Here is a 55,716-nt window from a genome sequence, read left to right on the forward strand (position 1 = left end):
GCCGGGGGAAGGGCGGAAATCGGCGTCCGGGTCCTCGGCGTTGATGCGCACCTCGATGGCGTGGCCTTCGGGGCGCACCATCGCCTGCGTCAGCCCCAGCGGCTTGCCGGCGGCGACGAGCAACTGCTGCTCCACCAGATCGATGCCGGTGATCGCTTCGGTCACCGGATGCTCGACCTGGATACGCGCGTTGAGTTCGAGGAAGTAGAACGAGAAATCGTCGGCATCGACAAGGAATTCGGCCGTGCCCGCGCCCCGGTATCGCAGATGACGGGCAAGGCGGACCGCCGCGTCCTCGATCGCCGCGCGCGCGGCTTCGGGCATGGCCGGGGCAGGGGCTTCCTCCACCAGCTTCTGAAACCGCCGCTGGATCGAGCAATCGCGCGTGCCGAGGTGGAGCGCGGTTTGCCCGTCGCCCAGCAGTTGCACTTCAACGTGGCGGCCGCGCGCCACGAAGCGCTCGACATAGACCGCCGGGTTGCCGAATGCCGCTTGCGCCTCGGCGCGGGCCATCGCCAGCGCGCTGTCGAGGTCTTCGGCGCGGTCGACCCGGCGCATGCCCTTGCCGCCACCGCCGGAAACGGCCTTCAGCAGCAGGGGAAAGCCGGTTTCCGCGACACGGGCCTGCACGGCCTCGGCGGTTTCCGCTTCGCCGCCGGGCAGCACGGGCAGGCCGGCTTCCAGCGCCAGCCGGCGCGCGGCGAGCTTGTCGCCCATGCCCTCCAGCGTGGCGATGTCCGGCCCGACGAAGCGCATGCCCGCCTCGGCCACGGCCCGCGCGAACGCGGCGTTCTCCGACAGGAAGCCGTATCCGGGATGGACCGCATCGCACCCCGCATCGCGCGCGGCGGATACCACCCGATCAATCACGAGATAGCTTTGTGACGAAGGCGCCGGCCCGATCACGACCGCCTCGTCGGCAAGGCGGGCGGGCAGCGAAGAAGCGTCCGCTTCGGACACGCCCAGCACCGTGGCGATGCCCATGCGGCGCGCGGTGCGGATCACGCGCAGCGCGATCTCGCCGCGATTGGCGATGAACAGCTTGCGGATCATGCCAGCCGCACGAGCGCCTGGCCCTTGGCGACCATCGTCGCGTTGGGCACGATCACTTCGGCGACGACGCCGCTGCGGCCGGCATGAACCGGGTTCATCAGCTTCATCGTCTCGACAATGCCGACCACGGTTTCGGCATTCACGTTGTCGCCCGGTTGGACGAACGGCGGCGCGCCCGGTTGCGGCGCGTGGTAGAACGTGCCGGGCAGCGGCGCGAGAACGGCGTCCGGGTCGCTTTCGGCGCCGACGGTTTCACCGGTGCTAGCCTCACCGGCGCCCGTCGCGCCGGCCCATTGCCATTCCTGGGTGAAGCCGGATTGCGCGCCATCGCCGCGCGCCACGCGCAGACGGAAGCGGTTGGTTGCGATATCGACTTCGCGATAGCCGGAGCTTTCGAGGATGGCGACGATCTCGGCGACGTCCTCGGCGGTAAGGGGCAGGTCTTCGGTCATTTGGCTTCCAGAAGTTCGCGCGCGGCGGCGATGATGGCGTCGGCAAACGCTTCGTCGTTGAAATGCGCGTCGATGACGGTGACGGGCGCGCTGGCCGGCATCACCTGTTGCAGATATTCGGCGAACGGCGCGGGCACCGTGGTGTCCATCAGGTGCCCGCTGGTGCTGTCGTGGCTGGAGAAGCCGCCCAGCGGGGTGAACACGCGCACTGGTCCCTTCGCCTCGCGCACGTTGGCGGCAAGATGATCCGCCACCTTGCGCAAATCCTCCAGCTTGGTCCGGACGGCGGTGAGTTGCGGGTTGTGCTCGTGATAGCGCCGGTCGGGGAACTGCACGCGCGAAACGTCGATCGGGCCGCCGATAATGAAATCGGCGTTGCCCGGCGCGATGATCGTGGGAATGCCCTTGCGCAGGGCGGGGCGGCCGCGATCGGGGCCGGTGTCGGCAAGGCCGCCGAACAGGTGGTCAATGATCTCGGTGACCGAAAGGTCGAGCACCAGCGCCACGTCCTTGTCCTGCGCCAGCGCATCGAGCGTGGGGCCGCCCGCACCCGAGGAATGGAACACCATGACTTCGCAGCCATCGGCTTCCAGCGCCTGGCGGATGCGGCGCGTGCCCGCTTCGGTGGTGCCCAGCGTGGTCATCAGCACCAGCGGGCGCTCCGGCCCCTTGTCGCGGTCATAGCCCTTGGCCATGCCGGCCACGGCGAAGGCGGCGTTGCGGAACACGTCGCGGCTGATCGTGTTGATGCCGGCGATATCGGTCACCGCGTTCATCATCGCGATGTCCTTCACACCCATGTAAGGCTTGGTGAAGCCCGAGGCCATCGTCGAGACGATCAGCTTGGGCAGGCCATAGGGAAAGCTCTGCATCAGGGCGCCGGCCAGCGCCGACCCCATCGAACCGCCGATGGCGAGAATGCCCGAGATCGGGTCCTTCGCATCCCAGGCATGAGCGGCGGCGACCGCGCCGCGTATCATCGCGTCCTGGCAATGCCCTTCGTGGCCCAGTCCGCGCACCGCCTCGATCGTGGTGCCGGCGGCGGCGGCCACATCTTCGGGTGAAATCTCCGCACCGCCCAGGGTGCGCCGTACGCTGGGGTCGAGATGGACCACGCGCACGCCTGCTTCTTCCAGCGCCGCCCGCGCGAAGCGGGCTTCCTCTTCCTTGGTATCCTGCGTGATAATCAGCAGGACGCTTGGCTTGTTGTCCATCTTGCCGTCCATTGTGGCCCCCAGGGGCGTGTCTCCCGCCTTAAAGCTGCGACAGCGCGATTGACTTTGCACGATGGTTTGGCGACTTTGCGTTGCATAAGGTGAAACGGGGATGATGCTGGAACGGAAGGTCAAGACCGTCCGCGCGCTTGAACGCGGGCTGGACGTGCTGCTCGAAGTGCAGGCGCGCAAAGCGGCCAGCCTGCACGAATTGCACCAGGCGCTTGGCTTGCCCAAGGCCACCTTGCTGCGCATGCTGATGACGCTGGGCCGCAAGGGACTGATCTGGCAGCGCCTTGCCGATGGTGCCTATCTGCCGCACGCCTATGCCTCGACGGCAGCCCCGGTCGCTTCGGCGGAGCGCATCGCCGAAGTCGCCTCGCAGCACATGAAGGCGCTCAGCACGCGGATCGCCTGGCCTTCGGTCCTGGCCGTGCCGCGGCTCGATCACATGGAGATCATCGAGACCAACGGGCCGCTGTTCCGACTCGATTCGGCGGTGCTGGGGCCGGTGGGGGTAAAGCTGTCCTATATCCACACCGCGACGGGCCGGGCCTATCTGGCGGCGTGCGGCGAGGCCGAGCGCGAGGCGATCATCGCTCGGCTCCGACCGAAGGAAACGAGCGAGGGAACCGAGGAAGACTTGCGCCAGATCCTGCAGCAGACGCGCCAACGCGGCCATGCCTCGCGTGAGCCGCTGCATCCGTGGCCCGACCGGTCGCGGCAACTGGTGCTGCGCGATGGCCGCCGGTCCATGGCCGTGCCGATCATTGTCGAAGGCACGCCTGTCGCGGCGATCAACGTGACGTGGCCCGCGCGGCGGGGAGCGGAAGAGGTGGTAATCGCACGCAATCTCGAAGCGTTGCGCCGGACCGCGCGGATCATCGGGCTAGAGATCGAAGGGAAGGACAAATAAGTTTCGTACAGTGAAATCCGTTTGCGTTGCTGATTAATTACGCCAGCCGCTTCGGCGAGACTGCTTGGCGGGAGAGGAAAGGCACGATGCGGCAGTGGGTGATCGAAAAGGGGTCTTCTTCGCTTGACGGGCTGAAGCTCGTCGAGGCGGAAAAGCCCGTCCCCGGGCCGGGTGAAGTGCTGGTTCGGGTCAGGGCCTGTTCGCTGAATTATCGCGACCAGATCATCCCGCTGGGACTGTACATGGGCGGAGCGGTCGATCGCGACACGGTTCCCCTGTCCGATGGCGCGGGCGAGGTCGAGGCGGTGGGTGCCGGCGTGACGAGCGTTCGCGTCGGCGATCGCGTGGCCGGCACGTTTTTCCAGAACTGGGTCGATGGCCCGCCCAATCCGCAGGCAGGCCCGGCGCTTGGCGCTCCGCCGGCAACGGGCATGTTGCAGGACTACGTGGTCCTGTCCGAACGGGGCGTGGTGCCGCTGGCGGAAAGCCTGGGCTTCGAGGAGGCGGCCTGCCTGCCCTGCGCCGGTGTGACCGCGTGGAACGCGCTGATGGAAGGGCCGCGTCCGGTGCAGGCCGGTGAAAGCGTGCTGGTGTTGGGTACCGGAGGCGTATCGCTGCTGGCGCTCCAGATCGCCAAGGCAGCCGGCGCGCGCGTGATCGCCACCTCGTCCTCCGACGAGAAGCTGGATCGGGTCCGCGCGCTGGGTGCAACCGAAGGGATCAATTACCGCGCGGTGCCCGCGTGGGGCGCGGAAGCAGCGCGGCTGGCGGGTGGCGGTGTCAATCACGTCGTCGAGGTCGGTGGCGCGGGCACGCTGGCGCAGAGCATACAGGCAGTGGGTTTCGCGGGCGAGATAGCGCTGATCGGCGTGCTGACGCGCGAAGGCGATACCAGTCCGCACGGGCTGATGTTCAAGGGCGCCACGCTGCGCGGAATTTTCGTGGGATCGCGCGGCATGGCGCAACGGCTCAACGCCTTTGTCGACAAGCACGCGATCAAGCCGGTGATCGACCGGACGTTCCCGATCGAACAGGCGCGCGATGCCTGGAACTATCAGGGATCGGCCAGCCTGTTCGGCAAGGTCGTGATTACGCTCTGAACGGGCGCTGACGCTGCGGACCACCGCCGGGAAAGACGGTGGCCGCGACAGGGACGAGGGACGGGTGTTCCGCCGGTGATCCGGTGGAATCGCCCGTGCATGAAGGAAGCATGGGCATGACGAAACTAGGGTTCGGACAGCCATTCGGCGGGATCATGCAGACGGCGTTCGTCGTCGCGGACATCCGCGCGTCGATCGATCATTTCATACGCGATTGCGGGGCTGGCCCATTCTTCCTGCTCGACCATTTTCTGGCGCCGGACCAGTTCTACCGGGGCGAGCCCTCGCGCGCCGATGTCACCATAGCGATGGGCTTTGCCGGGCATATGCAGATCGAGCTGATCCAGCCGCTCGACGATCATCCCTCGGTCTATCGCGAGACGATCGAGGAGCGGGGCTATGGCTTCCATCATTTTGGTATCGCCTGCGCCGATGTGGACGCGGAGCTGCCGGGATACCTCGAACGCGCCTATCGCCTGGCCTTCCGTGCCGCAGTGCCCACCGGGGGCGCTGTCGCCTATCTGGAAGGCGGAGACGCGGCCGCGCCGGGGTTTCTCGAGCTGATCCCGGCAACGCCGGGCATGGACGAGCATTTCACGCGGTTCTGGAAAGCCTCTTTGGACTGGGACGGCGCCGATCCGGTGCGCCCGTTCCTCTGAGGATGCCGGGCATGAACTTGCGCGCTGATCCTGATGGTCTGCGCGCCAATGCAAGAGAGGAGAGGGCACGCGGCCTAACAGGAAAGGGAAATTGGCGTGATTGCCGGATAAGAGAACGGGAGAACAGCATGCGCGACGGCCAGATGAACGATGCCGGGAAGGCGGCCGCTGGAACGGTGGCTGGAGGGGGATACCAGGTCTGGGTCACCGCGCTGCTCAGCCTGAATTTCGGCATCCTGTTTTTCGACCGCAACGCGCTCAACTTCCTGATGCCGTTCGTGCAGCCGGACCTGCACCTGTCGAACACGCAGGTCGGCATGTTCAGCTCGGCGCTCTCGCTCACCTGGGCGCTTTCGGGCCTCGCGGTCGGCCGCATTTCCGACCGGCTCGGTTCGCGCAAGCCGGTGGTCGTGGTCGCGACGCTGGCGTTCTGCTTGTGCTCGTTCGTTTCGGGTATGGCGTCCTCGTTCATGATGCTGCTGGGTGCGCGCCTGCTGATGGGCGCGGCCGAAGGCGGGGTGATGCCGGTCAGCCATTCGATGATCGTCAGCGAAGTGGCGCCCGAACGGCGCGGGCTGGCGATGGGCGTGGCGCAGAACCTTGGTTCCAACCTGCTGGGATCGGGCCTCGCGCCGATCCTGCTCGTCCCCGTGGCGATGGCGGTGGGCTGGCGCGGCGGGTTCTATCTCGCCGCCGCGCCCGGCCTGATCACCGCCGCGCTGATCTGGTTCACGCTGCGCGAACCGCCGGCGCCCGCGGACGATGGCGATCATCCCCGCGTCACGCTGCGCGAGGCGTTCGCGCACCGCAACGTGGTGCTGAGCGCAGTGATCTCGGTGCTGCTGGTCTCCTACCTTGTCGTGTGCTGGGCGTTCATGCCGCTGTTCCTAACCAAGCATCGCGGGTTCGCGCCCGAGACGATGAGCTGGCTGATGGCCACGCTGGGCATTTCCGCCGGGATCGGCAGCTTCGTGGTGCCGGCGATTTCCGATGCCATCGGCCGCCGTCCGGTAATGATCTTCTTCGCCTTTCTGGGCGTGATCCTGCCTCTGGGTGGACTGTATTACAACGGATCGCCCTGGGTCCTGGCCGCGATCTTCTTCTTCGGGTGGGGGCTGAACGGCCTGTTCCCGATGTTCATGGCGACGATCCCTTCGGAATCGGTCGACCCGCGCCTTACCGCCACGCTGACCGGCGTGGTCATGGGCACGGGCGAGGTTCTGGGCGGCGTGCTGAGCCCTTTCCTGGCCGGCACGCTGGCCGACGGGTGGGGCCTTTCGGCGCCGCTGTGGCTGATGCTTGTCCTGACCATCCTTGCGGGCCTGTGCGCGCTGGGGCTGGTCGAATCCGCGCCGCGCATCGTCGCGCGGCGCAGCGGCGCCGTCGGTGCGGCGGCTTTGACCTGAACGGAGGGGGCGATGGGGGCAATCGAGAAGTTCGCGACAACGGGCATCGCACCCACGCAGCGGTTGCGGTACTGGAACGATCTTGTCGACCGGATCTACACGGGCACGTTCGTCAACACCCCCGGCGAGGAGTTCCGGGGGGAGATGTGGAGCTGGAACGTCGGCGACCTCGCCATGATCCGCCCGCGTTCGACCCAGTCCTTCGTCGGCCGGCGCGGTACCGACAGCGCCGAGGAGCGGGTGATCCTGCACCTGCAATGCCGGGGCAAGAGCCGCCACATGCAGGACGGGGGGGAAAGTCTTCTCCAGCCCGGCGATTTCGTACTGGGGTCGGCACACCGGCCCTATTCGATCGAGCTGACCGGCCACGAGTTGCTGGTGGTGGAATTTCCCCGCGCGCCGCTGGTCGAGCGCTTTCCGGGGCTAGACGATCTGATGCGGCAAAGGTTGCATGGTGGCACCCCCGGGGGACGCGTGTTCCACGATTTCCTGCTGTCGCTGTGGCAGCTTGGCGATCAGAGCCAGCAGGACCCGGAATGGGAACGCGGCGTCACCTCGGTGTTCTATGATCTGTTCGCTCTCGCGATGCGGGGGGCTAAGCGGCCGGCCGAGGATCGCGCCAACGATCACGTCCTGCGGGAGCGCGTGCTGTCGGTCGTGGAAGCCAGCCTGGGCGACCCGGCGCTGCGCACGGTGATGCTGGCGCAGGTCTGCAACACTTCGGTCCGCACGATCCAGAACCTGTTCGCGGGGATGGGCACCACGCCCACCGCCTACATTCTCGAACGCCGCCTGCGCCGCGCCGCGGACCGGCTGGTCTCCACGCCGGATGCCAGCATCACCGACATCGCCTTCGAGCTGGGGTTCAACGACAGCGCCTATTTCGCGCGCTGCTTCCGCCAGCACTTCGGCGTCGCGCCGCGCGATTGGAGGGCAGCGCGCTGAGACGTGCGTGAAGGATTTGCGTTTCCGTCCTGATCGCCCTGCGCACCAGTGCAAGCAGGCGAATGAGGGAGGGGTTACAGAACACTGCCAACAGTGTCCGCGTTTTGCGCGGTAGCACCAGATAACGGACTTTTGGGAGAGGAGAAGAGCATGAAACTCGCACCGGTTTCACTTGCCGTGCTCGCCACGGCGCTGGCCACACCGGCCATGGCTGCGGACGAACAGGAACCCAGCGGCGGCATCGAGCAGATCGTCGTCACCGCGCAGAAGCGCGCGGAAAACGTGCAGGACGTGCCGATCGCGATCAGTGCGTTCACGGCGGGCGCCTTGCAGGAGCGCGCGGTGACCAGCGTCGCCTCACTATCGAACATAGCCCCGAACGTGACGCTCGATGCGGGCACGCCGTTCTCGGGGTCGAGCCAGGTCCTGGCCGCCTATATCCGTGGCATCGGCGCCAACGACTTTGCGTTCAACATCGATCCGGGTGTGGGCATCTACCTCGACGGCGTCTATCTCGCCCGCTCGGTCGGCGCGAACCAGGACCTGCCCGATGTTGACCGTGTCGAAGTGCTGAAAGGTCCGCAGGGCACGCTGTTCGGCCGCAACACGATCGGTGGCGCGATTTCCATCGTCACGCACGATCCGGGCGATCAGTTCCGCTTCGTGGGCAGCGTCACCACCGGCAGCTACAGCCTGATCAACGTCAAGGGCACGGTGGATGTGCCGATCGCCGAAGGCCTTGCCTCCTCGCTGAGCTTCGCGGTGAACCGCCGCGGCGGCTACCTGCACCGCATGCCCTATCCGGGGGCGTCGTCGTATGCGTTTGATCCGATCACCTCGCTGAAAGCCGCTGGCTACAACAACAGCGGCTACGGCACCGAGGGTGGCGACAATACCTATAACCTGCGCGGCAAGATCAAGTACACCAACGGGGCCTTCCGCGCGACGGTGACCGGCGATTACAGCAACACGGATACCTCACAGATCGCCAACCGCGTGATCACCACGTTCCCGGCGGTGTTCGCCGGCACCTACAACTGCGCCATCGCGGGCAACCCGACGGTGACGGTGGGCGGCGCGACCGGCCCGTGCGATTCCTTCATCGGCGGCCCGCCCTCGATCGCCTACACCGCGCGGCGCGGTGGTCTGAACAGCCTGTTCGACCTGCCGGCGCTGTTCGGCGTCAACACCGATGCCAATCCGGACAACAACCGCCTGCCCTATGACAACCGGTTCGTCACCAACAACATCGATACCAGCTATGCCAACGGCAACAACTTCAACAAGCTGAAGCAGGGCGGCGCGGCGGTGACGCTGGAGTACGACCTGTCTGACAACGCCACGCTGAAGTCGATCACCGCCTACCGCGAGCTGCACTGGAAGGTCGGCATGGACCTCGACAGTTCGCCGCTCAACTTCCTGCACACCAGCTTCTCGATGAACCAGAAGCAGTTCAGCCAGGAATTGCAGCTGACCGGCACGGCGATGGACAAGAAGCTGAAGTACGTGCTGGGCGGGTACTACTTCAAGGAATCGGGTGACCTGCACGATTACGTGACGTTCGCCGAGGGCCTGCTGCAGGTGGACGGACCGAACAACCTGGCGACCCGAAACTACGCCTTCTACGGCCAGTTGGACTACATGCTGACCGAACAGCTCTCGATCACGCTGGGCGGCCGCTACACCCACGAGAACAAGGACTTCGAAGGCTTCCAGTCGGACGCCAACGGGCTGAACTACAAGCTGGCACAGGCGTTCGGCGACCCGAACTGCGCTTCGCTCAACCCGATCAGCAACCAGTGCCGCATCGACAACAACTTCCCCAATCCCGGGCAGCCGCTGCGCTATTACGTGGCCGGCGTGCAGCACAAGACGTTCAGCAACTTCTCGCCCAAGGTCGGCATCCAGTACCATGCCACCGACGACGTGATGCTCTACGGTTCGTGGTCGCGCGGCTACAAGACCGGCGGCTGGACGACGCGCCTGTCGAACCCGCTGCCCTATGCGCCGGGCTTCGGGCCGGAAAAGGCCGAAACCTGGGAAATCGGCGTGAAGTCGGAATTGCTTGACCGCCATCTCCAGATCAACGCCGCCGCCTTCCTGACCAATTACAAGGGCATCCAGCTCAACTTCCAGCAGGGCGTTTCGCCGACCATCCAGAACGCCGGCGATGCGCGCATCAAGGGCTTTGAAATCGAGATGACGGCGGCGCCGGGTGGCGGGTTCACGCTGACGGGATCGGTCGGTTATACCGATGCCTACTACACCAGCGTCCTGGCCGGCGCGCAGGTGGCGCCTTCGGCGCTGCAGGCGGGCGTGATCCCGGGCGCCACGCTGCCCAAGACGCCCAAGTGGAAGGTCAACATCAGCCCACGCTACGAAGCGGACCTCGGCGATCACGGCAAGCTCGTGTTCCTGGGTGACGTGACCTACACCAGCGCGGTCAAGAACGACACCGAAGGCACCTATCTGCTGATGCGGCCCGGCAACGCGCTGGTCAACGCCAGCGCCACTTACAAGGCGCCTTCGGGCAATTGGGACCTGACCGTCGGTGGCACCAACCTGACCAGCAAGCGCCTGCTCATCACTGGCCAGGCCCAGCTTGCCGGCGGGCAGATCTACGGCACCTACAACCGCCCGGCCGAATGGTACGCCCGGCTTGGCGTGAAGTTCTGACGTTCTGACACTTGCGCGGGCGGCGGGATGCCTGCCGCTCGCGCCTACCCCAACGAGGATACCATGCCCGAATCCCCGCATTCCGAATTCTGGAAGGACATCAAGCCGGTCGCCAAGGTCTTTCGCGAAGGCGGGCTTCCCGAAGTTTACATGCCGAAGATCGCTGAAGGCGACGAACGGTACTGGGTGCCGATCAGCGAGACCGTGTTCTCCAAGCCGGTGTGGATCAGCCCGGCCAAGAACATGTGGGCAGACGTGCTGATGTCGAAGCAGGCGGGCCTCGTGAACCGGCACTATCACCCGCACCCGATCTGGGCCTACACGATCAGCGGCAAGTGGGCCTATCTTGAGCACGAATGGACCGCGACGGCGGGCGATTTCATCTACGAGACGCCGGGCGAGAGCCACACGCTGGTCTGCTACGACCATCCCGATCCGATGAAGGTGTTCTTCGTCGTGTCCGGTCCGCTGATGTGGCTGGACGAGGAAGGCAACACCACCGGGCATTACGACGTGTTCGACTACATGGCCGCGGCGCGCGCACACTATGCCTCGAACGGCATCGGCGCGGACTACGTCGATACCCTGATCCGCTAAGGTGAGGACTTTCCCATGACCGTGATGACCGCGCCGCCGTCCACCAAGGCCGAAATCGTCGACGTTCCTTTCGCGCATCGTGAACTGGTCCAGCGGCTGAGCCCCGGCGGCCGCTACATCGACGCGCAGACCGATGTCGACAGCCCCTGGGTGCCGTTCGGCGACAACGCGGCGATCAAGCACCTGGCGTTCGATGTGCGCCAGAACCTGTTCTCCAACATCCTGTGGGTGAAGGGGCCGGGCGTGATCGGCACGCATTTTCACCGCGGCACGATCACCATGGTCTGCCTGGAAGGCAGCGTCCGCTATCTCGAATACGACTGGGTGGCGACGCCCGGCGGGTTGATCCTGGAAACGCCGGGGGAAAGCCACACGCTGGTCAGCGACCATCCGGAAGGGTGCAAGCTGTTCGGCTGGATGCAGGGGCCGATCGAGTTCTACGACGACAAGGGCGTGTTCGTGGATACCACGGACGTCTGGTGGTTCATCAACCACTACGAGACCCATTGCCGCGAGCACGGCCTCGCCATCAACCCCAAGCTTTATCTTTGAAGGACAAGACCGTCATGGGTACGATGAAGGCCCCGCCGTCGGGCGCATACAAGATCGTTCAGGTTCCCGAGCTTTATGGTGACCTGATCCGTGCCAAGGGCGTCGAGGGTACGTATGTCGGCGCGTCCGAGGCGGAGAGCCCGTGGGTGCCATTCGGCGACAATGCCGCGATTCGCCATCTGGCGTTCGACGTGCGCGAGAACATCTACGTTAACATCCTGTGGATCAAGGGGCCGGGCGTGATCGGCACGCACAAGCACCGTGGCCGCGTCTGGGCGGTGGGACTGGAAGGGTCCTTCCGCTATCTGGAATATGACTGGGTGTGCCGCCCGGGCGAGTTCATCACCGAAACGCCGGGCACCGCGCATACGCTCGTCACCGACGACCCCAACGGCATGAAGGCGCTGTTCCACATGCAGGGCGCCAACGAGTTCTTCGACGAGAACGGCAACCACGTGGAAACGCTCGACGTGTGGTGGTTCATGAACCACTACGAAAGCTATTGCCGGGAGAACAACATCCCGATCAACCCGCAGTTGTATCTCTGAGCAACGAGTCATGAGGGGAGAGGGCCGACCGGTCCCGAGGCTTTCGGAAACCCCACGCGGAACCTACCTGCGCAATTGCTGGTATGTCGCCGCCTGGGCTTCCGATCTGGGCGTCGCGCCGATGGCGCGGGTCTTTCTCGAGGAACCGGTCGCCCTTTTTCGCGACGAAACCGGCAAGGCCCGTGCCGTCGGCGGGCGCTGCCCGCACCGTTTCGCGCCGCTGGGCAATGGCACGGTTGTCGATGGCACGCTGATGTGCCCCTATCACGGGCTGCGTTTTGATGGGGCGGGCCGCTGCGTGCACAACCCGCACCCCGGCGGGCAACTGCCCGATGGCCGACTGCCGGTCTATCCGCTGGAAGAACGCCACGGGTTGCTGTGGATTTGGATGGGCGATCCGGCGAAGGCGGATGCCGCGCGCATTCCCGATTTCGCGTGGCTGGCCGATCCGCGCTGGGAAGCGGTGCGCGGCGCGACCGTGGCCGAAGGGCACTACGAGCTTTATAGCGACAACATCCTCGATCTCAGCCACGCCAACTTCGTCCATCCCGCGCTGGTGGCGAGCGCATTCACCGAAGGCGAGCGGCGGTTCTGGCAGGACGGCGAAACCGTTCACGCCGAATATGTGCGGCTGGACGATTACCTGTCCGAAGGCATCGGCGGGATGCTCGGGCGGATCGGCCGCAAGCAGGATTTCTATGGCGAGGTGGTGTGGCACGCGCCCGCCGTGCTCTATTTCGATTTCCGCGCCGGCGATCCGGGGACTCCGCGCGAGAGCTGCACGCTGCTGCCCTCGGTCCACGCCTTCACGCCGGAAACACCCGATACCACCCATTACTTCTGGGCGACGGCACGGGATTTCGCTCTGGGAAACGCAGAGTTCGCAGCGGGCATGCGCGCGGCGCTGGAATATGCTTTCGAACACGAGGACATGCCGATCATCCGCGACAGCCACCGGCTGATGCGCCGCCACGATTTCTGGGATCTGCGCCCGCTGATCCTGAATGGCGACGGCGGCGGAGTACGGGCGCGGCGGATGCTGCAACGGCTGATCGAGCGGGAAAGACAGGCCGAAGCCTGAACGGCGCGGCGGGAGAAGGAAGAGCCACATGGCGACACTGGATTGCTTCGACATCAAGGGCAGAAGCGCGCTGGTTACCGGTGCGGCTTCGGGGATAGGCCTTGCCTATGCCGAGGCCATGGCCGAAGCCGGCGCGGCGGTCACGCTGGCGGACATCGACGCCGAGGGCGCCGAACGCGAGGCCGCACGCCTGCGCGAAGCCGGGTACGAGGCGCGCGCCGACGTCTGCGACGTGTCCCGCTCCGATGCCGTGGCCCCCGCGTTCGACGCGCACGACAAGGCCTATGGTGGCCTCGATATCTGCTTCGCCAACGCCGGGATCGATGCCGGGGCCGGCTTCTGGAACCCGGCGGGGCATCGCAATCCCGATGGCCAGGTCGATACCTACGATCCGGCGCGCTGGGACAAGTCGATCGCCGTCAATCTTTCCGGCGTGTTCTACACGGTCAGCAACGCCGTGCGGATCATGAAGAAGGAAGGGCGCGCCAACGGCCGCACCGGCGGTTCGATCATCACCACCGCGTCGAACGCGGGGCTGGTCACCGAGCCGATCGTGGGCCTGCCCTATATGCCGGCCAAGGCGGGCGTGCTGCACATGGTGCGCGCGCTGGGGCTGGAACTGGCGGAGTTCCGCATCCGCATCAACGCGATCGCGCCGGGGCCCTTCGTCACCAACATCGGCGGCGGCTGGCTCAAGAAGGACCCGGTGGCGCGGCAGGCGTGGGACGCGATCGTTCCGCTGGGCAAGCTGGCCGAAACCGACCAGATCAAGCCGCTGGCACTGCTGCTCGCTTCCGATGCCTCGGACTACATGACCGGAAGCCACGTCGTGATCGACGGCGGCATGATGCTGGGGAAATACAAGTGATCCGCAAGACCCTGCTCGCGGCCCTGGCCGTCATCGCCCTGCCTGGCGCGCCGGCGCAGGCCCAATCTCAAGCCCCGCAGAAGCCGCTGACGGTGGAAGTGCTGCGCACCAGCGGCGGATCGCTCTATGCCAACATCGCCCTGATCGAAGGCGAGCGGGATGCGGTGCTGGTGGACGCGCCGTTCACTCTGGCCGACGCGCACCGCGTCGTCGCGATGGTGCTCGACAGCGGCAAGCACCTGACCACGCTCTACGTCACGCACGATCATCCCGATCACTTCTTCGCGATGGAAGTCATCAAGGATGCCTTTCCCGACGTGAAGATCGTGGCGCATCCCACGGTGACGGCCGACATCTGGAAATCGCTTCCGTTCAAGGTCAAGCGCTGGACTCCCGTGCTGGGCGCGAATGCCCCGCGCCATCCCACCGCGCCCGCGCCGCTCGATGGCGATACGATCATGCTGGAGGGCCGGGAGCTGAAGGTGATCGGACCGATGGCCGGCGATCACGTCCATGCCACCGCGCTGTGGGTGCCGTCGATCAAGGCGCTGTTCCCCGGCGATCTGGTCTACAACCAGATGTACCTGTGGTTCGGCGAGCATGACGCCGCCGCCATCGCCGCCTGGGGCCGGTCGATCGATCAGCTCGCCGCGCTGAAGCCCGATATGGTGGTGCCCGGCCACAGCAAGCCGGGCTTGCCCAACGATACCAGCGGGCTGGACTTCAGCCGGCGCTATATCGCCGACTGGCCGAAGCTGGTCGCCGCCAGCAAGGACAGCGCCGATCTGCGCGCGCGGGTGCAGAAGGCCTATCCGGATGCAGTCGACGTTCTGGGCGATTTCCTGCTGGGGAACTCGTCGAAAGTGGCCAAGCGGGAGCAGCCGGCATGGCAGGAGTGAACGGAACCTATGCCGGCAAGGCGGTGCTCATTACCGGCGGCGCGACGGGCATAGGCCGCGCCACGGCGCTGGCCTTCGCGCGTGAAGGCGCGCGGGTGATGATCGGCGACAAGGACGACCGCGCGGGCGAAACGGTGGCGCTGATCGCGCAAGCCGGGGGCGAGGGCGCGTTCGTGCCGACCGACGTGACCGATGCCGCCGCCGTCGAGGCGCTCGTCGCTGCCTGCGTGGACCGCTATGGCCGGATGGATGCGGCGTTCAACAACGCCGGCGTCCTGCCGCCGCAGCGCCCGCTGCACGAGGTGCCGCCCGAGGAGATGGCGCTGGCCGTCGACGTCGATTTCAAGGGCGTGTGGTACGCGCTGCAATCGGAAATCCGGCACTTCCTGAAAGTGGGCGGCGGCGCGATCGTCAACACCGCGTCGGTCGGCGGGTTAATCGCCGATCCCAACATGGCGGCCTATGTCGCGATGAAGCACGCGGTCGTGGGGCTGACCAAGGCGGCGGCGATCGATTACGCCCGCTCCAACATCCGGGTGAACGCCATTGCGCCGGGCTTCGTCGTCACCCCGATGACCCAGCACTGGGCCGATAGCGCCGAATTCCGCGCGGCGTTCTTCGCGGGCAACGTCAGCGGCCGCGCCGCGCAGCCGGAGGAGATCGCGGGCACCGTGCTGCATCTGTGTTCGGACGCGGCCAGCTTCATCAACGGCGCGACGTTCGTGATCGATGGCGGCCAGACCGCGCACTAGAAGGACGACATACCAATGCGCGCAGCCGTGATGCAGGGCCTTCACCGGCCGCTGGCGATCGAGACCGTGCCCGATCCTGTACCGGGCGAGGGCGAGGTCGTCGTGCGCGTGGGCCGTTGCGGCATCTGCGGCTCGGACCTGCACATGACCGAAGACCCCACCTATGGCATGGGCGCGGGATCGGTGCTGGGGCACGAGTTCGCCGGTGAAGTGGTGGCGCTGGGGAAGGGCGTGGAAGGGCTGGGCATGGGCGATCTCGTCTCGGTCGTTCCGCTTCGCAGTTGCGGCCAATGCCCCTCGTGCCGCTCGGGCGAAGTCGCCTGGTGCGATCAGTTCGGCCTGCAGGGCGGCGGCTATGCCGAATATGCGCTGACCCGGCCCAACCAGTGCGTGCGCCTCCCGAAGACGGCCAGCCTGGCCGATGGTGCGATCATCGAACCGCTGGCCGTGGCGCTGCACGGCCTGGCCATGAGCGGGATGCGTATTGGCGACCGGGTGCTCATCCTCGGCGCCGGGCCGATCGGCCTTGCCGTCGCGTTCTGGGCGCGCCGCCATGGCGCGGGGCGCGTGGTGGTGCAGGATCTCGCAACGTGGCAGCGCGATCGCGCGCTGGCGATGGGCGCACACGATTTCGTGGTCGATCCCGCCGATCCGATCGGCAGCGCCGAACGCGCGCTGGGCGGCAAGGCCGACGTGGTGTTCGAATGCGTCGGCGTGCCCGGATTAATCGCGCAGGCGGTGGATCAGGTGCGCAACCGGGGCACGATCCTGCTGCTGGGCCTGTGTACCCGGCCCGATACCTTCAACAGCTTCGCCATGCTGTCGAAGGAAGTGCGCCTCGTGACATCGGCCTTCTTCACCCGGCAGGAATACGAGGCGGCGCTGGACGCGCTCGATAGCGGCGCGGCCGAACCGCGCCTGCTGGTGACCGACACCATCGCGCTCGATGCCACGCCCCAGGTGTTCGAGACGCTGCGCAAGCGCACCCACCAGTGCAAGGTGCTGATCGACCCGACCGCCTGACGCGGAACACGTTGCGGGAGAATATCCGATGAATGCCATCGAACAGGCGGTCTTCGACTGCATGAAGCCCACTCAGGTGCTCTACGAACGGACCGACGATCCGCTGCACAAGGCGATCCTGCTCAATTTCTGGCGGCACGTTCATCTGGAGGGCGCAGGGCTATACGACGAGATCGTGAAGCCCGACATGATGGTCGATCACCCGGTCTATCGCGTGAGTTGGGGAGACAGCCCCGCCGTGGTCGAAGGCAAGGACGGCGTGCTCGCTTTTTACAACAGCGTGGGTGAAACCGTGCTGTGGCATTCGGACGACCGGCTTGCCGTCAACGATTGGGGCATCTGCGACGAGATCACGTTCCACCAGCTGGCGCGCGGCGCGGACCTGAAGGCTGTGGGCTATGCAATGGAGAAGGATGAAGGGCTCTACCATGTATCGAGCCGGCAGGCCTTCGTCTGGCCTTACGATGGCAGCGCCCGTCTGGCTGGTGAACATCTCTACGAGGACAAGACCAGCCTGAAGATCGAGGAAATCGATCCTTCGTTGGCCACCACGCCCGAACGCGTGCGCGCGATCCACCGCGAACAGCTTGCCGCGCTCGAAGCGCGGTTCGGGCCGCGTTACTGGGTCTGGCAGGGCTGAGGCCGCTTCAGCCGCGGGGCAGGGTCAGCACGAATTCCGCGCCGCCGCCCGCGCGGTTCGCCGCGGTCAGCGTGCCGCCATGCGCTTTCGCCACGTCGCGCGCGGTGGCAAGGCCAAGCCCGGTGCCGGCGGTTTCGCGGCTGCGTGATCCTTCCACGCGGAAGAACGGCTCGAACAGGCTTTCGGCAAGCTCGGGTGGAAAACCCGGTCCGCGGTCCGCCATGCGTGCGACGATCCCGTGCGCATTCCCCTCCAGCGTCAGTTCGCCGCCGCCGGCATAGCGCAGCGCATTGACCGCCAGATTGGCGATCAGCCGGTGCAGCGTCATCGGATCCCCGTTGACGGTGCAGTCTTCCTCCGGCGCACGGAACGCCAGCCGGCCTTCTTCCTGATCGATCGTCGCGATTGCATTCGCGCACAGCGCCTTCATGTCTACCGCGCGTTTGCGGCTGCCCGCTGTTCCACGCGCATAGTCGATGATGCTGCCGATCATGTCGGCCAGTTCCGTAAGGTCCCGCTCTGCACCGTTGCGCGCCTCGGGCGGCAGCTGATGCAGGCGGAATTCCAGGCGCGAGACCGGTGCGGCCATATCGTGCGCGATAGCCGCCAGCATCTGCGTGCGGTTTTCCACCAGCCCGGCCAGACGATCGCGCATGGCGGCCACGGCCTGCGCTAGTTGCGCGACTTCGGGTGGCCCGCCGCTAGTGATGGTGATGCCATCGTGTTCGTTGACGACGCGGTCCGCTTCCGCACCGAGGCGGCGCAACGGCTGCACGATGCTGCGCGCGAGGCGGAACGACACGCCCGCCAGCAGCACGGCCAGCGCCAGCGTCATCGCCAGCGTCGCCCAGTGCCATCCGGTAATGAACGGCCGCCGGGTATAGCGCGCGATCGACCATGTGCCGTCCGCGCGGCGTATGCCGAGCGAGAAGGTTTCGCGGATCGCCAGCGGCGCTTCCAGTGGATGGCGCTGGATCAGCGCGCCCGGCTCCACCGAAAGCTGCACGCACCCGTCGCAATCGGGCAGGAGATCGTCGATCCGCGCGGCGGCGGCCGGCACGGGCACTTCGCCCGGCTGTGGCAGGAACTGCGCGCTGCCGCGTTCGATCCGGGTGGTCGAGGCAAGGCGCGACAAGGGCCGGTCCTTCGCGAGAACCGGCAGCAGCTCCTCGATCGGCATCGGGCGCGGATAGGGCGGCGGCCCGGAGAAGGTGACGATGAAATTGCCAAGCGTCGCCAGCAGCAGAGCAGCCAGCATGACGACGCCCAGCCGGGTCGTCAGGCTGGCGCTTTTCCAGCCCGCCATCAACGTCTCATCAGTTGCGGGCGGCGAACAGATAGCCTTCGCCGCGGATGGTGCGGATCAGGCTATCGCCATCGTGCCGCATCAGCTTGCCGCGAAGGCGCGAAACCGCGACGTCTATCGCGCGATCGAAAGCCTCGCCTTCATCACCATAGAGCGCGGTGAGCAGTTCCTCGCGGCTGATGACCCGCCCGGCGCGCACGGCCAGAGCATGCAGCAGCTTGAACTCCCCGCTGGTCAGTTCGACTTCTGCGCCGGCCGCATCGCGCACGGTGTAGTACTGCGCATCAAGCGTCCATCCGGCAAAGCGCGTGATGGCGCTGCCATCGGCGGGAACGCTGGTGCCGCGCCGGCGCAGCACCGCACGCAGCCGCGCCAGCAGTTCGCGCGGGTTGACCGGCTTGGCGAGGTAGTCGTCCGCCCCCAGTTCGAGCCCCACGATCCGGTCGATGTCGGCCGCCATCGCCGACAACATCAGCACCGAAGGCGCGCCGGGGCGATCCGCCAGGTCGCGCAGGATCGAAAGGCCGTCCTCGCCCGGCATCATCAGGTCGAGCACGACCGCATCGACCTTGCCCGCAGCAAGGGTCGTGCGCAGTTGTTGCCCGTTCGCCGCCAGCGTGACGGCCAGCCCCTGCTTTTCCAGGTAGTCACCGATCAACGCGCGCAGATCTGCGTCGTCGTCCAGGATGACGACATGCGCTTCGGCGCGGGGCTGGACGGGGGCAGATGTGGGAAAGGATGTCATAGGGAGCAGTTCCATGGTGGCTCCTTGTTTCAGGGTGCGAACCCGATAGTGGACGTTGCAGCGCAGCACGCGCCGGACGATCCGTTCATGGCCGACACCCCTAAAACGGGGCGGGATCGCAAACCCTTCGCGGATATTCTATAAAACTGTCGCGTCAGCGCTCGATCGGGATCGCGCATACGAATTGTCGGGCGGCATCGCGGTTTGTGTGCATTGCGGGATGACCGTGATCGGGTATGTTCCGTTTCGCCAACCTGTCGAAATGAGGCCCATGACCGCAAGCCGTGACGCCAACCTGTCCGCTCCCGTCACTGCGCCGTGGTGGCGCGGGGCGGTAATCTACCAGATCTATCCCCGCAGCTTCGCCGATGCCGATGGTGATGGGGTGGGCGATCTTGCCGGGATCACGGCGCGGCTCGATCATGTGGCGAAGCTCGGGGTAGACGGCATCTGGATATCGCCGTTCTTCACCTCGCCGATGCGCGATTTCGGCTATGACGTGGCGGACTATTGCGATGTCGATCCGATCTTCGGCACGCTCGCCGATTTCGATGCGCTGGTCGCCCGCGCGCACGAACTGGGGCTGAAAGTCACGATCGACCAGGTCTATGCCCACACCTCCGACCTGCATCCATGGTTCGCGCAGAGTCGGCAGGGCCGCGACGGTGACAAGGCGGACTGGTACGTCTGGCGCGATCCGAAGCCCGATGGCACGCCACCCAACAACTGGCAGTCAGTGTTCGGTGGTCCGGCGTGGACGTGGGACGCGCGGCGACGGCAGTATTACATGCACACCTTCCTGCGCGAACAGCCGCAGCTCAACGTCCATAGCCCGGTGGTGCAGGACGCGCTGCTGGAGGCCGCGAAGTTCTGGCTGGATCGCGGAGTCGATGGTTTCCGGCTCGATGCGCTCAACCATTCGATGTTCGACCCGCAATTGCGTGATAACCCGCCCGTGGCGGACGACGGGCGTATCCGCACGCGGCCGTTCGACTTTCAGGAGAAGGTGTTCAGCCAGTCGCACCCTGATGTCGCGCTGTTCGTGGAGCGCATCCGCAAGCTGTGCGACCGTTACGACGCGATCTTCACCGTGGCCGAGGTGGGCGGCGCCCGCGCCGAGATCGAGATGAAGGAATACACCGCCGGCGCGCACCGCCTGAACAGCGCCTATGGCTTCGATTTCCTCTATGCCGAAAGCCTGACGCCCGCGCTGATCCGCGATACGCTGGCGAAGTGGACCGGCGCGCCGGGCGAGGGCTGGCCAAGCTGGGCCTTCGAGAACCACGATGCGCCGCGCGCGGTCTCGCGCTGGTGCGCCCCGGAGGAGCGCGCCGCCTTCGCGCCGCTGAAGAAGATGCTGTTGCTGGCCCTGCGCGGCAACGTGATCCTCTATCAGGGCGAGGAGCTGGGGCTGGTGCAGGACGATATTCCGTTCGAACTGCTGCAGGACCCGGAAGCCATCGCCAACTGGCCGCTCACGCTCTCGCGCGATGGCGTGCGCACGCCGATGCCGTGGCGGGCGGACGCGCCGAACGGCGGCTTCACCACCGGCACGCCGTGGCTGCCGATGAGCCCGGAGAACCTTTCGCGCGCCGTCGATGTTCTGGAAGCCGAACCGACGTCGCTGCTGCACTGGACGCGCAACCTGCTGGCCCTGCGGCGCGCCACGCCGGCGCTGCGCCTGGGCTCGTTCGAGGTGGTCCACGCGGACGACGATGTGCTGGCCTTCGTGCGCCGGCACGAGGGGCAGGCGGTGGCAGGCCTCTTCAACCTGTCCTCGCGCCCGGCAGCCTGGCCGGCAGGGATTGCCTTTGACGGACAGGTGCTCGCCAGCGTCAACGGCGCCGGCCTGGAAGAAAGGGCCGACCTGCCCGGATATGGCGGATTGCTGATCGCGCTCGAGGAGTAAGCAATACCAATCGCATACTTATGCGTTGTGCAAGTTTGGAATGACCGGGCTAACGGGGGCCTCGAGGGGATGGCCCCGGTCCGGACGAAACCATAAGGAGAAGCATCCGATGGCTGAGGCAAGCTGTTCCGCCCTGCTGTTGTTCGGGGCCACCGGCGATCTTTCGCGCCGGATGCTGCTACCCTCGCTCTATGCGCTGCACGAGGACGGGCTGATCGAGCCGGGCCTGCGCATCGTCGGCACCGCCCGGTCGGAGCATGATGACGCCGATTTTCGCGATTTCGCGAAGGCCGCGCTCGACGAGTTCCTGCCCGCCGACCGCAAGGACGAAACCAAGCTGGCGAGCTTTCTGGAACGGCTGGAATACCAGACGCTCGACGCGTCCGACATCGCCGGCTTTGCCGGGCTGGCGGAGAAGCTGGGCGATACCTCGTGCGGCCTCTCGATCTTCCTCTCGACCGCCCCGGCGCTGTTCGAACCGACCATTGCCGGGTTGAAAAGCGCGGGGTTGGCGCACGAAGGGGTGCGCATCGGCCTGGAAAAGCCGCTGGGCAACGATCTGGCATCCAGCAACCGCATCAACGATGCCGTCGCCGCCGCCTTCGCCGAAAACCAGATCTTCCGCATCGATCACTACCTCGGCAAGGAAACCGTCCAGAACCTGATGGCGCTGCGCTTCGCCAACATGATGTTCGAGCCGTTGTGGAATAGCGCGGGGATCGACCACATCCAGATCACCGTCAGCGAAACGGTGGGGCTGGAAGGGCGCAAGGGGTTCTACGACGATACCGGCGCCCTGCGTGACATGGTGCAGAACCACATGCTTCAGTTGCTGGCGCTGACCGCGATGGAACCGCCCGTCGATTTCGACGCGACCGCGATCCGCGACGAGAAGGTCAAGGTGCTGCGCGCGCTACGTCCGGTGAAGGCCGACGAGATGGTGCGCGGCCAGTATCGCGCCGGCGCGGTGAAGGGCGAAAGCGTCAAGGGGTACGAGGACGACCTGGGCCAGCCTTCGGAGACCGAGACGTTCGTGGCGATCAAGGCGCACGTGGAGAACTGGCGCTGGCAGGGCGTGCCGTTCTACCTGCGCACCGGCAAGCGGCTGGGCGAGCGGCGCTCGGAAATCGTCGTCGAGTTCAAGCAGGTGCCGCACAACATCTTCGGCAGCCGGCTGCGCGCCAACCGGCTCGTCATCCGCCTTCAGCCCGAGGAATACGTGCGGCTGCAGGTCATGGCCAAGGAACCGGGGCTGGACCGGGGCGGCATCGTGCTGCGCGAGGTCAATCTCGATCTTTCGCTGACCACCGCCTTTGCCAAGGCCCGCCGCCGCATCGCTTACGAACGCCTGCTGCTCGATCTGATCGAAGGCCAGCAGACGCTGTTCGTGCGGCGTGACGAGGTGGAGGCGCAGTGGCGCTGGGTCGATGGCATCCGCAAGGTCTGGGCCACCGAAAGCATGGAAGTGAAGGGCTATTCCGCCGGAAGCTGGGGGCCGAACGCGGCAATTGCGCTGACCGAACGCGATGGGCGAAGCTGGAATGATTGACCCGCGCCCCGCTGAGGTGCGCTGGGCGGAGCCCGGCGATGCCGCCGCCGTGGCCGATCGCATCGCGGCGGAACTGGCGAAGCCGGGGCCGAAGCGGATTGCGGTGCCGGGCGGTTCCACCCCGGTAAAGGTGTTCGCGCTGCTGGCCGACCGCGCGCTCGACTGGTCCGGCGTCACACTTTGCCTCACCGACGACCGGCAGGTGCCCGACGACCATCCGGCGTCGAACTACGGCAAGCTCGTTGCCGCGCTGGGCGATAGCGGCGTGACCGTGGAGCGGCTTGCCGAAGGTGCCGCCGTGGCACCGTTCGATCTGGTCTGGCTGGGCATGGGCGAGGACGGGCATGTCGCATCGCTGTTCCCGCACATGCACGCGCTGGTCCGGCCCGGCCCGGCGGTGATCGCCACCACGCCGGTGCCGCTGCCGCCCGAAGCGCCCTTTCCGCGCCTCACGCTCAACCGCCGCGCGCTGAAGGCCACCACCGAGATCATCCTGGTCATCACCGGCGCGACGAAGAAGCAACTCGTCGAACGGGTGCTGGGCGGGGCGGACACTTATCCCGTTTCCGATTTCCTGCGCGGCTTCGGCCCGCCGGTCACGATCTACTGGAGCGCATGATGACCCTGAACCCGATCGTCGCCAAGGTCACCGACCGTATCATCGAGCGTTCGCGCGACAGCCGCCGCCGCTATCTCGACCTGATCGACCGCGCGCGCGAACAGGGCGTCAACCGGCCGATCCTGTCGTGCGGCAACCTGGCCCACGGTTTCGCGGCCAGCGGCGACGACAAGGCCGCGATCCGCACCGGCAAGGCGATGAACATCGGCATTGTCACCGCTTACAACGACATGCTTTCGGCGCATCAGCCCTATGGCCGCTACCCCGAACAGATCAAGCTTTTCGCGCGCGAGGTAGGCGCGACGGCGCAAGTGGCGGGCGGCGTGCCGGCGATGTGCGACGGGGTGACGCAGGGGCAGGATTCGATGGAGCTGTCGCTGTTCAGCCGCGATACCATAGCCCTGTCCACGTCCGTCGCGCTCAGCCACGGCATGTTCGAATCCGCGCTGCTGCTGGGCATCTGCGACAAGATCGTGCCGGGCCTGCTGATCGGCGCGCTCCGCTTCGGGCATCTGCCGATGATGCTGGTGCCTTCGGGGCCGATGCCGACGGGCCTTGCCAACAAGGAAAAGGTGCGCATCCGCCAGCTCTATGCCGAAGGCAAGGTAGGGCGCGAGGAACTGCTGGAAAGCGAAAGCGCCAGCTACCACGGCGCGGGCACCTGCACGTTCTATGGCACCGCCAATTCCAACCAGATGATGATGGAGATGATGGGGCTGCACATGCCCGGCTCCAGCTTCGTCCTGCCGGGCACCAAGCTGCGCCAGGAACTGACCCGCGCCGCCGTCCACCGCATCGCCGGGATCGGCTGGGACGGCGACGACTATCGCCCGCTGGGCCATTGCGTCGATGAAAAGGCGATCGTCAACGCCATCGTCGGCCTGCTGGCGACGGGCGGTTCGACCAACCACGTCATCCACCTGCCCGCCATCGCCCGCGCGGCCGGCGTGCAGATCGACTGGAACGACATGGACGAACTTTCGCGCGTGGTGCCGCTGATCGCCAGCGTCTATCCCAATGGCGCGGGTGATGTGAACTACTTCCACGCCGCCGGCGGCATGCCCTACGTGATCCGTGAACTGGTGGAATCGGGTCTGGCCCATGCCGATATCCGCACCGTCTATGGCCAGTCGCTGGCCGAAGGCGCGCAGGAACCGGTGATGGACGGCGAAACGCTGCGCTGGACCCCCGCGCCGCAGGCGAGCGCGGACGAATCCATGCTCCGCCCGGTGGCCGCGCCGTTCCAGCCTGAAGGGGGCTTGCGCCTGCTCGAAGGCAATCTGGGGCGCGGCACGATCAAGGTCAGCGCGGTCGATCCGGCCCGCTGGACGATCGAGGCGCCGGTCCGGGTGTTCGATGACCAGAACCAGGTGATCGCCGCATTCAAGGCGGGCGAACTGGAGCGCGACGTGGTCGTGGTCGTCCGCTTCCAGGGTCCGGCCGCCAATGGCATGCCCGAACTGCACAAGCTCACGCCCCCGCTCGGCGTATTGCAGGATCGCGGCTTCAAGGTGGCGCTGGTCACCGACGGGCGCATGTCGGGCGCGTCGGGCAAGGTGCCGGCGGCGATCCACGTTTCGCCCGAAGCCAAGCTCGGTGGCCCGCTGGCCAGGTTGCGCGATGGCGATGTGGTGCGCGTCTGCGCGGACAGCGGCGAACTCGTCGCGCTCGTCGATCCGGCCGAATGGGCTGCGCGCGATGAAGCGATTGCGCCGGCCGAGGCGGTTGGCGTAGGACGCGAACTCTTCGCCCTGATGCGCCACCATACCGACCCGGCCGAACGCGGCGGTTCGGCGATGCTGTCGGCCGCAGGGCTCTGAAACGCACAAGCCGGGGATGGGGATGCAACTGGTCGCGGTCGATATCGGCGGAACGCACGCGCGCTTTGCCCTTGCCGAAGTGGAGCAGGGCCGCGTCGTCTCGCTGGGCGAGGCAGTAACGCTCAAGACGGCCGAACACGGCAGCTTCCAGCTTGCCTGGGAGGAGTTCGGCCGCACGCTTGGCACGCCCTTGCCGAAGGCGGCGGCGATCGCGGTGGCCGGCCCGGTCGGCGGAGAAATCATCCGCTTCACCAACAATCCTTGGATCATCCGCCCGGCGCTGATTCCCGAGAAGCTGGGCGCGGACAACTATGTAGTGGTCAATGATTTCGCTGCCGTGGCCCATGCGGTGGCACAGGCCGCGCCCGAACATTTCGTCCACCTGACCGGGCCGGATACCCCCCTGCCCGATGAGGGGGTGATCAGCGTGGTCGGCCCCGGCACCGGGCTGGGCGTGGCGCAACTGTGGCGTCATGGCGGCGTCTATCGCGTGCAGCCGACCGAGGGCGGCCACATCGATTTCGCGCCGCTCGACGGGATCGAGGACGCCATCCTCGCCCGCCTGCGCAAGCGCCACCGCCGCGTGTCGGCGGAACGCGTGGTCGCCGGCCCCGGCATCGTCGACATCTACGAAACGCTGGCCGCGATCGAGGGCAAGCCGTTTACCCCGCGCAGCGACAAGGAACTGTGGATGCTGGGCATGGCGGGCGAGGACAGCCTGGCGGCGGCAGCGGTCGATCGTTTCTGCCTGTCGCTGGGCAGCGTGGCGGGCGATCTGGCGCTGGCGCACGGTTCGGCGGCGCTGGTCATGGCAGGCGGGCTGGGCCTGCGCATCAAGGACGTGCTGCTGACCTCCGGCTTCGCCGAACGCTTCCGCGCCAAGGGGCGTTTCGAAGGGATCATGGCCGCGATGCCGGTGCGGCTTATCACCCATCCGCAGCCCGGCCTGTTCGGCGCGGCGGCCGCTTTCGCGCAGGCACACACCCGCTGAACGGGCTTGCAAAGCGCGCGCCGCTCGCATAGCCCTTGCACTTAACCGATCGATTAAATCGACTGGCGACCGGCCATCGCGCCGCGTGCGCCAAGCACGGAAGGGGTGTCTGACGATGGCTTACGAAACGATCCTGCTCGATATCGCTGATGGCGTGGCCACGATCACACTGAACCGGCCGGAACGGCTCAATGCCTGCTCGCTGCCGATGGCCGGCGAGATTTCCGACGCGCTCGATCATCTGGGCGATGCCCGCGTACTGGTGTTGAAAGGTGCGGGCCGGGCGTTCTGTTCGGGCGCCGACCTTCAGGCGCGCGGCGATCGCACCACCGGCGCGGGCGAGGGAAGCTATCTGGCGCTGCAGGGGCACTACAACCCGGCGATCATGAAGCTCGCCCGGCTGAACCTGCCGATTATCTCGGCGGTCAACGGCGCGGCGGCCGGCGTGGGCTGCTCGATCGCGCTGACGGCGGACTTTGTGGTGGCGGGCAAGAGCGGCTATTTCCTCCAGGCGTTCGTCAACATCGGCCTGGTTCCCGACGGCGGATCGAGCTGGATTCTCCCTCGCCTGATCGGCAAGGCCCGCGCCACCGAGATGATGATGCTGGGCGAGAAGATCGGCGCGGATAAGGCGCTGGACTGGGGCCTGATCCACAAGGCGGTGGAAGACGCCGATCTCGAGGCCGAGGTATCCGCGCTGGCCACGCGGCTCGCCGCCGGGCCGACGCTGGCCTATGCCACGATGCGCCGCAACATCCTGACCGCGCTGGAACACAGCCTGGCCGAAACGCTGCTGGCCGAAGCCGAGGGGCAACGCGTAGCCGGCAACAGCGCCGACGCGACGGAAGGCGGCCTCGCTTTCCTCCAGAAGCGCAAGCCCGCGTTCACGGGGCGCTGATCGGAAACCGGCGGGCACGACAGAGGGGGGTTGCGGTCGGCGCCGCGATCCCCACAATGCGCCGATGCATCTCGATCATGATCCCGCCGCGCCGCCGGCCGAAGCCATAGCCTTTGACGATTTCCTGAAAGTCGACATCCGCGTCGGCACGATTATCCAGGTCGAACCTTTCCCGGATGCACGCAAGCCCAGTCTCAAGCTGTGGATCGATTTCGGCGCTGGGCTGGGCGTCAAGAAAAGCAGCGCGCAGATCGCGGCGCTCTATGAAGGCGAACTGCTGCTGGGGCGGCAGGTGGCGGCGGTGGTCAATTTCCCGCCGCGCCAGATCGGCAAGATGCTGTCCGAAGTGCTGACGCTGGGCTTCGCGGACGAGCAGGGCCGCGTAGTGCTGTTCTCGCCCGACAGGCCCGTGCCCGACGGATCGCGGCTGTTCTGATGCCGGTGATCTGGACCATCGGTTACGAACAGGCGACCGTGGCCGGGGTGATGGCCGCGCTCAACCGCGCGGGCGTGGACCTGCTGGCCGATGTGCGCGCCCTGCCGCTTTCGCGTCGCCCCGGCTTCTCGAAATCCGCGCTGGCTGCCAACGCGCGCGAGGCCGGCGTCGAATACCGCCATTTCAAGGCGCTTGGCACCCCGGCGGACGGCCGCGCCGCCGCGCGCCGTCACGATCATGCCGGGCTGGCACGCATCTACGCGGCGCAACTCGACCTGCCCGAAGCGGTGATCGCGGGCGCACAACTCGCGGAGCTGGCGCGCGAGCGCAAGGTGGCCCTGCTGTGCTACGAACGCGCCGCCAGCGAATGCCACCGCACCCTGCTGCGCAAGGCGGTGCTGCCCGATTTTGAAGTGGTCGATCTGCTACCGGACGAGGCCGGCTGACGGCCGCTCAGCGCCGCGCCAGTTCGTCGTCCAGGAACGCGGCGACGTCGCCCAGGTCCACGTCCTTGGCCAGGAACGTCTCGCCGATGCCGCGCAGCAACAGGAAGGGCAGGGTGCCCGCGTCCATCTTTTTGTCGTGGAGCATGTGATCGGCCAACCGCCGTCCGTCGCAAGAGAGGTTCAGCGCGGCGAGCGAGGCGGGCAGGCCCACCGCGCCGATGTGCGCCGCCACGCGTTCTGCGTCCTGCCCGTTCATCAGCCCCTGCCGCGCGGAAAAGCGCGCCGCCAGCGCCATGCCCAGCGCCACGCCTTCGCCGTGGAGCAGGCGGTCGGAAAAGCCGGTTTCGGCTTCCAGCGCATGCCCGAACGTGTGCCCCAGGTTGAGCAGCGCGCGGACACCGGTAGTTTCCTTCTCGTCCGCAGCCACGATCCGCGCCTTGGCGGCCACGCTGCGCGCGATGGCATATTCGCGCGCGTCCGCCTCGCCCGCGAGCAGGTGGTGGCCGTTGGCCTCGCACCATTCGAAGAACGGCGCGTCATCGATCAGGCCATACTTCACGACCTCGGCATAGCCCGCCCGCACGTCGCGCGCGGGCAGAGTATCGAGCGAGAGCGGATCGGCCAGCACCAGCACCGGCTGGTGGAACGCGCCGACCAGGTTCTTGCCGGCGGGCGTGTTGATCGCGGTCTTGCCGCCCACGCTGGAATCGACCTGTGCCAGCAGCGTCGTCGGGATCTGGATGAAGCCGCAGCCGCGCTTCACGATCGCGGCGGCAAACCCGGTCAGGTCACCGATCACGCCGCCGCCCAGCGCCACGATATTGTCCTTACGCTCGACTTCCTGCGCCAGCAGCCAGTCGATCACGCGGGCCAGCTGTTCCCAGCTCTTGGTAGACTCGCCCGCTGGCAGCACCAGCCAGCGGCTTTCGATCCCCTCGGCCGCGAACGAAGCCGCCACCGTCTCGCGCCAGCGCGCGGCGACGTGTTCGTCGGTGACGATGGCCACGGTATCCTTGCGCAGGAAGGGGCGGCAATGCGTGCCGGCTTTCGCCAGCAATCCGGCTTCGATCCGGACATCGTATGGCGCGCCGGCGATGGCGACGGGGATGGTGGCCATGCTGTTTTCCTACAACCAGTTGTCGATCGCCCGCAGGATGCGCACGGCAGTCACCTGATGCGGCTGGTTGCCGCTGGTAACGTGTATCGGCGCCTGGGCATAGGCGGGCCGGCGCTCTTCGCGCAGATTGGCAAGGATTTCACGAGGGTTGCCGCCGCGTAGCAGCGGGCGATTATCCTTGCGGCCAACGCGTTCCACCAGCGTATCGACGTCGCTGTCCAGCCAGACCGCAATGGCGCGGTCGAGGATCAGCTGGCGCGTTTCCGTATCGCAGAAGGCGCCACCGCCGGTCGCCAGGATCTTGCGGTCGGTGGTCGCGCCCTCGCCGACGAGACGGGCGATCACCCGTCGTTCGCCGCTGCGGAAGTAAGGCTCGCCATAAGTCGTGAAGATTTCCGGGATCGACATCTGGGCCGCCCGTTCGATTTCCTCGTCCGCATCCACGAACGGCTGGTGAAGCATCGCCGCCAGCTTTCGGCCTACGGTGGTCTTGCCAACGCCCATCATGCCGACCAGCACGATCGGCCGGTCGATCCGGCGGGTGATCCGCGCCAGATCGGTACTGTTGAGCGAGGCGGCGTCTTGGTCCATTGCCGGGCCGCCTATAGTTGCGCTACTGCGCAGCGCAAGCGTCGCGCGGTTTCCGCGGGATGACGCGCGTCAGGCAGCGGCAGGTGAGGTCGCGTGAACAAGGTATTGGTCGCTGGCGGCGTTGTCGCGCTTGTTGCGATAACGGCGGCATTATTGGTGGTAGCATGGATCAGGGGCGGAGCGGAGCCGACACAATGGATCGAAGAGCCGGTAAACGCCCCGGGGACAGCACCGTGAGCCACGATACCCCGACAAGATCGAAGAACGGGCGTGCGTTCATGCATCGCTGGCGCCTTGCCTTGCTGGGCTGCGCCGCGCTGACCGGCATCTCGGGCATGGTTGCCGCGCAGGAATCATTGCTACCTCCCGGTTTCGATAGCGCGCCCGCCCCGGCGGCATCGCCCAAGCCCAACGCCTCGCGCCCAGCCACTTCAACTCCCGCTCAACCGGCGACGGCGCCTGGATCGGCCGCCTCCACATCGGTGCCGGTGGTCCAACCCGTTCCCGGCGCGCCGGCGGTGGCATCGGCGCCAGTCGACGACGGGCTGCTCGATGCGATCGACCCTGCGTTGCTGGACCAGCTGATCGCCAGCGCCACGCCGAAGTTCGATACGCCGGTCTCCAGCCAGCGCAGCTTGTCGCGGGTGGGCGTGATCGACGAACAGGACGGCGGTTTTCCCGCCACGTCCACCCATTTCCTCAACGGCGCGTTCGTCGAAGGCGTGATCGGCCGGATGAGCGGCGATTTCGTTTCGCGCTGGGGGCACATCCTGGTGCGCCGCGCGCTGGCAAGCCGGCTGGATACACCGGTCGGTATGAACGGCGCGGACTGGGCAGCCCTGCGCGCGCAAGCGCTGCTGCGCATGGGCGAGGCCGATGCCGCGCGCGCCATGGTGCAGGAAATCGATAGCGGTTTCTATACCCCCGGGCTGGAGGATGCCGCGATGGGCAGCTACCTTGGCACCGCCGATCCGGTGGGCCTGTGCCCCATCACCGGGCTGACGGCGGCTGGGCGCCAGGGCTGGGACTGGGATCTCGCCCGCGCGATCTGTTCGGCCTTCACCGGCGATGGTCCGCCGGCGATGGCGCAACTCGATCGCGCGATGCGGCGGGGCGACGGCGAGAAGATCGATATCCTGCTGGCGCAGAAGTTCGCGGGCGCGGCATCGAACACGCGCCGTGCCGTCACGATCGAGTGGAAGGACGTCACCACGCTCACGCCGTGGCGCACGGGCATCTCACTTGCCACCGGGCTTGAACCCCCCCAAGACTTGCGCGCCAAGGCGGGGGCGGCCTATCAGTTCTATGCCGTTCGCGCACCCATGCTTTCCCTTGCCGCGCGCGCGACCGCAGCCGACGTGGGCGCCGGGCGAGGCATCCTGTCGAGCGCGGCGATGGTCGATCTCTATGGCGAGATCGCCGCGCAGGAAGATCCGGACAAGGCCTGGGGGCCGCTCGCCGACAAGCTGCGTACCGCCTACGTCGCGCCCGATGCGGATGATCGACTGGGCGCGATCAAGGAACTGTGGGGCGATGGCAGCGATCCTGATCGCGCCTATTCCCGGCTTGTGCTGACGGCCTATGCCGCCGCGCGGGTGGTGCCGGGCGATGGCATGGCCGATAGCGCCAGCGGCTTGATCGCCTCGATGCTGACCGCGGGCCTCGATCAGAACGCGGTGCGCTGGGCGCCCTATGTCAAGGCTGGTAGCGAAGCCTGGGGATTGCTGGCGCTGGCCGCGCCGAACAAGCTGTCGGCAGTGGACGCGGGAACGCTCGATACCTTCCAGTCCAACGATGACAGCACCGATCAGATGCGCTCGCGCTTTCTGCTTGCCGGGCTGATGGGGCTGGGCCGCATCGATTCCTCGGCCGCCACCACGCTCGCGGGCAAGCTCTCGGTGGACATGAACCGGCAGACCCGATGGACGCGTGCGATCGACGCGGCGGCGGAATCGAACAATCCCGCGCTCGTCGCGCTGCTTGCCGGTTTCGGGATGCAGGGCGCCTCGTGGGACCGGATGACGGCGGTTCACCTGTTCCATATCGTTTCCGCGCTGCGCCGGGTCGGCCTGGACGGTGAGGCCCGGATGATCGCGGCAGAGGCAGTGGCGCGGGTCTGATCCGGATGGCCGGCGCCGCCCTTTCCGCCGCGATGCCCGGCGGCCTGATCGGCGCGTTTCTCTCCATGCTTGCGGCGGAACGCGGCGCGGCCGCCAACACCATCGAGGCTTATCGCCGCGATCTGACCGGTGCGCAGGCCATCGTCGGCGATCTGGCTGGCGCGGACCGGGAAGCCATCGCCAGCCTTGCCGGGCACTGGGCCGAGCTTTCCCCCTCGAGCATCGCGCGCAAGGCTTCGGCGCTGCGCCAGTTCTACGGCTTCCTGATCGACGAGGGCCTGCGCACCGACGATCCCTCCATCGCCATGCCGCGCCCACGCGCGCGCCGTCCGCTGCCACGCCTGCTCGATCACGGGGAGATCGCCCGGCTGTTCGCCACGGCGGAGGAGGAAGCGGGCGCCGGCACGCACGATGGCGTGCGCATGCTTGCCCTGCTTGAATTGCTCTATGGGTCCGGCCTGCGCGCGACGGAACTGGTCTCGCTGCCGCTCGTCGCCGTGCCGCGCGATGCGCCGTTCCTGGCAATCACCGGCAAGGGCGGGCAGCAACGGTTCGTGCCCGTGGGCGCTCGCGCGATCCGGGCGCTGGCGGAATGGCTGCGTCTGCGCCCGGCGGGCGGCCGCTTCGTGTTTCCTTCGCCGCGCGGCGGGCACCTGACGCGCGTGCGCCTGTTCCAGTTGCTGCGCGATCTGGCCGCGCGCGCCGGAATCGATCCCGAAAAGGTCAGCCCACACGTGCTGCGCCATGCCTTCGCCACGCATTTGCTGGAAGGCGGGGCGGACCTGCGCGTGCTGCAGACCCTGCTGGGCCATGCCGATATCGCGACCACCCAGATATACACCCACGTCGATGCCTCGCGGCTTGTCGCGCTGGTCAACGAACGGCATCCGCTGGCCGCGTCCACAGGACGCGCCGCAGGACGCAGTTGACCACGGGCGCGCACCGCCCTAGCGCGTCTGCCATGATTTCGTATCTCGAATTCGAGAAGCCGGTCGCCGCGCTGGAAGCGCGCATCGCCGAGCTTCGGGAGACCGCGCAGAGCGGCGAACTGGACATCGCGTCCGAAATCCGCCGGCTGGAAAACAAGTCAGCCGAACTGCTGGCCAGCACCTACAAGGCGCTGACGCCCTGGCAGAAGACCCAGGTGGCCCGCCATCCCGCCCGCCCGCATTTCCGCGACTATGTCGAACGGATGTTCGAAGGCTTCATGCCGCTGGGCGGCGATCGGCTCTATGGCGAGGATCAGGCGATCATCGGCGGGTTCGCGCGGCTGGGCGATCGCCGGGTCATGCTGATCGGCCACGAGAAGGGCAACGATACGCAAAGCCGCATCCGCCACAACTTCGGCATGGGCAAGCCCGAAGGCTACCGCAAGGCGGTGCGCCTGATGGAACTGGCGAGCCGCTTCGGCCTGCCGGTGGTGACGCTGGTCGATACTTCGGGTGCGTTCCCGGGCGTGGAGGCGGAGGAGCGCGGACAGGCCGAGGCCATCGCCCGTTCGACCGAGGCCTGCCTGGCGCTCGGCGTGCCGATGGTGGCGACGATCGTGGGCGAGGGCGGTTCGGGCGGCGCGGTGGCGCTGGCGAGCGCCGAGCGCGTGCTGATGCTGGAACATGCGGTCTATTCGGTGATCTCGCCCGAAGGTTGCGCCTCGATCCTGTGGCGCACGGCGGAAAAGGCGCCCGAAGCGGCCGAGGCGATGAAAGTTACGGCGCAGGATCTGCTCGCGCTGGGCGTGATCGACCGGATCGTGCCCGAACCGGTGGGCGGCGCCCATCGCGATCCCGCAGCAACGGCGGCGGCTCTGTCGCAGGCGATCGCGCAGGAACTGGACGGACTGGCAGGCAAGTCGCCCGATGCTCTGCGCACGATGCGGGCGGATCGTTTCCTCCGAATTGGTGCCTGATCCTTTCGTCGCGCTGGCGCGCGGGAACCGGATTTGGCACAGAAGATTTCGGTTTGCGACAAAGCGTCGCGGCATTTGCCGCAGCCGTTGCGATCGTGATTGTTCGAGGGAGATGCCATGAAAAGCCGAAACCGCCTGCATCTTGCTGTTGCCGGACTGTCGGTTCTTGCGGCGGGCGTGGCCGGGTTTGCCATGCTGCCGGGCGCTCCCGTGCGCGCTCAGGCCAATGCCGTCCAGGCGATCAGCGCGTCCGACAAGAAGCAGGGCGCTGAAGCGCACCCCCAGCTCCTCCAGGAATACGGCGGTGGCCTGACCGGACCGCAGGCGACTTACGTCGAATCCGTGGGCAAGACCATCGCCGTTCAGTCGGGCCTCAGCAACGCGCGGGGCGATTTCACCGTCACGCTGCTCAATTCACCGGTGAACAACGCCTTCGCTATTCCGGGAGGCTATATCTACGTCACCCGGCAACTCGTGGCGCTGATGAACAACGAGGCGGAGCTGGCCGGCGTGCTGGGGCACGAAGTCGGCCATGTCGCCGCGCGCCACGCCGCAAAGCGGGAAAGCGCCGCCACGCGCAACACCATCCTTGGCGTGCTCGGTTCGGTGCTTTCCACCGCCGTGCTCGGCAATTCGGCAGCCGGCCAGATCGGCCAGCGCCTGTTCTCCACCGGTAGCCAACTGCTGACGCTCAAGTATTCGCGATCGCAGGAAACCGAAGCGGACAATCTTGGCATCACGTATCTGGGCCGCGCCGGCTACGACCCCCGCGCAATGTCCACGGTGTTGCAAAGCCTGGCCAACCAGACCGCGCTGGACAGCCAGATCGCGGGGCAGGGCAATTCGGTGCCGGAATGGGCCAGCACGCACCCGGACCCCGCCTCGCGCGTGCGCGCCGCGTTGCTGCGCGCCGGCACTACCGCCACGGGGATGACCAACCGCGACACGTTTCTCACGCGCGTGCGCGGCCTGACCTATGGCGACGATCCCAATCAGGGTATTGTCGACGGGCGCACGTTCACGCACCCGCAGTTGCGGCTAGCCTTCCAGGCGCCGGCGGGATTCTCGCTGGTCAACGGCGCCACATCGGTTGCGATTTCCGGCCAGTCGGGCAAGGGCGAGTTCGCATCGGGCAAGTACAGCGGCGATCTTTCTGCCTATGTGCGTTCGGTGTTCGCCGGGCTTTCGTCGCAGGGGCAATTCGCGCCCGATACGCTGCAGACGACCACGATCAACGGCATACCCGCCGCCTATGGCACGGCCAGGACCACCAGCAACGGTTCGACGGTGGACGTGGTGGTCTATGCCTATGACTGGGGGCAGGGACAGGCCTTCCACTTCGCCACGATCAGCCAGGCCGGGCAGGCGGGGCAGTTCGATTCCATGTTCCGCTCGATCCGTCGCATCAACGCGACGGAAGCAAGCGCGGTCAAGGCGCGCAAGCTTGATGTGGTGACGGTGAAGAGCGGCGATACCGTGCAGTCGCTGGGCGCGCGCATGGCCTATACCGACAGGCCGGTGGACCGCTTCCTCGTGCTCAACGCGCTCACCGCCTCCAGCAGGCTGGTGCCAGGCCAGAAGGTCAAGCTGATCGTCTATTGATAGCGGGCGCTAAGCCACCTCAGGGCCCGCAAACAGAAATGGCCGGCGTGAAGCCGGCCGGTTTCGTTCGTGTGAGGCAAGGCGACGGACGATCAAATCGTCTTGGCCGCGGCCTTGGTGTTTGCGTTGTTCATCTTGCCCGACACCGTGTTGAAGGTGTTGGTCAGCGAATTGCCAAGCGAACCCATCGCGGTGATGGCGCCGACGGCGATGAGCGCCGCGATCCGGCCGTATTCGATCGTAGTTGCACCTTCTTCGTCGCGCGGCAGCGTGTGGAAGAGCTTCACGGTCGGTCCCCTTTTCGGATGCCTTGCGGTGCAGCCTTCCGGCGGTGACGGACGCCGGGCGAGGGGCTGTAGCGAAAAAGGCGGCCGGCGATTGCGCCGACCGCCTCTTTGGCTTGGATCGCGGTCCAGGACCGCGACCGGTCACGTCTGCGATTAGTTCTTGTTCGCAGCGGCCGTGTTGGCGTTGTTCATCTTGCCCGACACCGTGTTGAAGGTGTTGGTCAGCGAGTTGCCGAGCGAACCCATCGCGGTGATGGCGGCGACGGCGATGAGCGCGGCGATCAGGCCGTATTCGATAGCGGTCGCGCCGTCTTCGTTCGCGAGCAGATCACGGAAAAGCTTCATGTCAGGTCTCCTTAAGCGTCTTCTTGTTCCCGACCCGCTCCTGTTGTCCCTGGAGCAGGTAGGGCTGAATTAGGCGGCATTTCCTAAAACGACGTTAATTGGATGAGGCGTTGGTCGATGCGTTCTCGACTGAATGCCACAGGGCAACCATCTGGTTGGTGAAGTTGTTCATGCCCCCAATAATGGCAAGCGCGATGAATCCCACCAGCAAGCCGTATTCAACAGCCGTGGCGGCGCTTTCATCGCGCATAATTTTATGCCACAATTCCAACATATTACTTGGCCCCCGCGTCACGGTGGCGAAAGGTTACGGGATTGTTCCTAAAATTTGATTTACGAAAAGTTTCGGGCCTTTCAGCGGAGCCGGTTGTCGCGTCCTTTGCGATCCGCCAGTATTTTTAATCCGGAGTGGATCGATGCGAATTGTTGTTGCGGCAGCCATGATCGACGGGTTGGGCAGGGTCCTGCTCCAGCGTCGTCCGGAAGGAAAACAGCATGGCGGCCTGTGGGAGTTCCCCGGCGGCAAAGTCGAAGCCGGCGAAGGGCCAGTCCAGGCGCTGATCCGCGAAATCGACGAGGAACTGGGTGTGACCCTGTCGGCGGCTGATATCACGCCGCTGTCGTTCGCCCACGCAGATGATTCGAGTGGCACGCCGCCGATTCTGCTGCTGCTATACGTCTGCCGTCTGTGGAAAGGGGAACCGGTCTGTGAAAAAAATGCGATGCTGAAATGGGCGGGAAGACCGGAAATATCGACGTTTCCGATGCCGCCCCTGGATGTTCCGCTGGCAAAAGCGGTGCTTGCGTTGCTGAAGTGACTTGCCAACCCGGAATCGCTCTCCTAAAGGCGCGTCTCCCGGCGCCCGTAGCTCAGCTGGATAGAGCATCAGACTACGAATCTGAGGGTCGGACGTTCGAATCGTTCCGGGCGCGCCATTCCCCCGAAAGGGCGGAAATGTTCAGGCCGGCCAGGTTATCCTGGTCGGCCTGAAACGTTTTGGCGGTTCGCAATTCCGTCCTCCCGCTGCCTCTCCCGCCATGCCTCCCTTCCGGGCGCATGACGTACCCATCTGCATCCGCAGCCCTGTGACGGTTGATTCGGATGTTGCGGGCGCGCCGTCATGCGTCCAGCGCGTCTCCACTCCCTTGAAACGCCAAATTGAATTGTCTTTCCTACGATAATAACCAGATCGGTGTGAATAGCTATCCGGGAACGGGAGCAGGCCGGTTGGACGTTGCGGAATCCTCGCAACTGGCTCATACGCAAGCCAAGCTTCGCACGATCGAAGCCGAGGCTGCCAGAAAAAGGATCATCGACTTGGCCAAGTCCGCCAGGCCCCGCGCCGCCAAACCTGCCGCTCCCGTCACCAAACCCGCAGCAACGCGCCGCCGCGCCGCCAAGGCCACGCCGCCCGCCGCCGCGGAGCCGGTGATCGCTTCGGCGGCGGATGAACCGCTCGACGAGGCCACGTTCGCGCTGCGCAGCCTGCAGCAGGCCCACGCCAACAACCGCCGGTTCGAGGCGAGCGACGACGAACTGCTGCACTTCTACGAACAGATGGTGCTGATCCGCCGGTTCGAGGAAAAGGCGGGCCAGCTCTATGGCCTCGGCCTGATCGGCGGGTTCTGCCACCTCTACATCGGGCAGGAAGCGGTCGCGGTCGGGCTCCAGTCGGCGCTCAGCGAAGGGCATGACAGCGTCATCACCGGCTATCGCGATCACGGGCACATGCTGGCCTATGGCATCGATCCCAAGGTGATCATGGCCGAACTGACCGGGCGCGGCGCGGGCATCTCGCGCGGCAAGGGCGGGTCGATGCACATGTTCAGCACCGACCACAAGTTCTACGGCGGCCATGGCATCGTCGGCGCGCAGGTGCCGCTGGGTGCGGGGCTGGCCTTCGCGCACAAGTACCGCAACGACGGCGGCGTGTGCATGGCCTACTTCGGCGATGGCGCGGCCAACCAGGGCCAGGTCTATGAAACCTTCAACATGGCCGCGCTGTGGAAGCTGCCGATCGTGTTCGTGGTGGAAAACAACGGCTACGCCATGGGCACGGCGGTCAAGCGCGGTTCGGCCGAGACGCATTTCTACCGTCGCGGCACTGCCTTCCGCATCCCCGGCATCGACGTGAACGGCATGGATGTGCTGGAAGTGCGCCAGGCGGCCGAAGTGGCGCTGGAATTCGTACGGGGCGGCAACGGGCCGGTGCTGCTCGAACTCAAGACCTATCGCTATCGCGGGCACTCGATGTCGGACCCGGCCAAGTACCGCAGCCGCGAGGAAGTGCAGGAAATGCGCGAAAAGCACGATCCGATCGAGGCCGCGAAGACCGAGCTGCTGCAGCGCGGCGTGGCCGAGGACCGGATCAAGGACATCGACAAGAAAATCCGCCAGGTTGTGGCAGAAGCAGCCGATTTCGCCGAAAGCTCGCCCGAGCCGGCATTGGCCGAACTGTATACCGACGTGGTGGTGGAGCAGTACTGACATGGCGATCGAACTGAAGATGCCCGCGCTCTCGCCGACGATGGAAGAGGGCACGCTGGCCAAGTGGCTGGTCAAGGAAGGCGATGAAGTGAAGTCCGGCGATATCCTCGCCGAGATCGAGACCGACAAGGCGACGATGGAATTCGAAGCCGTGGACGAAGGCACCGTCGGCCAGATCGTCGTTCCCGAAGGGACCGAGGGCGTGAAGGTCGGCACCGTGATCGCGCTGCTGCAGGGCGAGGGCGAGGATGCCGCGCCGGCACCCGCCGCCGCGCCCGCTCCGGCTCCAGCCGCAACGCCGGCCCCGACCCCCGCACCTGCGCCAGCTGCCGCGCCGGTTGCGGCCAAGCCCGCCGCCGATCCCGAAGTGCCCGCCGGCACCGCGATGGTTCCCACCACCGTCCGCGAAGCGCTGCGCGATGCCATGGCCGAGGAAATGCGCGCCGACAGCCGCGTGTTCGTGATGGGCGAGGAAGTGGCCGAATACCAGGGCGCCTACAAGGTCACCCAGGGGTTGCTCGACGAATTTGGCCCCCAGCGCGTGATCGACACGCCGATCACCGAATACGGCTTTGCCGGCATCGGCACCGGCGCGGCGATGGGCGGCCTGCGCCCGATCGTGGAATTCATGACGTTCAACTTCGCCATGCAGGCGATCGACCACATCATCAATTCCGCCGCCAAGACGAACTACATGTCCGGCGGCCAGATGCGCTGCCCGATCGTGTTCCGCGGCCCCAACGGCGCGGCGAGCCGCGTCGGCGCGCAGCATTCGCAGAACTACGGGCCGTGGTACGCCGCCGTCCCCGGCCTTGTCGTGATCGCGCCCTATGACGCGGCCGACGCCAAGGGCCTGATGAAAGCCGCGATCCGCAGCGAGGACCCGGTGGTGTTCCTCGAAAACGAGCTGGTCTATGGCCGCACGTTCGATGTGCCGCAGCTGGACGATTTCGTCCTGCCGATCGGCAAGGCCCGCGTGGTGCGCGAAGGCAGCGACGTGACGATCGTGTCCTATTCCATCGGTGTGGGCTATGCGCTCGAAGCGGCGGCCAAGCTCGCCGACGAGGGCATCGACGCCGAAGTGGTGGACCTGCGCACGCTGCGCCCGCTCGACAAGGAAACGGTGCTGGCCTCGCTCGCCAAGACCAACCGCCTCGTCGTGGCCGAGGAAGGCTTCCCGGTCTGCTCGATCGCGTCGGAAATCATCGCGATCTGCATGGAGGAAGGCTTCGACAATCTCGATGCCCCGGTCCTGCGCGTCGCCAACGAGGACGTGCCGCTGCCCTATGCCGCCAACCTGGAAAAGGCGGCGCTGATCGACGCCAACAAGATCGTCAAGGCGGTGAAAAAGGTCTGCTATCGCTGAGGGCGAGGGGCGCTGCCGTTTCCGCACGGCAGCGCCCGCCCCCGGCGAAGACCCTGATTTCCGATGGATCAGCCGATCATGGACCTGGCTGACCAGCTTGCCCCGCTGGAACGGTTCGCCGTGGCCTATGCCCCGGCGGCGGCGCGGGCGGCGTGGATCGGCCTGTTCGCGTTCGAACAGCGCCTGGCCGATACCGCGAAGCCGGGGCGCGATGCGCTGATGATCCAGCTACGGCTCGCGTGGTGGCGCGATCGCATGGCGCAGGAGGCCGCGCTGTGGCCACGGGGCGAACCGCTGCTGGCCGGCCTGCAGGTCTGGGATGCCGAGCGCCCCGCGCTGGGCGCGCTGGTCGATGGCTATGAGGCGCGCCACGTTGGCGAGGATGGCGGCGCCGAACTCGCCCAAGCCCGGATCGAGGCGTTCGTGGCGCTCGGGCGCCTTTCGGGCGTGAGCGATCCCGGCCCGATCCGCGGGAGCGTGGCGCAATGGCTCGATCCCGATCCCGCCGCGCCGATGCCCCGGCTGCCCCGCCCCATGCGCCCGCTGGCGATCCTGGCCGGCATGGCGCGCCGGCAGGCGAGGGGGCTGCCCGCCACCGGCCTGCGCGGCTTCGGCGCGGCGCTCCGGCTCGGCCTGACCGGCCGCTGACGGGCTTGCGCGGAGGCGCAAAGGCATCCCGGCCGCAGGCCGCGAACCCATTCCAGAGCCACAATCCCCGGCTGCCATGAGCCACCCACCTCTGGCGAACCCCCTCTGCGCTTCCGCGCGAGCAAGTATCTACCAAATCGGTCCCAACTCGCCCTGCCGCCCACGTCCCGCGCGCGATAGCTTGATCCGGATCGGAGGGAACGCGCGGTGAACCGGATCGTGCTGGGAGCGCTGGGCGCCTTGTTGCTGGTGGCCGCCGGCCTGTTCTGGTGGCAGGGTCGCGCGACGAATGCCGGCCCGCCGCCCGCGCCCCGGCTCGCGCTCGATACGCCCACCGCAGAGGCGGACGAATTGCCCGATGCCGACGGGGAAGGGCTGCAAGGCCCCGCACTGCCGCAGGCGACCGAGCAGACCCGCGAACAGAAGCGCTTCGACCGGCTCGACCGCGACCGCGACGGCCGCATCACCCGCAACGAGATGCTGGCCCCCCGCGTCCGCGATTTCCGCAAGCTCGACGTGGACGGCAACAACCTGCTCAGCTTCGAGGAATGGGCGGTCAAGACCGCCGACCGCTTCAAGACCGCCGACGCCAACGGCGACCAGTCCCTCACCCGCACGGAATTCGCGACGACGAAACCGAAGATGAAAAAGAAGCAGGATTGCGCGTGCCGGTGAGTTTTCTCCCCTTGACGGTTAACCCGCGATTGTCTCCGCATACAGACTACTGGCGATGGCGCGTTGGAGGATTGTTGATGACCATGCAGAGGTTGCTGGGCATTTGCGCAGCAGTGGTTCTAAGCTTTGGGAATATCGTTCCCTGTGCCATCGCATATGCTGGCTCGCCTCCACCGCTCGCGGCTTACGGGCAACTGCCCGGCGTGGAAATGATGGCACTGTCTCCGTCCGGTGAACGTCTCGCGATAGTGGGCCTGGCAGAAAACGTCCGGCGCCTCGTGGTCCTTGACGCCAACAAAAAACCGTTGCTGGCGATCCCTGTAGGGGATGCGAAGGTACGCGGGATATATTGGGCCGGGGAGGACCGGGTCCTTATCATGAAATCGGAAACGACAAAGCTGGATGCCGGCTTTTCTACCGACATGACCGAACTTTTCACGATGGTGGTGGTGCCGCTCAACGGTGACAAGCTCTGGTCTGTTTTTGCCAATGACGAAAAAATCACCGGCGGCGTTCGCGGATTTTACGGAATTCGGCAAAGGGATGGGCGCTTTTATGGATACTTTGGCGGCCTGACCTACAAGGGTGATTTTCGGTCACCGGTGGGCTACCTGACATCCGGCGGGCCGGTGCTGTACGAAGTCGATCTGCAGAACCGGCAGTCCAGAATGGTTGCCCCGCGCTTCGAGAACAACGGCTTTCGGCAATGGGTCCTGGGTAAGGATGGCAAAGTCGCGGCGACGCTGGACTATATTTCCACCAACGGAACCTGGACGATCCGCAACGCGGATGGAACGAAAATCCAGGAAGGGGCTAACCCGCTCGGCGATGTTGGTCTGGTTGGCTTGGGGACGACGGTGGAAACCGTCATTCTAAGCGATGAGCGTGAAAATGGGGAAGTACGCTGGTTCGAGACGCCGCTGGGTGGTGGCGCATCGAAAGAAATCCTCGCCGATGTTTACGTCCACAAATACTTCACCGACACTTATACGGGCCGGTTGATCGGGTATCAGCAGGAGGGAGATACACCAGCCTATACCTTCTCCGATCCGCGCCAGCAAAAGATCGTAAGCGCCGCAATGAAGGCATTTCCGGGTCTGATAGTTCATTTGATCGATTGGAGTGAAAATTTTGACCGGCTCGTCGTCATGACGGAAGGGGCAGACGATCCGCAAACATGGTGGAAGATTGATATTGCCAACGGCAAGGCAGAAGAGATCGGCTTTTCCTATCCGATCGATCATGCTGACGTGGGCCCGGTGCAGGTCTTCAAATACAACGCTGGAGATGGCACCGCCATCGAAGGCGTGCTGACACTCCCGCCCGGTCGCGACCCCAAAAATCTGCCTGTGGTCGTTCTTCCGCATGGCGGCCCAGCGGCTCGGGATTACCCCGGCTTCGATTGGTGGGCGCAGGCATTCGCCTCCCGTGGTTATGCCGTGCTTCAGCCCAATTTCCGCGGCTCGACCGGTTATGGCGCGGCGTTTCAGCACGCTGGTAACGGCCAATGGGGGCGGATCATGCAAAGCGACATTTCCGACGGTCTGGCCGCGCTGGCCAAACAGGGGATCGTCGATCCTAAACGTGCTTGTATCATGGGCGCCAGTTACGGCGGGTTCGCTGCACTCGCCGGAGTCACTCTGCAACATGAGATCTATCGCTGCGCGGTGTCTGTGGCAGGCGTCAGCGATGTTGCCCGTCTGGCGTCAACTAACATTGTGGGAAGTAACTATGACAAGGCAATGAGGCACGCGGTTGAACAGGAATTGGGTGCGCGGCGCGATTTGCGTGCGATCTCGCCTATCAACTTCGCTACCGGGGCGGACGCTCCGATTCTGCTGATCCATGGCAAGGACGACATCGTGGTGCCTTACGATCAGAGCAATGACATGGCGGTTGCGCTCCAGCGCGCCGGCAAGCCTGTCGAACTGGTGACTCTGACGGACGAGGATCACTGGCTTTCGCGCAGCACAACTCGGCAGGAAATGCTGGAAGCGGCCATGCGCTTCATGGAGCAGCACAATCCCGCCGATCCTGTGCGTTAACCTTTAGGGATTGCGCCGCCGCGCGTGCCGGGCGGGGGCTCAAACCCCCGCCACCAACCACTCTCCCAAGTCCCGCTTCGCCCGCGCTGTATAAGCCTCCTTGCGCTCCTTCTTCTTCACGCTGGCGTCCACCGGTGGGAACAGGCCGAAGTTCACGTTCATCGGCTGGTAGCTTTCCGCTTCGGCATCGCCGGTGATGTGGGCGAGCAGCGCGCCCAGCGCGGTGGTGCGCGGGGGTGGGGTCCAGGGGCGGCCGGCGAGTTCGTGCGCGGTCATCAGCCCGGCGAGCAGGCCGACCGAAGCACTTTCGACATAGCCTTCGCAGCCGGTGATCTGCCCGGCGAAGCGGATGTGCGGGCGGCTTTTCAGGCGCAGTTCCCGGTCCAGCAGCGTGGGCGAATTGAGGAAGGTGTTGCGGTGCAGCCCGCCCAGCCGTGCGAATTCCGCGTTTTCCAGGCCGGGAATGGTGCGGAACAGCCGCACCTGTTCGGCGTGCTTCAGCTTGGTCTGGAAGCCCACCATGTTCCACAGCGTGCCCAGCTTGTTGTCCTGCCGCAGCTGCACCACGGCATAGGGCCAGCGCCCGCGCGGAAATTCGGGCGTGGCGCTGTGCGGGTTGTCCAGCCCCACCGGCTTCATCGGCCCGAAACGCAGCGTGTCCTCGCCCCGTTCGGCCATAACCTCGATCGGCATGCAGCCATCGAAATAGGGCGTATCCGCTTCCCATTCCTTGAACGCGGTCTTGTCGCCATCGAGCAGCCCCTGCCGGAACGCGCGGTATTGGTCGCGGTTCATCGGGCAGTTGATGTAGTCCTTGGTCTCGCCCCGGTCCCACCGGCTCGCCATCCAGCACACGTCCATGTCGATGCTGTCGCGGTGGACGATGGGGGCAATGGCATCGAAGAAGGCGAGCGCGTCGGCCCCGGTGGCGCCGCCGATGCTTTCGGCCAGCGCCGGCGCGGTAAGCGGGCCGGTGGCGACGATCACCGGCCCCTGCGCCGGCAGCAGGTCCACCCGTTCGCGCACGATCTCCAGGTTGGGCAGCGCCGCCAGCGCCTGTTCTACCGCCGCCGAAAACACGTCGCGGTCCACGGCGAGCGCCGAGCCGGCGGGCACGCGGGCCTTTTCCGCCGCCGCCATCAGCAGACTGTCGCAGCGGCGCATTTCCTCGTGCAGCAGGCCGACGGCGTTCTTTTCGTGATCGTCCGACCGGAAGCTGTTGGAGCAGACCAGTTCGGCCAGCCCCGTGCCCTGGTGCGCCGCCGTGGTGTCGCCGCCGCCTGGCAGATTGGCGCCGCGCATTTCCGAAAGGCGCACGCGCACGCCGCGCCGGGCAAGCTGCCATGCCGCCTCGCTGCCGGCCATGCCGCCGCCGATGATGTGAACCTGATGCGTCATGCCCCGCGCATTGGCATTGCCTTGCGGCGCGGACAACCCCAAGGTGCGCGGCCATCACGCGGGAAGGACGGTATGACAGGTCGCGCATTGGCCGAGCGGCGGCCCTGGCTGCTCGCCAGCCTGGTTTTCGGCATCAGTTACTGGTTCATCGCCGGCGGGCCGGTGCCGGGGCTGTACCAGATCGCGTGGAAGGGCGCGGGCGTGGGCCTGCTCGCGGTCTATGCCTGGCTGCACCACCCTTCGCGCGGGGCGCACCGGATCGCGCTGGTCATGGCGCTGGGCGCGCTGGGCGACATGGTGCTGGAAGTGGCGTTCACCGCCGGCGCGGCGGCGTTCTTCACGGGCCACCTCGTCGCCATCGCGCTCTACCTGCGGCACGGGCGGGGCAGGGCGGTGCGTCCGCTGGACAAGGGCATCGCGATCGCGCTGGTCGTCGGCGTGCCGGTGCTGGCCTGGCTGCTGCCGACGGATCGGGCGATGGCGATGCAGGTAGGGCTCTATGCCCTGCCGCTGGGCGGGATGGCGGCGGCGGCGTGGCTCAGCGCCTTTCCGCGCGGACGGGTGGGCGCGGGCGCGCTGCTGTTCGTGGCTTCGGACCTGCTGATCTTCGCGCGCATGGGGCCGCTCGCCACCAGCGCGCTGCCGCACCTGCTGATCTGGCCGCTCTATTACTTCGGCCAGTTCCTGATCTGCACCGGCGTGATCGCCACGCTACGCCGCGAAGGGGAGTTCAGCGCGGAGTAGTGCTCCTCTCCACGCCCCGCTCATCTAGCCCCGCTCATCCTGAGCCTGTCGAAGGATGCGCGCCGCCATTGGCCCCGCGCCCCGGCAGTGTGAGTGGCCAAAGATCTCCCCGTGGCCTTCGACAAGCTCAGGCCGAGCGGATGTAGCGGAGTGGGGTAGCAAGTGACCGCTGGCGATGGGCGAAGCGTTTATCCCGCCACCGGCAGGGCGATCGTGCCGTCCGGGTGATGCCGCAGCGGACCATAGGCGATCACCGCGTCCAGCGGCAGGCCGGTGCCGTAAATGTGCGGGAACAATTGCCCCCCGCGCGAAGGTTCCCACTTCACCGCATCGCCCAGCGCGTCCAGATCGACCGTGACGATGTGCAGGTCGGTCTGCCCGGCGAAGTGCTTGCCGATCGTTTCGGCAAGCTGCCCGGCGGTGGAGAGGTGGATATAGCCGTCGGCCAGATCGACCGGCGCACCGGCGAAGCGGCCGCTATCGGCCAGCTCCGCCATCTGCGGCGCGGTCAGCACCTTGTAGGCGACGGCAGGGGTCATGCCTCGGACGGCGCCTCGCCATCGGCCGCACCTTCCGGCACTTCGCCTTCGCTGCCCTCTTCCTCGGCCAGACGCACCGCGCTGACCACATGCTCGTCATCGGCGACGTGGAACAGCCGCACGCCCGCGCTGCCGCGCCCGATCACGCGCAGCGAATCGAGCGGAAGGCGGATCAGCTTGGCCTGATCGGTCACGAGCATCAGCTGGTCGGCCTGCACCGCCGGGAAGCTCGCCACCACCGGGCCGTTGCGGCCGATGTTGTCGATATTGGTGATGCCCTGGCCGCCGCGGCCGGTGCGCCGGTATTCGTAGGCGGACGAAAGCTTGCCATAGCCGTTGGCGCAGACGGTGAGGATGAACTGCTCCTTCTCGGCCAGCTCGGCGTAGCGCTCCGCCGCCATCTGCGGTTCGCCTTCCTTCTCCGCCTTCCACGGGGCGAAGCGGAGATAGTCCTCGCGCTCGTCCTGATCCTTCACGCCGACGCGGTGGAGGATGGACAGCGAGATGACCTCGTCGCCTTCTTTCAGCGACATGCCGCGCACGCCGGTGGACGTGCGGCTCTGGAATTCGCGCACATCGTCCGCCGGGAAGCGGATGGCCTTGCCCTGCCGGCTGGCCAGCAGCACGTCATCGCCTTCGGACAACAGGGCCACGCCGATCAGGCGATCCTCGCTCTCTTCCTCGAACTTCATCGCGTACTTCCCGTTCGACGGGATGTTGGCGAACAGATCCATGGCGTTGCGGCGCACGTTGCCTTTCGCCGTGGCGAACATGACGTGGAGCTTGCTCCATTCGCCTTCGTCCTCGGGCAGCGGCAGCACGGCGGCGATCGTTTCGCCCTGGTCAAGCGCGGGCAGCAGGTTGACCACCGGACGGCCGCGCGTGGCCGGGCCGCCTTCGGGCAGGCGCCACACCTTCAGGCGATAGACCTTGCCGGCGGTGGAGAAAAACAGAACGGGCGTGTGGGTGCTGGTGACGAACATGTTCGCCACGGCATCCTCTTCCTTCGTCGCCATGCCGGAGCGGCCCTTGCCACCCCGGTTCTGCGCGCGGAAGGTGGAGAGCGGTGTGCGCTTGATATAGCCATCGAGCGTGATCGTGACGACCATGTCCTCGCGCTCGATCAGGTCCTCGTCCTCGATCCCGTCCGCCGCCGGCGCGATCAGCGACACGCGCGGCGTGGCATAGGCATCGCGCACCTCGATCAGTTCCTGGCGCATCACGCCATAGAGCTTCACGCGGTCGGCCAGGATCGAGAGGAACTCCTCGATCGCCTTGGCCAGCACTTCCAATTCGTCGCCGATTTCGTCGCGGCCGAGCGCGGTCAGGCGGTGCAGGCGCAGATCGAGAATGGCGCGAACCTGCGTTTCCGACAGGCGATAGCTTTCGCCGCCGATGCTGGCATCATCCTCGATCGCTTCGACCAGCCGGATATAGGGCGCGATCTCGCCCATCGGCCATTCGCGGGCGAGCAGCGTTTCGCGCGCCAGCGCGGGATTGGCCGATCCCCGGATGATCCGCACGACTTCGTCGAGATTGGTGACCGCGATGACGAGGCCGAGCAGGATATGCGCCCGGTCCCGCGCCTTGTTCAGTTCGAACTTGGTGCGCCGCGTGATCACTTCCTCGCGGAAGCGAACGAAGGATTCGATGATGTCCTTCAGGCTGAGGATTTCCGGGCGGCCGCCACGGATCGCCAGCATGTTGGCCGGGAAGTTCGATTGCGCGGGCGTGTTGCGCCAGAGCTGGTTCAGCACCACTTCGGGAGTGGCGTCGCGCTTGAGGTCGATGACCACGCGCACGCCTTCGCGGTTGGATTCATCGCGGATGTCCGAGATGCCCTCGATCCGCTTGTCCTTGGCCGCTTCGGCGATCTTCTCGACCAGACCGGACTTGCCGACCTGATACGGGATCGAGGTGAGCACGATCGAGCGGCGGTCGCCCCGGCCTTCCTCGATCTTGTGGCAGGCGCGCATGATGATCGAGCCGCGGCCTTCGTGATAGGCCTTGCGCGCTCCGGCCGCGCCCAGGATCAGCGGCGCGGTTGGGAAGTCCGGCCCGGGAATGATCTCGATCAGTTCGTCGATCGTGATCAGCGGGTTGTCCATGTAGGCAAGGCAGCCGTCGATCACCTCGCCCAGGTTGTGCGGCGGAATGTTGGTCGCCATGCCGACCGCGATGCCGCCCGCGCCGTTGACCAGCAGGTTGGGGAAGCGCGCGGGCAGAACCGAGGGTTCCTGCCGCGACCCATCGTAGTTGTCGGTGAAATCGACGGTATCCTTGTCGAGATCGTCGAGCAGCGAATTGGCCACGCGCGCCAGCCGCGCCTCGGTGTAGCGCATCGAGGCCGGCGGATCGGGGTCCATCGAGCCGAAGTTGCCCTGGCCGTCGATCAGCGGCAGTCGCATCGACCAGTTCTGCGTCATGCGCGCGAGCGCATCATAGATCGCGCTGTCGCCGTGCGGGTGATAGTTGCCCATCACGTCGCCGACGATCTTGGCCGATTTGCGATAGGGCCGCCCGGCGACGAAGCCGCCTTCCTGGCTGGCGAAAAGAATGCGGCGGTGGACCGGCTTCAGGCCGTCGCGCACGTCGGGCAACGCACGGCTGACGATCACGCTCATCGCGTAATCGAGATAGCTGGTCTTCATTTCATCGACGATGTCGATCCGCTGGAATTCGGGTTCCGGCGCGGGGGCAGGGGGATCGATGATGGTGGTGTCGTCGCTCACGTCGGTGGCTATTTCGCTCTGGTTGTGGGAATTGATGACCGGCCCTAGGACAATCGGGCGGGAATGGCCAGCAACGCCGGGAATTTCGGGCCGTTACGGGGGTAGTTTTCCACACATGCGACAGGTTGACCGTGTTGCGGGACGAAGTGCCGTTCAATCGCGGTTCACTGCGCAAAAGGTATCGCCGGAGCGGTTGCAAAGGTCATGATTCCGCGCCACTAGCGGAGCCGGCCACAAGTCAACGAACGCCGGCCGGGGCAGGGTGCAAAAGCGATTTCACAACGCTTGCCTTCGGGTTTCCGGGTCGAACAGGAGAATGCATGATGCGGGTTTCTTTCGGGAAGTTTGCCAAGGGTGGTGCAGCCCGCATGGCGCTGGCGACCGCGCTGGCAACCGGCCTTGTCGCGGGTGGAGCGACGCTGGGCGCGACAGCCGCCGTCGCCAAGGAAAAGGAAGCGGCCAAGGCCGGCGCCTTCTCCAAGGAATTCGTCGCCGTCGCCGGGCCTTTGCAGAAGGCTCTGGGCGATGCGGCCGCCGCCAAGGCGAAGGGCGCTTCGGACGCCGATATCAAGACGCAGCTTGCCGGCGCTCCGGCGCAGCTGGCAGCCGCCGAAGCCGCGATCAAGAACCCCACCGACCGGATGACGGCCGGCCAGTTCGCGGTGAACCTCGGCGGCATGCTGGGCGACATCGGGATGCGCGAGCGCGGCATCAAGAACATGCTCGACAGCGGGCTGGTGCCCGCCGACAAGGTCAGCGAATACCAGTTCTATCTCGGCAACTTCGCCTATACACAGAAGGACTGGCCGGTCGCTGTCGATGCACTGACCAAGGTCGTGCAGGCGAACTACAGCGAGGACACGGCGGCGGAGCTGCTGGCTGATGCCTACGTGCAGCAGGGCAAGTCGGCGGAAGGCCTTCAGGCGCTCAAGCTCGCCGTCGACACGCGCAAGGCCGCCGGTGGCACCGTTCCCGCCGACTGGTTCAAGCGCGCCAACCTGATCGCCTACAAGGCGAAGCTGGGGCCACAGGCGATCGAATGGTCGACGATGATGGTCGCAAACGATCCCTCGCCGATCAACTGGCTGGGAGCCGGCCAGCTGACCCGTGAATTCGGTACGTTCACCAATCAGGAATCGCTCGATCTGGGCCGCCTGATGATGCGTTCGGGGGCGTTCCAGAGCGATCCCAAGTATCTCGAACGCGAATACGTCGAATATATCGAGGCCGCTGACCCGCGTCGTCTGCCGGGCGAAGTTCTGAAGGTAGCGGAAGCCGGCGTCGCCGCCGGCGTGCTGCGCGCGAACGACCAGTTCGTGGCGGACGCGATCTCGCAGGCCAAGGGCCGCATCGCGGCGGACAAGGCCTCGCTGCCCGGCCTGGAGCGCGATGCCCGCGCCGGCGCCGATGGCAAGGGTGCGCTGGCAACGGCCGACGCCTACCTGTCCTATGGCGATGCCGCCAAGGCAGAGGATCTCTACAAGCTGGCGATCCAGAAGGGCAACATCGACAAGGATCGCGCGCTGACCCGCCTGGGCATCGCCCAGTGCGATGAAGGCAAGTACGAGGAAGCCAAGGCCACCTTCGCCCAGATCACCGGTGCCGTCCGCGCGCCGCTGGCCAAGCTGTGGACGGTTTACGCGACCACCAAGGCCGCCAAGTAACCGCTGGCGCCAGATGATATGAAAAAAGGGGGCGGCCACTACGGTGGTCGCCCCCTTTTTTGCGTCCTTCACCCGGACAGGGGTTTACCCGACGGGATGGAAATCGCCGCTGGCTTCATCCAGCAGGTGAAGAACGCCGTCTGAAATCGCGAAGAAGGCGCCGCGCAGGATGAGTTCGCCCCTGGCCTCCTTGCGCTGGATGCACGGGAAGGTGCGCAGATTCTTGAGGCTGGCCTTGACGCCGGCCTGCTCCATCGCACGCTCGGCCGTGCGCCCGGTCGTGCCGTGCGCCTCGGCCACGGGCTCGCGCGCCTCGTCCAGCAGGGCGATCCAGTCGGCGATGAAGCCGCCTTCGCCCGGTTCTGTTCCGCGCAGTTCCTGCGTCAGCGCGGCCTTGCAGCCGCCGCACATGCCGTGGCCCATGACCACGACTTCCTTCACCTTCAGTACCTGCACCGCGAATTCCAGCGCGGCGGACACGCCGTGATGGCCGGGGGAAGTTTCGAACGGCGGCACCATCGCCGCCACGTTGCGCACCACGAACATCTCGCCGGGGTCCGTATCGAAGATCTGCGCGGGATCGACGCGGCTGTCGGAGCAGGCGATGATCATCACGCGGGGCTCCTGCCCTTCGCTCAGCTGCTGCCAGCGTTCGAGGCGAGGCGTCCATCCATGGTCACGGAAACGGCGATAGCCGGCGATGAGCTTGTCCAGCTCTGGCGATGAATCGTCTGACATGATGAAGGCTAATGCGCGGGTCGATTGCCACTTTCAAGTGCCCGAAGATGCGCCTATCTGGACGCCATGAACGATCTAGCCTCATCGCCTCGCCCGGAACGCCAGCGTAAGCCGGACTGGATCCGCGTGAAAGCGCCGACCAGCCGCGGTTACGGCGAAACGCGCCAGCTGATGCGCGACCTTCGGCTGAACACCGTTTGCGAGGAAGCGGCCTGTCCGAACATCGGCGAATGCTGGACCAAGAAGCACGCGACCGTGATGATCCTGGGCGACGTCTGCACGCGCGCCTGCGCGTTCTGCAACGTCAAGACGGGCATGCCGCGGGCCGTCGATCCGCTTGAGCCGGATCACGTGGCCGAAGCGGCCGCGAAGATGGGGCTGGAACATATCGTCATCACCTCGGTCGATCGCGACGACCTGCCCGATGGCGGCGCTTCGCAGTTCGTCAAGGTGATCGAGGCGCTGCGTCGCGCCACGCCGAAGACGACCATCGAAATCCTGACGCCCGATTTCCGCAACAAGATGGAAAGCGCGGTGGAATCGATCGTCGCGGCCGGGCCGGACGTGTACAACCACAACCTTGAAACCGTGCCCCGGCTCTATCCCACGATCCGGCCCGGCGCCCGTTATTACGCTTCGCTGCGTCTGCTGGAGCACGTGAAGCGGCTCGATCCGCGCATCTTCACCAAGTCGGGCATCATGCTGGGGCTGGGCGAGGAGCGCCTCGAGGTCCATCAGGTGATGGACGACATGCGTTCGGCGCAGATCGACTTCCTGACGATGGGGCAGTACCTCCAGCCCACTCCCCGCCATGCCAGCGTGGCCGAGTTCGTGACGCCCAAGGCATTCGAGGCCTATGGCGCGATCGCGCGGGCCAAGGGCTTCCTGCAGGTCGCCGCCAGTCCGCTGACCCGGTCCAGCTATCACGCCGGTGACGATTTCCGCGAAATGCGCGCCACCCGTGAAGCGCAATTGGCGAAGGCCGCGCAGAAGGCCGCAGCGCAGGGCTGATCGGGCGTGCCGCATATCGCCGAGAAGCGGCGCCTGCCCTGGTCGCCCGAACAGATGTTCGATCTGGTGGCGGACGTGCGCCGCTATCCCGAATTCCTGCCATGGGTCGTCGCCACGCGCATCCGTTCGGAAAACGAGTCGGAAATGATCGCGGACATGCTGGTGGGCTTCAGCGCGCTGAAGGAGAAGTTCACCTCGCGCGTGCGGTTCGATCGGCCGCGGGGAATCGTCGTCGAATACCTCGACGGCCCGTTGCGCAAGCTGGAGAACAACTGGGCCTTCGCGCCGGATGGGGAAGGGGGCTGCATCGTCGATTTCCAGGTCGACTTCGCGTTCCGCAACGTCATTTTCGAAAAGCTTGCCGGGCAGTACCTCGACAGCGCCTTCCGCAAGATGGTGGCCGCGTTCGAGACGCGGGCGGAAGCGCTTTACGGCAGCAGCAGGTCCAGCGCGACCAGCGTTGCCTGACGGCGCACGTTCGCGCGCGTCTTCGCGTCCTCGAAGAACTTCATCTCGGCATTGACCGCTTCCGGGTCCTCGCCGCGTTCGGCCTTGGCGAAAACGACCGTCCCCACCGGCTTCTGCGGCGATCCCCCGTCCGGCCCGGCAACGCCGGTGATCGCCACCGCCACGTCCGCGCCGGAATGCTTGAGCGCTCCCTGTGCCATCGACCAGGCCACGGCGACCGAGACCGCGCCGAACGTGTCGATCACGTCCATGGCCACGCCCAGCATCTCGTTCTTGGCTTCGTTGGAATAGGTCACGAAACCGCGATCGAGCACGGCCGAACTGCCGGCGATTTCGGTCAGCGCGGCAGCGACTAGCCCGCCGGTGCAGCTTTCGGCCACGGCCACCTTGCGGCCCGCAGCCAGATTGGTCTCGATCACGCGGCGCGCCAGATCGGCGATGTCGGCGGGAAGCAGATTGTCCATGAAATCAGGCTTTCGGTGTCAATTCTGCGCGGGGCAGATCAACAGCTTGGGAGTCTTGCCGGGCTTGGGCTTGTCCGCGACAGACAGGATGAAGGTGATCAGTTCGGCGGTGTTTTCCGGCGGCAGCGGCGCCAGCAGGCGGGCACCGCGTTCGATGGCGACGCATTGATCCGGCTTGATCCCGCTGCCGACCAACTGGCCGACCATGCCTTCCGCAAAGGGCTGAAGCGCCTCGTCAGGCATCTTGGCGAGAAGATCGCGCGTCTGGGCATCGCCCTTGTCCCCACCCAGCTTGAACAGGGCGGCTTTGGCCGTGGGCCAGGCGGCGGCCTTGCCCGCCGCATAGCGGGCCACAAGCGACCGGCCCTGCGTGGCGAAATAGCCGTTGGGGGAAAGCTGAGGCTGGCAGGTGGTGATCGCGCTGTTCATCACGGTCGGCAGCGCGAACGTGACAAGGCCCGTCACTTCCCGTTCGGTCAGGCAATTCTGCGCCAGAGCGGCCTGCGACTGGAGAACAAGCGCGGCACCCGCGACCAGCGTCGCGGCGATTCTGGTGGAAGAACTGACAGGACGCATGGCGTTTCCTTTCACTGGACCGGAACGACGGTGGCGACGGCTTGTGCGGCGATGCCTTCACCCCGTCCGGTCATGCCAAGCCGTTCGGTGGTCGTGGCCTTCACGCTCACCCGGCCAATGTCAATTGCAAGAATCTCCGCCAGCCTTGCGCGCATCGTCGCCTTGTGCGGGCCGATTTTGGGGGCCTCGCAGATGATCGTGACGTCAACATGCGCGATGGCGTGGCCGGATTGCGCGACAAGCTCGGCCGCGTGCGCCAGGAACCGGTCGGAAGAGGCGCCTTTCCAGCGGGCATCGGACGGCGGAAAATGGTCGCCGATGTCGCCGGCGGCGATGCTGCCAAGCAGCGCATCCACCAGCGCATGGATCGCCACATCGGCATCGCTGTGCCCGGACAGGCCGTGGGTGTGATCGATGCGCAGCCCGCATAGCCACAGTTCCTCGCCGGGGACGAGGCGATGGACGTCAAAGCCCGATCCGGTGCGGGGAAAAGGAATCGTCACCGCGTTCTCCTGAAGGTCACTCTCTCGCAGGTCACTGGCGAATGTGACCTTGCGCAGCCTTTCCTCACCCTGAACCAGCGCGACCGCGTGCCCGGCGGCGACGGCGACCTGCGCGTCATCACCCGCTTCGGCTTCGCCCTGCCAGGCACGGTGCGCGGCTAGGATCACCGGATAGCGGAACGCCTGGGGCGTCTGCACTCTATAAAGCCCTTCGCGCCGCGCCGGTTCCAGCATCATGCCGTCTCCGCCGCGCACGAGGCTGTCGACGACAGGAAGGACCGGAATGGCCGCTTCGTGCCGGGTCAGCGCTTCCACCAGCGCCGCGATCACGCTTTCCGGCAGATCGGGCCGGGCTGCATCGTGGATCAGCACCAGGTCGGGGGCGTCGGCTTCGAGCGCTTCCAGCGCGGCGCGCACCGAAAGCTGGCGTGTGGCGCCACCCGCCACAAGGCGGACATCGGAAATCCCGGCGAGCGACTCCTCGGCGGTTGCGCGCCAGTTCTCCGGAATGGCGACGACGATGGGAGCGATGCCTGCGTCCGCCATCCGCTTCACCGAATGGCGGACAAGCGGTGCGCCGCGCCACTGGGCGAACTGCTTGGGGACGGAGCCACCGGCGCGCAGACCTTGGCCAGCCGCGACGACAACGGCCGCGACTCGCTTGCCGGCCGGATCGGGAAACGTGTGGTTCATGCGGGCGCGCCTCTATCAGCCTTGCCGTGCGCCCCGCAATGGACTAAGCGCTGCCTGTTTTTTAGGCAGATTTGTACATACGATGAGCACGCTCCCGCATCCTCCGCGCCTCGCACCGCTTCAGGTCGGGCCGGTGCGTATCGATTGTCCGGTGATCCTCGCCCCGATGACCGGGGTTACGGACATGCCCTTTCGCACGCTCGTGCGGCGCTTCGGATCGGGCCTTAACGTTACCGAGATGATCGCCAGCCCGGCGATGATCCGCGAGACCCGCCAATCGCTTCAGAAGGCCGCCTGGGATGCCGTGGAGGAGCCGGTTTCGCTCCAGCTGGCCGGTTGCAACCCGGTCGAGATGGCGGAAGCGGCGAAACTGAACGCCGATCGTGGCGCCGCGATCATCGACATCAACATGGGCTGCCCGGTGAAGAAGGTGGTCAACGGCGATGCCGGATCGGCTCTGATGCGCGATCTGCCGCTGGCCGCTTCGCTGATAGAGGCGACGGTGAAGGCGGTGGACGTGCCCGTTACCGTCAAGATGCGCATGGGCTGGGATCACAACGCGCTGAACGCGCCCGAACTGGCCCGGATCGCCGAGGATCTCGGCGCCAAGCTGATCACCGTTCACGGCCGCACGCGCAACCAGATGTACAAGGGCAGCGCGGACTGGGCCTTTGTGCGCAAGGTCAAAGAAGCGGTATCGCTGCCGGTCATCGTCAACGGCGACATCTGCGGCATCGAGGACGTGGCCACCGCGCTGGAACAGAGCGGCGCCGATGGCGTGATGATCGGGCGCGGCGCCTATGGCAAGCCGTGGCTGCTGGGGCAGATGATGCACTGGCTCCAGACCGGCCAGTTGCGGGCCGATCCATCGATCGACGAACAGTATCGGCTGATCG

55 protein-coding genes and 1 tRNA gene (1 of these 56 only partly in view) are annotated in these 55,716 nt (G+C 66.2%); 39 read left to right on the plus strand and 17 right to left on the minus strand.

The annotated features are described in order from the left end of the window. The 3 genes from NMD1_RS15890 to NMD1_RS15900 form a co-directional block, all read right to left on the minus strand. The coding region (locus tag NMD1_RS15890) for a biotin carboxylase N-terminal domain-containing protein (RefSeq protein ID WP_125955483.1) at positions 1 to 1,053 on the minus strand (1,053 nt) is incomplete at its 3' end. Continuing rightward, entirely contained in the window at positions 1,050 to 1,505 is a 456-nt protein-coding gene (locus tag NMD1_RS15895; RefSeq protein WP_125955484.1) for a biotin/lipoyl-containing protein, read from the minus strand. The genes NMD1_RS15890 and NMD1_RS15895, both read right to left, overlap by 4 nt. Further along, complete coding sequence (locus NMD1_RS15900; RefSeq protein WP_223806402.1) at positions 1,502 to 2,731, minus strand: Tm-1-like ATP-binding domain-containing protein; 1,230 nt, start codon at positions 2,729 to 2,731, stop codon at positions 1,502 to 1,504. Before NMD1_RS15900 ends, NMD1_RS15895 begins: the two co-directional genes overlap by 4 nt. A gap of 100 nt (positions 2,732 to 2,831) precedes the next feature. Here NMD1_RS15900 and NMD1_RS15905 point away from each other — a divergent pair, with 100 nt between their 5' ends. The 15 genes from NMD1_RS15905 to NMD1_RS15975 all read left to right on the plus strand — a co-directional run bounded on the left by NMD1_RS15905 (position 2,832) and on the right by NMD1_RS15975 (position 17,381). Further along, complete coding sequence (locus tag NMD1_RS15905; RefSeq protein WP_223806401.1) at positions 2,832 to 3,635, plus strand: helix-turn-helix domain-containing protein; 804 nt, start codon at positions 2,832 to 2,834, stop codon at positions 3,633 to 3,635. An 86-nt stretch (positions 3,636 to 3,721) separates the two neighbouring features. Beyond that, positions 3,722 to 4,735 carry an NAD(P)-dependent alcohol dehydrogenase gene (locus NMD1_RS15910; protein ID WP_125955485.1) on the plus strand — a complete coding sequence of 338 codons (1,014 nt, stop codon included), beginning with the start codon at positions 3,722 to 3,724 and terminating at the stop codon, positions 4,733 to 4,735. A gap of 116 nt (positions 4,736 to 4,851) precedes the next feature. Beyond that, positions 4,852 to 5,394, plus strand: coding sequence for a VOC family protein (locus NMD1_RS15915; RefSeq protein ID WP_125955486.1), 543 nt, complete (start codon positions 4,852 to 4,854; stop codon positions 5,392 to 5,394). Positions 5,395 to 5,522: 128 nt separating this feature from the next. Beyond that, positions 5,523 to 6,800, plus strand: a complete 1,278-nt coding sequence (locus NMD1_RS15920; RefSeq protein ID WP_125955487.1) for an MFS transporter — start codon at positions 5,523 to 5,525, stop codon at positions 6,798 to 6,800. Positions 6,801 to 6,812: 12 nt separating this feature from the next. Then, positions 6,813 to 7,745 carry a helix-turn-helix domain-containing protein gene (locus tag NMD1_RS15925; protein WP_125955488.1) on the plus strand — a complete coding sequence of 311 codons (933 nt, stop codon included), beginning with the start codon at positions 6,813 to 6,815 and terminating at the stop codon, positions 7,743 to 7,745. Positions 7,746 to 7,895: 150 nt separating this feature from the next. Continuing rightward, positions 7,896 to 10,421 carry a TonB-dependent receptor gene (locus NMD1_RS15930; protein WP_125955489.1) on the plus strand — a complete coding sequence of 842 codons (2,526 nt, stop codon included), beginning with the start codon at positions 7,896 to 7,898 and terminating at the stop codon, positions 10,419 to 10,421. 63 nt (positions 10,422 to 10,484) lie between these two features. After that, positions 10,485 to 11,018: a 2,4'-dihydroxyacetophenone dioxygenase family protein gene (locus NMD1_RS15935; protein WP_124807410.1), complete on the plus strand. Its 534-nt coding sequence runs from the start codon at positions 10,485 to 10,487 to the stop codon at positions 11,016 to 11,018. Positions 11,019 to 11,033: 15 nt separating this feature from the next. After that, entirely contained in the window at positions 11,034 to 11,570 is a 537-nt protein-coding gene (locus tag NMD1_RS15940) for a 2,4'-dihydroxyacetophenone dioxygenase family protein (RefSeq protein ID WP_125955490.1), read from the plus strand. A 14-nt stretch (positions 11,571 to 11,584) separates the two neighbouring features. Then, on the plus strand, positions 11,585 to 12,118 hold the full coding sequence (locus NMD1_RS15945) for a 2,4'-dihydroxyacetophenone dioxygenase family protein (RefSeq protein WP_124807408.1): 534 nt from the start codon (positions 11,585 to 11,587) through the stop codon (positions 12,116 to 12,118). A 10-nt stretch (positions 12,119 to 12,128) separates the two neighbouring features. Next, complete coding sequence (locus tag NMD1_RS15950) at positions 12,129 to 13,199, plus strand: aromatic ring-hydroxylating dioxygenase subunit alpha (RefSeq protein WP_125955491.1); 1,071 nt, start codon at positions 12,129 to 12,131, stop codon at positions 13,197 to 13,199. A 28-nt stretch (positions 13,200 to 13,227) separates the two neighbouring features. Beyond that, a complete protein-coding gene (locus tag NMD1_RS15955; protein ID WP_125955492.1) occupies positions 13,228 to 14,067 on the plus strand; it encodes an SDR family NAD(P)-dependent oxidoreductase in 840 nt (279 codons plus the stop codon). Beyond that, on the plus strand, positions 14,064 to 14,966 hold the full coding sequence (locus NMD1_RS15960) for an MBL fold metallo-hydrolase (RefSeq protein ID WP_158453983.1): 903 nt from the start codon (positions 14,064 to 14,066) through the stop codon (positions 14,964 to 14,966). Before NMD1_RS15955 ends, NMD1_RS15960 begins: the two co-directional genes overlap by 4 nt. Further along, a complete protein-coding gene (locus NMD1_RS15965) occupies positions 14,954 to 15,718 on the plus strand; it encodes an SDR family NAD(P)-dependent oxidoreductase (protein WP_124807404.1) in 765 nt (254 codons plus the stop codon). The genes NMD1_RS15960 and NMD1_RS15965 overlap by 13 nt, the downstream gene beginning before the upstream one ends. Positions 15,719 to 15,733: 15 nt before the next feature. After that, entirely contained in the window at positions 15,734 to 16,741 is a 1,008-nt protein-coding gene (locus NMD1_RS15970) for an alcohol dehydrogenase catalytic domain-containing protein (protein ID WP_125955496.1), read from the plus strand. Between the two features lie 28 nt (positions 16,742 to 16,769). Next, positions 16,770 to 17,381 (plus strand): hypothetical protein, encoded by a 612-nt coding sequence (locus tag NMD1_RS15975; protein ID WP_125955499.1) that lies wholly within the window; start codon positions 16,770 to 16,772, stop codon positions 17,379 to 17,381. A 7-nt stretch (positions 17,382 to 17,388) separates the two neighbouring features. Here NMD1_RS15975 and NMD1_RS15980 read toward each other — a convergent pair whose 3' ends face one another. Continuing rightward, positions 17,389 to 18,687, minus strand: a complete 1,299-nt coding sequence (locus NMD1_RS15980) for a sensor histidine kinase KdpD (RefSeq protein ID WP_125955501.1) — start codon at positions 18,685 to 18,687, stop codon at positions 17,389 to 17,391. Between the two features lie 10 nt (positions 18,688 to 18,697). Continuing rightward, a complete protein-coding gene (locus NMD1_RS15985) occupies positions 18,698 to 19,447 on the minus strand; it encodes a response regulator (RefSeq protein WP_233497720.1) in 750 nt (249 codons plus the stop codon). 247 nt (positions 19,448 to 19,694) lie between these two features. On the opposite strand from NMD1_RS15985, the gene NMD1_RS15990 reads away from it, so the two are divergent. The 8 genes from NMD1_RS15990 (at position 19,695) to NMD1_RS16025 (ending at position 28,100) form a co-directional block, all read left to right on the plus strand. Beyond that, entirely contained in the window at positions 19,695 to 21,341 is a 1,647-nt protein-coding gene (locus tag NMD1_RS15990; RefSeq protein WP_375600806.1) for an alpha-amylase family glycosyl hydrolase, read from the plus strand. Positions 21,342 to 21,450: 109 nt separating this feature from the next. Beyond that, on the plus strand, positions 21,451 to 22,890 hold the full coding sequence (gene zwf / locus NMD1_RS15995) for a glucose-6-phosphate dehydrogenase (RefSeq protein WP_124807400.1): 1,440 nt from the start codon (positions 21,451 to 21,453) through the stop codon (positions 22,888 to 22,890). Next, positions 22,883 to 23,509 carry a 6-phosphogluconolactonase gene (locus NMD1_RS16000; protein WP_233497722.1) on the plus strand — a complete coding sequence of 209 codons (627 nt, stop codon included), beginning with the start codon at positions 22,883 to 22,885 and terminating at the stop codon, positions 23,507 to 23,509. Before zwf ends, NMD1_RS16000 begins: the two co-directional genes overlap by 8 nt. Next, on the plus strand, positions 23,509 to 25,329 hold the full coding sequence (gene edd, locus NMD1_RS16005) for a phosphogluconate dehydratase (protein WP_199558150.1): 1,821 nt from the start codon (positions 23,509 to 23,511) through the stop codon (positions 25,327 to 25,329). Before NMD1_RS16000 ends, edd begins: the two co-directional genes overlap by 1 nt. Before the next feature lie 22 nt (positions 25,330 to 25,351). Further along, positions 25,352 to 26,320 (plus strand): glucokinase, encoded by a 969-nt coding sequence (locus NMD1_RS16010; RefSeq protein WP_125955510.1) that lies wholly within the window; start codon positions 25,352 to 25,354, stop codon positions 26,318 to 26,320. Between the two features lie 115 nt (positions 26,321 to 26,435). Next, a complete protein-coding gene (locus NMD1_RS16015; protein ID WP_199558147.1) occupies positions 26,436 to 27,218 on the plus strand; it encodes an enoyl-CoA hydratase-related protein in 783 nt (260 codons plus the stop codon). Positions 27,219 to 27,282: 64 nt separating this feature from the next. Continuing rightward, positions 27,283 to 27,654 carry a tRNA-binding protein gene (locus NMD1_RS16020; protein ID WP_124807395.1) on the plus strand — a complete coding sequence of 124 codons (372 nt, stop codon included), beginning with the start codon at positions 27,283 to 27,285 and terminating at the stop codon, positions 27,652 to 27,654. Further along, a complete protein-coding gene (locus NMD1_RS16025) occupies positions 27,654 to 28,100 on the plus strand; it encodes a DUF488 family protein (protein WP_125955512.1) in 447 nt (148 codons plus the stop codon). Before NMD1_RS16020 ends, NMD1_RS16025 begins: the two co-directional genes overlap by 1 nt. Before the next feature lie 7 nt (positions 28,101 to 28,107). Here the strand turns inward: NMD1_RS16025 and aroB are convergent, their stop codons facing one another. Beyond that, positions 28,108 to 29,217, minus strand: a complete 1,110-nt coding sequence (aroB, locus tag NMD1_RS16030) for a 3-dehydroquinate synthase (RefSeq protein WP_125955514.1) — start codon at positions 29,215 to 29,217, stop codon at positions 28,108 to 28,110. 9 nt (positions 29,218 to 29,226) lie between these two features. Then, positions 29,227 to 29,808: a shikimate kinase gene (locus NMD1_RS16035; RefSeq protein WP_125955516.1), complete on the minus strand. Its 582-nt coding sequence runs from the start codon at positions 29,806 to 29,808 to the stop codon at positions 29,227 to 29,229. A 233-nt stretch (positions 29,809 to 30,041) separates the two neighbouring features. Here NMD1_RS16035 and NMD1_RS16040 point away from each other — a divergent pair, with 233 nt between their 5' ends. The 4 genes from NMD1_RS16040 to NMD1_RS16055 all read left to right on the plus strand — a co-directional run bounded on the left by NMD1_RS16040 (position 30,042) and on the right by NMD1_RS16055 (position 35,436). Then, positions 30,042 to 31,928 (plus strand): hypothetical protein, encoded by a 1,887-nt coding sequence (locus NMD1_RS16040; RefSeq protein ID WP_233497723.1) that lies wholly within the window; start codon positions 30,042 to 30,044, stop codon positions 31,926 to 31,928. Positions 31,929 to 31,933: 5 nt separating this feature from the next. Further along, positions 31,934 to 32,857 carry a tyrosine recombinase gene (locus NMD1_RS16045; protein WP_199558148.1) on the plus strand — a complete coding sequence of 308 codons (924 nt, stop codon included), beginning with the start codon at positions 31,934 to 31,936 and terminating at the stop codon, positions 32,855 to 32,857. Between the two features lie 32 nt (positions 32,858 to 32,889). Further along, positions 32,890 to 33,834: an acetyl-CoA carboxylase carboxyltransferase subunit alpha gene (locus tag NMD1_RS16050; protein ID WP_124807390.1), complete on the plus strand. Its 945-nt coding sequence runs from the start codon at positions 32,890 to 32,892 to the stop codon at positions 33,832 to 33,834. 117 nt (positions 33,835 to 33,951) lie between these two features. Continuing rightward, complete coding sequence (locus NMD1_RS16055) at positions 33,952 to 35,436, plus strand: M48 family metalloprotease (protein ID WP_125955518.1); 1,485 nt, start codon at positions 33,952 to 33,954, stop codon at positions 35,434 to 35,436. A gap of 92 nt (positions 35,437 to 35,528) precedes the next feature. Here NMD1_RS16055 and NMD1_RS16060 read toward each other — a convergent pair whose 3' ends face one another. From NMD1_RS16060 to NMD1_RS16070, 3 genes are all read right to left on the minus strand, one after another. Then, positions 35,529 to 35,723, minus strand: a complete 195-nt coding sequence (locus NMD1_RS16060; RefSeq protein ID WP_125955520.1) for a Flp family type IVb pilin — start codon at positions 35,721 to 35,723, stop codon at positions 35,529 to 35,531. A 153-nt stretch (positions 35,724 to 35,876) separates the two neighbouring features. Continuing rightward, the gene (locus NMD1_RS16065; protein ID WP_125955522.1) at positions 35,877 to 36,068 is read right to left on the minus strand and encodes a Flp family type IVb pilin; all 192 of its coding nucleotides are present in this window, start codon (positions 36,066 to 36,068) and stop codon (positions 35,877 to 35,879) included. A gap of 94 nt (positions 36,069 to 36,162) precedes the next feature. Beyond that, positions 36,163 to 36,318, minus strand: coding sequence for a Flp family type IVb pilin (locus tag NMD1_RS16070; protein WP_223806399.1), 156 nt, complete (start codon positions 36,316 to 36,318; stop codon positions 36,163 to 36,165). A gap of 166 nt (positions 36,319 to 36,484) precedes the next feature. On the opposite strand from NMD1_RS16070, the gene NMD1_RS16075 reads away from it, so the two are divergent. The 7 genes from NMD1_RS16075 to NMD1_RS16105 all read left to right on the plus strand — a co-directional run bounded on the left by NMD1_RS16075 (position 36,485) and on the right by NMD1_RS16105 (position 43,290). Next, the gene (locus NMD1_RS16075; RefSeq protein WP_125955526.1) at positions 36,485 to 36,886 is read left to right on the plus strand and encodes a (deoxy)nucleoside triphosphate pyrophosphohydrolase; all 402 of its coding nucleotides are present in this window, start codon (positions 36,485 to 36,487) and stop codon (positions 36,884 to 36,886) included. Positions 36,887 to 36,927: 41 nt separating this feature from the next. Then, a tRNA-Arg gene (locus NMD1_RS16080) sits at positions 36,928 to 37,004 on the plus strand. A gap of 541 nt (positions 37,005 to 37,545) precedes the next feature. Then, positions 37,546 to 38,556, plus strand: a complete 1,011-nt coding sequence (gene pdhA, locus NMD1_RS16085; protein ID WP_223806425.1) for a pyruvate dehydrogenase (acetyl-transferring) E1 component subunit alpha — start codon at positions 37,546 to 37,548, stop codon at positions 38,554 to 38,556. 1 nt (position 38,557) lies between these two features. Then, positions 38,558 to 39,922 carry a pyruvate dehydrogenase complex E1 component subunit beta gene (locus NMD1_RS16090; protein ID WP_125955528.1) on the plus strand — a complete coding sequence of 455 codons (1,365 nt, stop codon included), beginning with the start codon at positions 38,558 to 38,560 and terminating at the stop codon, positions 39,920 to 39,922. 78 nt (positions 39,923 to 40,000) lie between these two features. Next, positions 40,001 to 40,570 carry a hypothetical protein gene (locus NMD1_RS16095; protein ID WP_125955530.1) on the plus strand — a complete coding sequence of 190 codons (570 nt, stop codon included), beginning with the start codon at positions 40,001 to 40,003 and terminating at the stop codon, positions 40,568 to 40,570. Between the two features lie 207 nt (positions 40,571 to 40,777). Next, on the plus strand, positions 40,778 to 41,245 hold the full coding sequence (locus NMD1_RS16100) for a hypothetical protein (protein WP_125955532.1): 468 nt from the start codon (positions 40,778 to 40,780) through the stop codon (positions 41,243 to 41,245). A 77-nt stretch (positions 41,246 to 41,322) separates the two neighbouring features. After that, positions 41,323 to 43,290, plus strand: a complete 1,968-nt coding sequence (locus tag NMD1_RS16105) for a S9 family peptidase (RefSeq protein WP_233497724.1) — start codon at positions 41,323 to 41,325, stop codon at positions 43,288 to 43,290. Between the two features lie 39 nt (positions 43,291 to 43,329). On the opposite strand, the gene trmFO is transcribed toward NMD1_RS16105, so the two are convergent. After that, entirely contained in the window at positions 43,330 to 44,688 is a 1,359-nt protein-coding gene (gene trmFO, locus NMD1_RS16110; RefSeq protein ID WP_125955534.1) for a methylenetetrahydrofolate--tRNA-(uracil(54)-C(5))-methyltransferase (FADH(2)-oxidizing) TrmFO, read from the minus strand. A 72-nt stretch (positions 44,689 to 44,760) separates the two neighbouring features. Here trmFO and NMD1_RS16115 point away from each other — a divergent pair, with 72 nt between their 5' ends. After that, positions 44,761 to 45,432 (plus strand): lysoplasmalogenase family protein, encoded by a 672-nt coding sequence (locus NMD1_RS16115; protein WP_125955536.1) that lies wholly within the window; start codon positions 44,761 to 44,763, stop codon positions 45,430 to 45,432. Positions 45,433 to 45,620: 188 nt separating this feature from the next. Here NMD1_RS16115 and NMD1_RS16120 read toward each other — a convergent pair whose 3' ends face one another. Together NMD1_RS16120 and gyrA are read right to left on the minus strand one after the other, a co-directional pair. Next, a complete protein-coding gene (locus NMD1_RS16120; protein ID WP_125955539.1) occupies positions 45,621 to 45,971 on the minus strand; it encodes a DUF952 domain-containing protein in 351 nt (116 codons plus the stop codon). Then, positions 45,968 to 48,703 (minus strand): DNA gyrase subunit A, encoded by a 2,736-nt coding sequence (gyrA, locus tag NMD1_RS16125; RefSeq protein ID WP_124807379.1) that lies wholly within the window; start codon positions 48,701 to 48,703, stop codon positions 45,968 to 45,970. The genes NMD1_RS16120 and gyrA overlap by 4 nt, the downstream gene beginning before the upstream one ends. A gap of 320 nt (positions 48,704 to 49,023) precedes the next feature. On the opposite strand from gyrA, the gene NMD1_RS16130 reads away from it, so the two are divergent. Next, entirely contained in the window at positions 49,024 to 50,367 is a 1,344-nt protein-coding gene (locus tag NMD1_RS16130; RefSeq protein ID WP_223806397.1) for a hypothetical protein, read from the plus strand. Positions 50,368 to 50,451: 84 nt separating this feature from the next. Here NMD1_RS16130 and NMD1_RS16135 read toward each other — a convergent pair whose 3' ends face one another. Further along, a complete protein-coding gene (locus tag NMD1_RS16135) occupies positions 50,452 to 51,105 on the minus strand; it encodes a carbonic anhydrase (protein WP_125955541.1) in 654 nt (217 codons plus the stop codon). A gap of 66 nt (positions 51,106 to 51,171) precedes the next feature. Here NMD1_RS16135 and lipA point away from each other — a divergent pair, with 66 nt between their 5' ends. Continuing rightward, positions 51,172 to 52,116: a lipoyl synthase gene (gene lipA, locus NMD1_RS16140; RefSeq protein WP_124807377.1), complete on the plus strand. Its 945-nt coding sequence runs from the start codon at positions 51,172 to 51,174 to the stop codon at positions 52,114 to 52,116. A gap of 6 nt (positions 52,117 to 52,122) precedes the next feature. Continuing rightward, complete coding sequence (locus NMD1_RS16145) at positions 52,123 to 52,584, plus strand: type II toxin-antitoxin system RatA family toxin (protein WP_124807376.1); 462 nt, start codon at positions 52,123 to 52,125, stop codon at positions 52,582 to 52,584. Here NMD1_RS16145 and NMD1_RS16150 read toward each other — a convergent pair. The 3 genes from NMD1_RS16150 to NMD1_RS16160 are packed head-to-tail and all read right to left on the minus strand — an operon-like array spanning position 52,545 to position 54,820. Continuing rightward, positions 52,545 to 53,048, minus strand: a complete 504-nt coding sequence (locus tag NMD1_RS16150) for a CinA family protein (protein WP_125955543.1) — start codon at positions 53,046 to 53,048, stop codon at positions 52,545 to 52,547. The genes NMD1_RS16145 and NMD1_RS16150 overlap by 40 nt on opposite strands. Before the next feature lie 18 nt (positions 53,049 to 53,066). Further along, positions 53,067 to 53,624, minus strand: a complete 558-nt coding sequence (locus NMD1_RS16155; protein ID WP_125955546.1) for a hypothetical protein — start codon at positions 53,622 to 53,624, stop codon at positions 53,067 to 53,069. Between the two features lie 11 nt (positions 53,625 to 53,635). Beyond that, complete coding sequence (locus NMD1_RS16160; RefSeq protein ID WP_125955549.1) at positions 53,636 to 54,820, minus strand: bifunctional 2-C-methyl-D-erythritol 4-phosphate cytidylyltransferase/2-C-methyl-D-erythritol 2,4-cyclodiphosphate synthase; 1,185 nt, start codon at positions 54,818 to 54,820, stop codon at positions 53,636 to 53,638. 82 nt (positions 54,821 to 54,902) lie between these two features. Here NMD1_RS16160 and dusB point away from each other — a divergent pair, with 82 nt between their 5' ends. Continuing rightward, positions 54,903 to 55,716, plus strand: the 5' portion of a protein-coding gene (gene dusB / locus NMD1_RS16165) for a tRNA dihydrouridine synthase DusB (protein ID WP_125955552.1). It continues 203 nt past the right edge of the window; 814 of the gene's 1,017 nt are visible here — the first part of the coding sequence; its start codon is at positions 54,903 to 54,905; the stop codon falls past the right edge of the window.

This window comes from Novosphingobium sp. MD-1, assembly GCF_001014975.1.
GTDB lineage: Bacteria > Pseudomonadota > Alphaproteobacteria > Sphingomonadales > Sphingomonadaceae > Novosphingobium.

What these genes read in the sequence shown, in the direction of transcription:
- NMD1_RS15895 (WP_125955484.1), bottom strand. Translation starts at nt 1,505, where the DNA reads ATGACCGAAGACCTGCCCCTTACCGCCGAGGACGTCGCCGAGATCGTC.
- NMD1_RS15900 (WP_223806402.1), bottom strand. Translation starts at nt 2,731, where the DNA reads ATGGACGGCAAGATGGACAACAAGCCAAGCGTCCTGCTGATTATCACG.
- NMD1_RS15905 (WP_223806401.1), top strand. Translation starts at nt 2,832, where the DNA reads ATGATGCTGGAACGGAAGGTCAAGACCGTCCGCGCGCTTGAACGCGGG.
- NMD1_RS15910 (WP_125955485.1), top strand. Translation starts at nt 3,722, where the DNA reads ATGCGGCAGTGGGTGATCGAAAAGGGGTCTTCTTCGCTTGACGGGCTG.
- NMD1_RS15915 (WP_125955486.1), top strand. Translation starts at nt 4,852, where the DNA reads ATGACGAAACTAGGGTTCGGACAGCCATTCGGCGGGATCATGCAGACG.
- NMD1_RS15920 (WP_125955487.1), top strand. Translation starts at nt 5,523, where the DNA reads ATGCGCGACGGCCAGATGAACGATGCCGGGAAGGCGGCCGCTGGAACG.
- NMD1_RS15925 (WP_125955488.1), top strand. Translation starts at nt 6,813, where the DNA reads ATGGGGGCAATCGAGAAGTTCGCGACAACGGGCATCGCACCCACGCAG.
- NMD1_RS15930 (WP_125955489.1), top strand. Translation starts at nt 7,896, where the DNA reads ATGAAACTCGCACCGGTTTCACTTGCCGTGCTCGCCACGGCGCTGGCC.
- NMD1_RS15935 (WP_124807410.1), top strand. Translation starts at nt 10,485, where the DNA reads ATGCCCGAATCCCCGCATTCCGAATTCTGGAAGGACATCAAGCCGGTC.
- NMD1_RS15940 (WP_125955490.1), top strand. Translation starts at nt 11,034, where the DNA reads ATGACCGTGATGACCGCGCCGCCGTCCACCAAGGCCGAAATCGTCGAC.
- NMD1_RS15945 (WP_124807408.1), top strand. Translation starts at nt 11,585, where the DNA reads ATGGGTACGATGAAGGCCCCGCCGTCGGGCGCATACAAGATCGTTCAG.
- NMD1_RS15950 (WP_125955491.1), top strand. Translation starts at nt 12,129, where the DNA reads ATGAGGGGAGAGGGCCGACCGGTCCCGAGGCTTTCGGAAACCCCACGC.
- NMD1_RS15955 (WP_125955492.1), top strand. Translation starts at nt 13,228, where the DNA reads ATGGCGACACTGGATTGCTTCGACATCAAGGGCAGAAGCGCGCTGGTT.
- NMD1_RS15965 (WP_124807404.1), top strand. Translation starts at nt 14,954, where the DNA reads ATGGCAGGAGTGAACGGAACCTATGCCGGCAAGGCGGTGCTCATTACC.
- NMD1_RS15970 (WP_125955496.1), top strand. Translation starts at nt 15,734, where the DNA reads ATGCGCGCAGCCGTGATGCAGGGCCTTCACCGGCCGCTGGCGATCGAG.
- NMD1_RS15975 (WP_125955499.1), top strand. Translation starts at nt 16,770, where the DNA reads ATGAATGCCATCGAACAGGCGGTCTTCGACTGCATGAAGCCCACTCAG.
- NMD1_RS15980 (WP_125955501.1), bottom strand. Translation starts at nt 18,687, where the DNA reads ATGGCGGGCTGGAAAAGCGCCAGCCTGACGACCCGGCTGGGCGTCGTC.
- NMD1_RS15985 (WP_233497720.1), bottom strand. Translation starts at nt 19,447, where the DNA reads ATGGAACTGCTCCCTATGACATCCTTTCCCACATCTGCCCCCGTCCAG.
- NMD1_RS15990 (WP_375600806.1), top strand. Translation starts at nt 19,695, where the DNA reads ATGAGGCCCATGACCGCAAGCCGTGACGCCAACCTGTCCGCTCCCGTC.
- zwf (WP_124807400.1), top strand. Translation starts at nt 21,451, where the DNA reads ATGGCTGAGGCAAGCTGTTCCGCCCTGCTGTTGTTCGGGGCCACCGGC.
- NMD1_RS16000 (WP_233497722.1), top strand. Translation starts at nt 22,883, where the DNA reads ATGATTGACCCGCGCCCCGCTGAGGTGCGCTGGGCGGAGCCCGGCGAT.
- edd (WP_199558150.1), top strand. Translation starts at nt 23,509, where the DNA reads ATGACCCTGAACCCGATCGTCGCCAAGGTCACCGACCGTATCATCGAG.
- NMD1_RS16010 (WP_125955510.1), top strand. Translation starts at nt 25,352, where the DNA reads ATGCAACTGGTCGCGGTCGATATCGGCGGAACGCACGCGCGCTTTGCC.
- NMD1_RS16015 (WP_199558147.1), top strand. Translation starts at nt 26,436, where the DNA reads ATGGCTTACGAAACGATCCTGCTCGATATCGCTGATGGCGTGGCCACG.
- NMD1_RS16020 (WP_124807395.1), top strand. Translation starts at nt 27,283, where the DNA reads ATGCATCTCGATCATGATCCCGCCGCGCCGCCGGCCGAAGCCATAGCC.
- NMD1_RS16025 (WP_125955512.1), top strand. Translation starts at nt 27,654, where the DNA reads ATGCCGGTGATCTGGACCATCGGTTACGAACAGGCGACCGTGGCCGGG.
- aroB (WP_125955514.1), bottom strand. Translation starts at nt 29,217, where the DNA reads ATGGCCACCATCCCCGTCGCCATCGCCGGCGCGCCATACGATGTCCGG.
- NMD1_RS16035 (WP_125955516.1), bottom strand. Translation starts at nt 29,808, where the DNA reads ATGGACCAAGACGCCGCCTCGCTCAACAGTACCGATCTGGCGCGGATC.
- NMD1_RS16045 (WP_199558148.1), top strand. Translation starts at nt 31,934, where the DNA reads ATGGCCGGCGCCGCCCTTTCCGCCGCGATGCCCGGCGGCCTGATCGGC.
- NMD1_RS16050 (WP_124807390.1), top strand. Translation starts at nt 32,890, where the DNA reads ATGATTTCGTATCTCGAATTCGAGAAGCCGGTCGCCGCGCTGGAAGCG.
- NMD1_RS16055 (WP_125955518.1), top strand. Translation starts at nt 33,952, where the DNA reads ATGAAAAGCCGAAACCGCCTGCATCTTGCTGTTGCCGGACTGTCGGTT.
- NMD1_RS16065 (WP_125955522.1), bottom strand. Translation starts at nt 36,068, where the DNA reads ATGAAGCTTTTCCGTGATCTGCTCGCGAACGAAGACGGCGCGACCGCT.
- NMD1_RS16070 (WP_223806399.1), bottom strand. Translation starts at nt 36,318, where the DNA reads ATGCGCGATGAAAGCGCCGCCACGGCTGTTGAATACGGCTTGCTGGTG.
- NMD1_RS16075 (WP_125955526.1), top strand. Translation starts at nt 36,485, where the DNA reads ATGCGAATTGTTGTTGCGGCAGCCATGATCGACGGGTTGGGCAGGGTC.
- NMD1_RS16090 (WP_125955528.1), top strand. Translation starts at nt 38,558, where the DNA reads ATGGCGATCGAACTGAAGATGCCCGCGCTCTCGCCGACGATGGAAGAG.
- NMD1_RS16095 (WP_125955530.1), top strand. Translation starts at nt 40,001, where the DNA reads ATGGACCTGGCTGACCAGCTTGCCCCGCTGGAACGGTTCGCCGTGGCC.
- NMD1_RS16105 (WP_233497724.1), top strand. Translation starts at nt 41,323, where the DNA reads ATGACCATGCAGAGGTTGCTGGGCATTTGCGCAGCAGTGGTTCTAAGC.
- trmFO (WP_125955534.1), bottom strand. Translation starts at nt 44,688, where the DNA reads ATGACGCATCAGGTTCACATCATCGGCGGCGGCATGGCCGGCAGCGAG.
- NMD1_RS16115 (WP_125955536.1), top strand. Translation starts at nt 44,761, where the DNA reads ATGACAGGTCGCGCATTGGCCGAGCGGCGGCCCTGGCTGCTCGCCAGC.
- NMD1_RS16120 (WP_125955539.1), bottom strand. Translation starts at nt 45,971, where the DNA reads ATGACCCCTGCCGTCGCCTACAAGGTGCTGACCGCGCCGCAGATGGCG.
- NMD1_RS16130 (WP_223806397.1), top strand. Translation starts at nt 49,024, where the DNA reads ATGATGCGGGTTTCTTTCGGGAAGTTTGCCAAGGGTGGTGCAGCCCGC.
- NMD1_RS16135 (WP_125955541.1), bottom strand. Translation starts at nt 51,105, where the DNA reads ATGTCAGACGATTCATCGCCAGAGCTGGACAAGCTCATCGCCGGCTAT.
- lipA (WP_124807377.1), top strand. Translation starts at nt 51,172, where the DNA reads ATGAACGATCTAGCCTCATCGCCTCGCCCGGAACGCCAGCGTAAGCCG.
- NMD1_RS16150 (WP_125955543.1), bottom strand. Translation starts at nt 53,048, where the DNA reads ATGGACAATCTGCTTCCCGCCGACATCGCCGATCTGGCGCGCCGCGTG.
- NMD1_RS16155 (WP_125955546.1), bottom strand. Translation starts at nt 53,624, where the DNA reads ATGCGTCCTGTCAGTTCTTCCACCAGAATCGCCGCGACGCTGGTCGCG.
- NMD1_RS16160 (WP_125955549.1), bottom strand. Translation starts at nt 54,820, where the DNA reads ATGAACCACACGTTTCCCGATCCGGCCGGCAAGCGAGTCGCGGCCGTT.